This window comes from Clostridium sp. (genome assembly GCF_036643715.1).
Lineage (GTDB): Bacteria > Bacillota > Clostridia > Clostridiales > Clostridiaceae > Clostridium.
Genome location: NZ_JAVXRL010000012.1, coordinates 1 through 57,671 on the forward strand (window position 1 = coordinate 1; position 57,671 = coordinate 57,671).

58 protein-coding genes and 1 pseudogene (1 of these 59 running past the window's edge) are annotated in these 57,671 nt (G+C 29.1%); 9 read left to right on the plus strand and 50 right to left on the minus strand.

Annotated elements, in window-relative coordinates:
* Positions 1-63: 63 nt before the first annotated feature.
* From rlmD to RSF37_RS05240, 7 genes are all read right to left on the minus strand, one after another.
* Positions 64-1,419 carry a 23S rRNA (uracil(1939)-C(5))-methyltransferase RlmD gene (gene rlmD / locus RSF37_RS05210; protein ID WP_332563342.1) on the minus strand — a complete coding sequence of 452 codons (1,356 nt, stop codon included), beginning with the start codon at positions 1,417-1,419 and terminating at the stop codon, positions 64-66.
* 42 nt (positions 1,420-1,461) lie between these two features.
* Positions 1,462-1,851 carry an RDD family protein gene (locus RSF37_RS05215; RefSeq protein ID WP_332563343.1) on the minus strand — a complete coding sequence of 130 codons (390 nt, stop codon included), beginning with the start codon at positions 1,849-1,851 and terminating at the stop codon, positions 1,462-1,464.
* Between the two features lie 18 nt (positions 1,852-1,869).
* Positions 1,870-2,574, minus strand: coding sequence for a hypothetical protein (locus tag RSF37_RS05220; RefSeq protein WP_332563344.1), 705 nt, complete (start codon positions 2,572-2,574; stop codon positions 1,870-1,872).
* Between the two features lie 78 nt (positions 2,575-2,652).
* Positions 2,653-4,533, minus strand: a complete 1,881-nt coding sequence (gene selB, locus RSF37_RS05225) for a selenocysteine-specific translation elongation factor (protein ID WP_332563345.1) — start codon at positions 4,531-4,533, stop codon at positions 2,653-2,655.
* Positions 4,530-5,912 carry an L-seryl-tRNA(Sec) selenium transferase gene (gene selA, locus RSF37_RS05230; protein WP_332563346.1) on the minus strand — a complete coding sequence of 461 codons (1,383 nt, stop codon included), beginning with the start codon at positions 5,910-5,912 and terminating at the stop codon, positions 4,530-4,532. Before selA ends, selB begins: the two co-directional genes overlap by 4 nt.
* 20 nt (positions 5,913-5,932) lie before the next feature.
* Complete coding sequence (gene selD / locus RSF37_RS05235) at positions 5,933-6,970, minus strand: selenide, water dikinase SelD (protein WP_332563347.1); 1,038 nt, start codon at positions 6,968-6,970, stop codon at positions 5,933-5,935.
* A 58-nt stretch (positions 6,971-7,028) separates the two neighbouring features.
* A complete protein-coding gene (locus RSF37_RS05240) occupies positions 7,029-7,700 on the minus strand; it encodes a helix-hairpin-helix domain-containing protein (protein WP_332563348.1) in 672 nt (223 codons plus the stop codon).
* A 130-nt stretch (positions 7,701-7,830) separates the two neighbouring features.
* Here RSF37_RS05240 and RSF37_RS05245 point away from each other — a divergent pair, with 130 nt between their 5' ends.
* Positions 7,831-9,120, plus strand: coding sequence for a D-alanyl-D-alanine carboxypeptidase family protein (locus RSF37_RS05245; protein ID WP_332563349.1), 1,290 nt, complete (start codon positions 7,831-7,833; stop codon positions 9,118-9,120).
* A gap of 161 nt (positions 9,121-9,281) precedes the next feature.
* On the opposite strand, the gene RSF37_RS05250 is transcribed toward RSF37_RS05245, so the two are convergent.
* The 29 genes and pseudogenes from RSF37_RS05250 to RSF37_RS05390 form a co-directional block, all read right to left on the minus strand.
* The gene (locus RSF37_RS05250; protein ID WP_332563350.1) at positions 9,282-9,950 is read right to left on the minus strand and encodes a Crp/Fnr family transcriptional regulator; all 669 of its coding nucleotides are present in this window, start codon (positions 9,948-9,950) and stop codon (positions 9,282-9,284) included.
* A 152-nt stretch (positions 9,951-10,102) separates the two neighbouring features.
* The gene (locus tag RSF37_RS05255) at positions 10,103-10,810 is read right to left on the minus strand and encodes a Crp/Fnr family transcriptional regulator (RefSeq protein WP_332563351.1); all 708 of its coding nucleotides are present in this window, start codon (positions 10,808-10,810) and stop codon (positions 10,103-10,105) included.
* Between the two features lie 126 nt (positions 10,811-10,936).
* On the minus strand, positions 10,937-11,833 hold the full coding sequence (locus tag RSF37_RS05260; RefSeq protein WP_332563352.1) for an RluA family pseudouridine synthase: 897 nt from the start codon (positions 11,831-11,833) through the stop codon (positions 10,937-10,939).
* Between the two features lie 27 nt (positions 11,834-11,860).
* Positions 11,861-13,342 (minus strand): LCP family protein, encoded by a 1,482-nt coding sequence (locus RSF37_RS05265; RefSeq protein ID WP_332563353.1) that lies wholly within the window; start codon positions 13,340-13,342, stop codon positions 11,861-11,863.
* Positions 13,343-13,372: 30 nt separating this feature from the next.
* Positions 13,373-13,945 (minus strand): bis(5'-nucleosyl)-tetraphosphatase (symmetrical) YqeK, encoded by a 573-nt coding sequence (gene yqeK / locus RSF37_RS05270; RefSeq protein ID WP_332563354.1) that lies wholly within the window; start codon positions 13,943-13,945, stop codon positions 13,373-13,375.
* 1 nt (position 13,946) lies between these two features.
* Positions 13,947-14,556 (minus strand): annotated as a pseudogene (gene nadD, locus RSF37_RS05275) (nicotinate-nucleotide adenylyltransferase).
* A gap of 1 nt (position 14,557) precedes the next feature.
* A complete protein-coding gene (locus RSF37_RS05280; protein ID WP_332563355.1) occupies positions 14,558-14,875 on the minus strand; it encodes a YhbY family RNA-binding protein in 318 nt (105 codons plus the stop codon).
* Between the two features lie 11 nt (positions 14,876-14,886).
* Entirely contained in the window at positions 14,887-16,176 is a 1,290-nt protein-coding gene (gene obgE / locus RSF37_RS05285) for a GTPase ObgE (protein ID WP_332563356.1), read from the minus strand.
* Positions 16,177-16,394: 218 nt separating this feature from the next.
* Positions 16,395-16,694 (minus strand): 50S ribosomal protein L27, encoded by a 300-nt coding sequence (gene rpmA / locus RSF37_RS05290; protein ID WP_332563357.1) that lies wholly within the window; start codon positions 16,692-16,694, stop codon positions 16,395-16,397.
* A gap of 1 nt (position 16,695) precedes the next feature.
* Complete coding sequence (locus RSF37_RS05295; protein WP_332563358.1) at positions 16,696-17,085, minus strand: ribosomal-processing cysteine protease Prp; 390 nt, start codon at positions 17,083-17,085, stop codon at positions 16,696-16,698.
* A 3-nt stretch (positions 17,086-17,088) separates the two neighbouring features.
* The gene (rplU, locus tag RSF37_RS05300) at positions 17,089-17,400 is read right to left on the minus strand and encodes a 50S ribosomal protein L21 (RefSeq protein ID WP_039313679.1); all 312 of its coding nucleotides are present in this window, start codon (positions 17,398-17,400) and stop codon (positions 17,089-17,091) included.
* 135 nt (positions 17,401-17,535) lie between these two features.
* Positions 17,536-18,984 carry an Rne/Rng family ribonuclease gene (locus tag RSF37_RS05305; RefSeq protein WP_332563359.1) on the minus strand — a complete coding sequence of 483 codons (1,449 nt, stop codon included), beginning with the start codon at positions 18,982-18,984 and terminating at the stop codon, positions 17,536-17,538.
* A gap of 15 nt (positions 18,985-18,999) precedes the next feature.
* The gene (locus tag RSF37_RS05310) at positions 19,000-19,701 is read right to left on the minus strand and encodes a TIGR03936 family radical SAM-associated protein (RefSeq protein ID WP_332563360.1); all 702 of its coding nucleotides are present in this window, start codon (positions 19,699-19,701) and stop codon (positions 19,000-19,002) included.
* Positions 19,685-21,544 (minus strand): TIGR03960 family B12-binding radical SAM protein, encoded by a 1,860-nt coding sequence (locus RSF37_RS05315; RefSeq protein ID WP_332563361.1) that lies wholly within the window; start codon positions 21,542-21,544, stop codon positions 19,685-19,687. Before RSF37_RS05315 ends, RSF37_RS05310 begins: the two co-directional genes overlap by 17 nt.
* Before the next feature lie 156 nt (positions 21,545-21,700).
* Complete coding sequence (locus RSF37_RS05320; RefSeq protein WP_332563362.1) at positions 21,701-22,549, minus strand: site-2 protease family protein; 849 nt, start codon at positions 22,547-22,549, stop codon at positions 21,701-21,703.
* 41 nt (positions 22,550-22,590) lie between these two features.
* A complete protein-coding gene (locus RSF37_RS05325) occupies positions 22,591-23,331 on the minus strand; it encodes a M23 family metallopeptidase (protein ID WP_332563363.1) in 741 nt (246 codons plus the stop codon).
* 122 nt (positions 23,332-23,453) lie between these two features.
* Positions 23,454-24,590 carry a rod shape-determining protein RodA gene (rodA, locus tag RSF37_RS05330; RefSeq protein WP_332563401.1) on the minus strand — a complete coding sequence of 379 codons (1,137 nt, stop codon included), beginning with the start codon at positions 24,588-24,590 and terminating at the stop codon, positions 23,454-23,456.
* Positions 24,591-24,776: 186 nt separating this feature from the next.
* On the minus strand, positions 24,777-25,049 hold the full coding sequence (gene minE / locus RSF37_RS05335; protein WP_045723971.1) for a cell division topological specificity factor MinE: 273 nt from the start codon (positions 25,047-25,049) through the stop codon (positions 24,777-24,779).
* 12 nt (positions 25,050-25,061) lie between these two features.
* On the minus strand, positions 25,062-25,859 hold the full coding sequence (gene minD / locus RSF37_RS05340) for a septum site-determining protein MinD (RefSeq protein WP_332563364.1): 798 nt from the start codon (positions 25,857-25,859) through the stop codon (positions 25,062-25,064).
* A 19-nt stretch (positions 25,860-25,878) separates the two neighbouring features.
* Positions 25,879-26,520, minus strand: a complete 642-nt coding sequence (gene minC / locus RSF37_RS05345; protein WP_332563365.1) for a septum site-determining protein MinC — start codon at positions 26,518-26,520, stop codon at positions 25,879-25,881.
* 180 nt (positions 26,521-26,700) lie between these two features.
* Positions 26,701-29,724: a penicillin-binding transpeptidase domain-containing protein gene (locus tag RSF37_RS05350; protein ID WP_332563366.1), complete on the minus strand. Its 3,024-nt coding sequence runs from the start codon at positions 29,722-29,724 to the stop codon at positions 26,701-26,703.
* The gene (gene mreD / locus RSF37_RS05355; protein ID WP_332563367.1) at positions 29,721-30,212 is read right to left on the minus strand and encodes a rod shape-determining protein MreD; all 492 of its coding nucleotides are present in this window, start codon (positions 30,210-30,212) and stop codon (positions 29,721-29,723) included. The genes RSF37_RS05350 and mreD overlap by 4 nt, the downstream gene beginning before the upstream one ends.
* Positions 30,213-30,223: 11 nt before the next feature.
* Positions 30,224-31,072, minus strand: coding sequence for a rod shape-determining protein MreC (gene mreC / locus RSF37_RS05360; RefSeq protein ID WP_332563368.1), 849 nt, complete (start codon positions 31,070-31,072; stop codon positions 30,224-30,226).
* 4 nt (positions 31,073-31,076) lie between these two features.
* Positions 31,077-32,090 (minus strand): rod shape-determining protein, encoded by a 1,014-nt coding sequence (locus RSF37_RS05365; protein ID WP_332563369.1) that lies wholly within the window; start codon positions 32,088-32,090, stop codon positions 31,077-31,079.
* An 18-nt stretch (positions 32,091-32,108) separates the two neighbouring features.
* On the minus strand, positions 32,109-32,798 hold the full coding sequence (radC, locus tag RSF37_RS05370) for a RadC family protein (RefSeq protein ID WP_332563370.1): 690 nt from the start codon (positions 32,796-32,798) through the stop codon (positions 32,109-32,111).
* 42 nt (positions 32,799-32,840) lie between these two features.
* Entirely contained in the window at positions 32,841-33,410 is a 570-nt protein-coding gene (locus RSF37_RS05375) for a Maf-like protein (protein WP_332563371.1), read from the minus strand.
* A gap of 203 nt (positions 33,411-33,613) precedes the next feature.
* Entirely contained in the window at positions 33,614-34,366 is a 753-nt protein-coding gene (locus RSF37_RS05380; protein ID WP_332563372.1) for a hypothetical protein, read from the minus strand.
* A 135-nt stretch (positions 34,367-34,501) separates the two neighbouring features.
* Positions 34,502-34,681 (minus strand): ArsR family transcriptional regulator, encoded by a 180-nt coding sequence (locus RSF37_RS05385; RefSeq protein WP_332563373.1) that lies wholly within the window; start codon positions 34,679-34,681, stop codon positions 34,502-34,504.
* Positions 34,682-34,765: 84 nt separating this feature from the next.
* Positions 34,766-36,217, minus strand: coding sequence for an aminoacyl-histidine dipeptidase (locus RSF37_RS05390; RefSeq protein WP_332563374.1), 1,452 nt, complete (start codon positions 36,215-36,217; stop codon positions 34,766-34,768).
* A gap of 170 nt (positions 36,218-36,387) precedes the next feature.
* Here RSF37_RS05390 and pyk point away from each other — a divergent pair, with 170 nt between their 5' ends.
* A complete protein-coding gene (pyk, locus tag RSF37_RS05395) occupies positions 36,388-37,809 on the plus strand; it encodes a pyruvate kinase (protein WP_332563375.1) in 1,422 nt (473 codons plus the stop codon).
* Between the two features lie 67 nt (positions 37,810-37,876).
* On the opposite strand, the gene rpsA is transcribed toward pyk, so the two are convergent.
* The gene (gene rpsA, locus RSF37_RS05400; RefSeq protein WP_332563376.1) at positions 37,877-39,013 is read right to left on the minus strand and encodes a 30S ribosomal protein S1; all 1,137 of its coding nucleotides are present in this window, start codon (positions 39,011-39,013) and stop codon (positions 37,877-37,879) included.
* 158 nt (positions 39,014-39,171) lie between these two features.
* On the opposite strand from rpsA, the gene RSF37_RS05405 reads away from it, so the two are divergent.
* Positions 39,172-39,732, plus strand: coding sequence for a hypothetical protein (locus RSF37_RS05405; RefSeq protein ID WP_332563377.1), 561 nt, complete (start codon positions 39,172-39,174; stop codon positions 39,730-39,732).
* A 167-nt stretch (positions 39,733-39,899) separates the two neighbouring features.
* Positions 39,900-40,826: a glutaminase A gene (gene glsA / locus RSF37_RS05410; RefSeq protein WP_332563378.1), complete on the plus strand. Its 927-nt coding sequence runs from the start codon at positions 39,900-39,902 to the stop codon at positions 40,824-40,826.
* Positions 40,827-40,873: 47 nt separating this feature from the next.
* Here glsA and RSF37_RS05415 read toward each other — a convergent pair whose 3' ends face one another.
* Positions 40,874-41,776 (minus strand): 3'-5' exoribonuclease YhaM family protein, encoded by a 903-nt coding sequence (locus RSF37_RS05415; protein ID WP_332563379.1) that lies wholly within the window; start codon positions 41,774-41,776, stop codon positions 40,874-40,876.
* A gap of 289 nt (positions 41,777-42,065) precedes the next feature.
* Here RSF37_RS05415 and RSF37_RS05420 point away from each other — a divergent pair, with 289 nt between their 5' ends.
* The 4 genes from RSF37_RS05420 to RSF37_RS05435 are packed head-to-tail and all read left to right on the plus strand — an operon-like array spanning position 42,066 to position 45,145.
* The gene (locus RSF37_RS05420; RefSeq protein ID WP_332563402.1) at positions 42,066-42,407 is read left to right on the plus strand and encodes a DUF1622 domain-containing protein; all 342 of its coding nucleotides are present in this window, start codon (positions 42,066-42,068) and stop codon (positions 42,405-42,407) included.
* A gap of 1 nt (position 42,408) precedes the next feature.
* On the plus strand, positions 42,409-43,839 hold the full coding sequence (locus RSF37_RS05425; protein ID WP_332563380.1) for a sensor histidine kinase: 1,431 nt from the start codon (positions 42,409-42,411) through the stop codon (positions 43,837-43,839).
* A 1-nt stretch (position 43,840) separates the two neighbouring features.
* Positions 43,841-44,461, plus strand: coding sequence for a hypothetical protein (locus RSF37_RS05430; RefSeq protein WP_332563381.1), 621 nt, complete (start codon positions 43,841-43,843; stop codon positions 44,459-44,461).
* A gap of 33 nt (positions 44,462-44,494) precedes the next feature.
* Positions 44,495-45,145, plus strand: a complete 651-nt coding sequence (locus tag RSF37_RS05435) for a response regulator transcription factor (protein ID WP_332563382.1) — start codon at positions 44,495-44,497, stop codon at positions 45,143-45,145.
* A gap of 76 nt (positions 45,146-45,221) precedes the next feature.
* Here RSF37_RS05435 and asnB read toward each other — a convergent pair whose 3' ends face one another.
* From asnB to RSF37_RS05475, 8 genes are all read right to left on the minus strand, one after another.
* Positions 45,222-47,087: an asparagine synthase (glutamine-hydrolyzing) gene (gene asnB / locus RSF37_RS05440; RefSeq protein WP_332563383.1), complete on the minus strand. Its 1,866-nt coding sequence runs from the start codon at positions 47,085-47,087 to the stop codon at positions 45,222-45,224.
* Positions 47,088-47,206: 119 nt separating this feature from the next.
* Positions 47,207-47,734: a hypothetical protein gene (locus RSF37_RS05445; protein ID WP_332563384.1), complete on the minus strand. Its 528-nt coding sequence runs from the start codon at positions 47,732-47,734 to the stop codon at positions 47,207-47,209.
* 72 nt (positions 47,735-47,806) lie between these two features.
* Positions 47,807-48,514, minus strand: a complete 708-nt coding sequence (locus RSF37_RS05450; protein WP_332563385.1) for a nitrite reductase — start codon at positions 48,512-48,514, stop codon at positions 47,807-47,809.
* 284 nt (positions 48,515-48,798) lie between these two features.
* Positions 48,799-48,957: a hypothetical protein gene (locus RSF37_RS05455; protein ID WP_332563386.1), complete on the minus strand. Its 159-nt coding sequence runs from the start codon at positions 48,955-48,957 to the stop codon at positions 48,799-48,801.
* Between the two features lie 96 nt (positions 48,958-49,053).
* Positions 49,054-49,224 carry a hypothetical protein gene (locus RSF37_RS05460; RefSeq protein WP_332563387.1) on the minus strand — a complete coding sequence of 57 codons (171 nt, stop codon included), beginning with the start codon at positions 49,222-49,224 and terminating at the stop codon, positions 49,054-49,056.
* A 178-nt stretch (positions 49,225-49,402) separates the two neighbouring features.
* A complete protein-coding gene (locus tag RSF37_RS05465) occupies positions 49,403-49,609 on the minus strand; it encodes a heavy-metal-associated domain-containing protein (protein ID WP_332563388.1) in 207 nt (68 codons plus the stop codon).
* A gap of 52 nt (positions 49,610-49,661) precedes the next feature.
* On the minus strand, positions 49,662-52,343 hold the full coding sequence (locus tag RSF37_RS05470; protein ID WP_332563389.1) for a heavy metal translocating P-type ATPase: 2,682 nt from the start codon (positions 52,341-52,343) through the stop codon (positions 49,662-49,664).
* A gap of 35 nt (positions 52,344-52,378) precedes the next feature.
* The gene (locus RSF37_RS05475; RefSeq protein WP_332563390.1) at positions 52,379-52,648 is read right to left on the minus strand and encodes a metal-sensing transcriptional repressor; all 270 of its coding nucleotides are present in this window, start codon (positions 52,646-52,648) and stop codon (positions 52,379-52,381) included.
* A gap of 293 nt (positions 52,649-52,941) precedes the next feature.
* On the opposite strand from RSF37_RS05475, the gene RSF37_RS05480 reads away from it, so the two are divergent.
* Entirely contained in the window at positions 52,942-53,739 is a 798-nt protein-coding gene (locus RSF37_RS05480) for an IS1/IS1595 family N-terminal zinc-binding domain-containing protein (RefSeq protein WP_332563391.1), read from the plus strand.
* Between the two features lie 267 nt (positions 53,740-54,006).
* On the opposite strand, the gene RSF37_RS05485 is transcribed toward RSF37_RS05480, so the two are convergent.
* From RSF37_RS05485 to RSF37_RS05500, 4 genes are all read right to left on the minus strand, one after another.
* Positions 54,007-54,411: a CBS domain-containing protein gene (locus RSF37_RS05485; protein ID WP_332563392.1), complete on the minus strand. Its 405-nt coding sequence runs from the start codon at positions 54,409-54,411 to the stop codon at positions 54,007-54,009.
* 77 nt (positions 54,412-54,488) lie between these two features.
* Positions 54,489-55,406: a 3'-5' exonuclease gene (locus RSF37_RS05490; protein WP_332563393.1), complete on the minus strand. Its 918-nt coding sequence runs from the start codon at positions 55,404-55,406 to the stop codon at positions 54,489-54,491.
* A 29-nt stretch (positions 55,407-55,435) separates the two neighbouring features.
* Positions 55,436-57,262 carry a MutS family DNA mismatch repair protein gene (locus RSF37_RS05495; RefSeq protein WP_332563394.1) on the minus strand — a complete coding sequence of 609 codons (1,827 nt, stop codon included), beginning with the start codon at positions 57,260-57,262 and terminating at the stop codon, positions 55,436-55,438.
* 118 nt (positions 57,263-57,380) lie between these two features.
* Positions 57,381-57,671: the final stretch of a metal ABC transporter solute-binding protein, Zn/Mn family gene (locus tag RSF37_RS05500; protein ID WP_442878526.1), read on the minus strand. The gene runs 624 nt beyond the window's last position; 291 of the gene's 915 nt are visible here — the last part of the coding sequence; its start codon lies off the right edge, out of view; its stop codon occupies positions 57,381-57,383.

The window sequence follows — 57,671 nt, forward strand, 5'->3', positions numbered from 1 at the left end:
TCGCTAGGCTCGAATTCTTGGTGAACCCTTGCATGGGTAGTGGTAAAAAGTTAACGGCATCGCTTAGCTCTTTGTTAACTTAACCACTACCTCACCGTGAGGAGTATTTGGGAACATATCCTTAATTCTTGTTCTCTCTATCTTATATCCATGAGCCATAAGATCCTTTAAATTTTCAACTAAAGTCTTAGGGTTACATGAAACATAAACAATTTCCTTAGCATTAAACTTAACAACATAATCTAAAGCTTTAGGACTAACTCCACTTCTTGGTGGATCTAAAATTATAATATCTGGCTTATCCTTAACTTCCTTAATAGTTTCAGCTACATCTCCAGCAATGAAAGTACAATTATCAAGACCATTTAACTTAGCATTTTCCTTAGCAGCTTCAACTGCTTCTTCAATAAGCTCAAGTCCAATAACTTTCTTAGCCTTTGGTGCAACAATTTGACCTATAGTTCCAGTACCACAGTAAAGGTCAAATACTACCTTATTATCAGAATTACCCATAAATTCTCTAACAATACTATAAAGCTCTCCTGCTCCTTTAGTATTAGTTTGGAAGAATGAGAATGGTGATATTTTAAACTTTAATCCTAAAAGTTCTTCCATTATATGATCCTTACCAAAAAGAACATTAACCTTCTCTGGTATTACAGCATCTGATAAAGAATCATTTTCTGTGTGAAGGATAGAAACTAAATCACCTTCAAAATCTAAACCTTTTATAATATTTTCCCACTCAGTTAAATCAAAATCAATTTGAGTTGTTGTAACTAAGTTAACTAGAAGTTCTCCAGTATTTTTAGCTTTTCTTATAACTAAGTGTCTTAAATATCCTTCTCTTTTCATTACTCTATAATAAGGAAGATCCTTTCCTCTAAAGTAATCAACAGTTGCATCAATAACTTTTCTAAAATCTTCATCAACAAGCATACACTTATTAACTGTTACGATACCAAAGCTTTGATTTCTCATATGCATTCCAAGACAAAGTTCTCCACCTTTATGTTCATCACCAAAAGTGAACTCCATCTTATTTCTATATCCAAACTGATCTATACTTCCAACAACACCTTCATATTCTCCTGTTGTAACATCAGCATCTTTAAATAATTCTAGAACTTCATCACCTAAGAACTCTAATTGCTTTTCATAAGTTAAATGTTGTGATGAACATCCACCACATATTCCAAAATGAGGACACTTTGCTTCAATTTCGTAAGGTGCTTTTTCTAAAACTTCAATAAGTTTTAAATCTGCATAATCAGTTCTCTTTTTTTTAACTCTCCCTTTCACTGTCTCACCTGGGAAAGCGTTCTTAACATAAATTTTCTTACCATCAAAACTTGATATTCCAACTGATGGGAATTCAGTTCTTTCAATCTTAACTGTTATTTCATTTCCTCTTCTCACTGTATGTTTCTCCTATCACTTCATTTTATAATGTTATTAATTTTATCCGATTGCTAATATTCTCTTACCGATAGTTCTTCTGTTCTTTCTTTCAAATACAGGAATATAAAATACATTTAGTACTCCAAAGAATATTAGAAGCATTGGTGATGGCATTGCTACCATAAACCCTATAAATCCTATTAAGAAGTTAAATACAACTAATAAAAGAGCAGCCACCCCTATTAGTATTGCTTGGTCTAATAAACTTGCAAGTAATCTTTTTAAAAAAGATGGTTTAATATCAATTTCTTCTATTACTTTTTCAGGTTCATTATTTTCTTCAACTATGTCTTCTTCTAGAAATTCCTCTACTAAATCATTATTTTCTAATACTTCTTCTGTAATATTATCATCCTTTTTATTCATATCCATACCATCCTTGTTACTCATGATGATCCTCCTAAAATTTTATTTTACACCTTCACTAGGAGCCTTTGTAAATTCATAAATCTTAGTTGATAGAGTATATACTATATAATCTTTACTTACAGCAAACTCTTCTTCTAATCCATTTATAGAATCTTTTACTACCCCTTCTGATTTATCACTTTTAATTATATCCATAATTTTGTTATTTATATCTTTATAATCTCTATCTTTAGTATTTGTCATTATTTCAGCATACTTAGCAATTGAAGTGTCTCCAAGGTTAAAGTTATTATCCTTTATAGCACCTGCTCCATCAAACTTTAATGAAAGTTTCATTTGAATTCTTCCATATTGCTGAGCATTACCTATAAGTTGTGATTCAAATTGTAAGCTCTCTAATTTATTATTTTCTGGATTTTTATTATCTAAGTAGATTGATTTTACATTAGCTGTATTTCCTTCAATTTGCTCAACTTTTTCATCTTTTTGATAATCTAATCCAAATCCTTTTGTTGTATCTTCAACTTTAACCATTAAATCATTTGCACTTTTATTAAAATCATCATATGTAAAGTCTCTGATCCAATCTCCTTTTAAATCCTTAAACTGTTCTTGATTATCTATATTAAGTTCAACTTTTGTGTTTGACTTATCTTCACTTTTTGTTTCCTTCTTATTTCCACAACCTGCTAATGAAAATAATACTGTAGTTGCAATTAGTACTCCTATGGCTTTTTTAATCATTATTGTTACCTCCTAAAATAACCCCTAGTTAGTTAAATTTCTTCATATTCTTTAATTATAACACTCATACTACCATTTTTACAATCTTACACGCCTATTTTCAACTCTTTTTGTAATTTTACGCTTATCTAATTCTTCAAGAAATGATAATGCTATTTTTCTATTTGTATTTAAAATGTCTCTACAGTCCCCAAGTGTGATTTCTCCCTGTTCCTTTAAGTAAGTTTCTACCTTTTGTAATCCTGCGTTGAATATTTTACTTTCTATAATGACATCATCATTTAACTTTAAAATTTCTTTATTTAATACAAGATAATTTATTATTTTAGAATATTCTGTATTACCTATTTTATATTTTTCACTAAGTGCTTTCACATTTAATGATATAAAACCAACTTCTAATTCCTTTAATAATTCTGCTTTGAAATTCTTTTGATTTAAATTCAGTCTGTTTTTAAAGCTTTTTAATGAAATTAATCCATCTGAAATAATAAATTTATCTTTTGAATTTATTATTTTTAGTAGAGAACTAAACTCCTTTGGAGTGAGTATTCTCTTAAGTATAATTTTCCTAAGTTCCTCAATTGCCATTCCAATATCTAAGGCATTTTTCTTATGGTGTTTTAGCACTGTGTCTTCTAAGTACTTACTTATTATATCTAACTTGCTCCTTAAGAATATAATATTTTCCTTACAATTTTTTATAATTGTAATTTTTTTACTTTCTTCAAGTTCTATTAATTTATATTCTACTTCGATCTCTCCATATTTACTTAGTGTATCTAATTCACTTAAATATATAAATTCTTTTTCTTTTAAAGTATTAATTATAACTTCTTCTAAAGTGCCCTTCTCTAGCAATTCAAGTTTGTTTAAATGTTCCTTTAAATCTCCCTTAAGTTTACTTGAATTTGAATTTATAATATTACCTCCACCAATGTTGTACATAGGTGAATAACTCCTTAAGTAATACTTATCTCCCTTTTTTGATATAATTTCTTTTTCTAATCTTATTTGAATGTAATGTCCATCTTCATCTACTTTATAAACTCTACCTATTATTTCATTTGTTCCATGATAAAATCTAATTCTTTCATTATGTTTTATTTTATAATTCTTCTTCGTATTATTAAAAGAACAGTCAACTATATATGATGGTTCTAATTTATAATCTTTACTTAATGTATGGCCTCTCTTTATTTCACTTTTATCAACAGAAGAAATATTTAATCCACATCTTTTTCCACATTTTACCTTGATAACTTTTTGTCCATAAGCTTCTATTCCACGAACTTTAACTTTTTTCTTTGATGGATATAATATAAGTTCATCACCGTCTGTAACATCTCCTGATATTATTGTTCCTGTAACTACAGTCCCAGCTCCATTTATAGTAAATACTCTATCTATATCCATTCTAAATAAATCATCATTATAGTATTCATCATTATTATCTAGTACTTCTTCAAAATAACTTTTTAATTCATCTAATCCTTCAGAAGTTTTAACTGATGTCTTTATAATTTTTGAATGCTCAAGGGCAGTTCCTTTAAAAGTTTCTCTTATATCATTAATTGCTAATGATATAAGCTCTTCATCACATTTATCGCATTTAGTTAATGCTATAATTCCACCATCTATATTAAGTCCATTTATAATTTCAAGATGCTCTACTGTTTGAGGCATTACTCCTTCATCTGCAGCAACAATAAATAGAACTTTCCTTGCACCTGTTATACCTGCAAGCATATTTTTAATGAACTTCTCATGACCTGGCACATCTATAAAACTTATTCTTCTGTTAGATGGAAGTACAATATCTGCATATCCTAAATCAATTGTTATTCCTCTCTTTTTTTCCTCTTCTAATCTATCTGCATCAACTCCTGTTAATGCTTTTATTAAAGATGTCTTTCCATGATCTATATGTCCACATGTACCAAATATTATTGTTTTCATATTTTATTATTTATCTCCTTAAAAGCTTCTCTTATTATTTCTATATCACCTTCTAGCATGCATCTACCATCTATAATAACTTTACCCTTGCTAACTCTAGTTATTATAGGTACATTGTTTTCTCTAAGTGATCTATCTATAGAACTCTCTTTTAAGTAGTTTGAACTTATTTTTAATATAAAAGTATCTAATGTAAATAGCGGCATAGCTCCTCCACCAACTAAAGAACTTGCCTTTTCTTTTTCAAATTTAAATTTTTCACTAAACAGTTCTAGCTCAAAAATAAGTGAATCAATATCTTTTTCTATATGTTCTATAGGTCTAGTTAAAAGTTTTATTGTTGGAATATCATATCCGTTACCTAAAATATAGTCTTTTAAAGTTCCTTCTAATGCTGCTAATGTGAACTTATCAACTCTAAGTGCCCTATTTAATTGGTTTTTCTTTATTTTATTTATGTAATCCTTCTTTCCAACTATAATTCCGCATTGTGGACCACCAAGTAGCTTATCACCACTAAATGTTACTACATCTATTCCTTCTTCAATACATTCTTTAACTGTCCTCTCATCTTCTAATCCTATGATATTATTAATAAGTCCACTTCCTAAGTCTTCAATTAAAGGTATATTATGTTCACTTCCAAGTACTTTAAGTTCTTTTCCTGTTACTTCTTTTGTAAACCCTAATATTTTATAATTAGATGGATGTACTTTTAATATTACTCCTGTATTTTCAGAAATTTTATTTTCATAATCTTCAAGATGAGTTCTATTTGTTGTACCTACTTCAACTAGTTTTCCTCCGCTAAGTTCCATTATGTCTGGTATTCTAAAAGAGCCTCCAATTTCAACTAACTCTCCTCTTGAAATTATAGCTTCTTTATCTTTACATAAAGTATTTAATGTAATTAATACAGCTGCTGCATTATTATTTACAACAAGCGCATCTTCTGCACCAGTTAAATATTTTAAAGAATCCACAACATTTCTGTATCTATCCCCACGTTCACCTTCATCTAAATCATACTCTAAATTTGAATAATGACTTGCAACATCTATTAAAGCCTCTTTGCTTCTAAGCGATAATAAACTTCTTCCAAGGTTAGTATGTATTACAATGCCAGTTCCATTTACTACTCTTTTTAAATTCATATTTTCTACCTTTGAAATTTCTTTATAAAATACTCTTAAACATTCTTTATCTAAAGAAAAGATGGAGGATACATCCTCCATCTTTAAAATATTTTTTCTAACAATGTCTATGGAGAGTCTAAGCTTTTCTACAACTAAATTTCTAGGTAATCTACTAAGATACATTTTAACCTCTTCTTTATTAAGTAGAGTATCAACCTTCGGTAACTTTCTTAATAGTTCCATAAAAATTCCTCCATTTTTAATTATTTTACTATAATACTATATTCTTTCTTCTCTTCTACATTTCCAACAACCCAAGCTTTTATATCTTTTTCGTTGAATTCTTTTAATATTTTATTTCCTTCATCAATACTACAAGATATAAGAAGTCCACCTGATGTCTGTGGATCAAATAGAATGTCTCTAAGCCATGGCTTCACATCTTCATGAAGATTATACTGCCCTTCGATGTAAGCTCTATTCTGGTACGCTCCTTGAGGCACAAGACCAAAGTCTGCATATTCTTTTGATTCCTTTATGTAAGGTATACTTTCTTTATGGAATACAAAAGTCTTATTAGATCCATCTGCCATTTCATGTGCATGACCTATAAGTCCAAAACCAGTTATATCTGTACACGCTGAAATATCATACTTACGTACAACTTCTCCTGCATACTTGTTAAGAAGTGACATCCATTTAATAGCCTCATCTAAAGCTTCTTTTGATGCCATTTCCCCTTTAGCTGCAGTATTTATAATACCAGTACCTAAAGGTTTAGTTATTATTAAAATATCTCCTTCATTAGATCCACAGTTTTTAAGTATTTTATCTGGATGTACAACTCCTGAAACTGAAAGTCCATATTTAGGTTCATCATCTTGAACTGAATGACCTCCAATTACAACTGCTCCAGCTTCTAATACTTTATCTGCTCCACCTCTAAGTATTTCACCTAATATACTTTTATCTAAGCAATTGGGGAAACATACTATATTTAAAGCTACTTTAGGATCTCCACCCATTGCATAAACATCACTTAAAGAGTTTGCAGCTGCAATCTGTCCAAATGTGTAAGGATCATCAACAATTGGTGTAAAAAAGTCTAATGTTTGAATTAGTGCTATATCATCACTTAACTTATATACAGCACCATCATCTGATGTATCTATACCTACTAATAAATTCTCATCTATCATTTTGGGTATACTTTTTAGTATATTTGAAAGAGCACCCGGCTCTATTTTAGCTGCTCAGCCAGCAGTTTTTGCATAATTTGTTAATTTAATCACTTTAACCACCCCTTCTTTAAAGGTTTAATATAATTATTCTACATCATAAGATGTAATTATCAAAGTGTTAAACTGAAATTGAATCTTTAATCTTCTCAAATGTAGCATCACCAAAGCCACTTACACTCTTTATATCCTCAACTGATTTAAAAGGACCATTCTCTTCTCTATATTTAATAATAGCATTAGCCTTTGATGGTCCAACTCCATTTATTGTATCTAATTCTTTTTCATCTGCTGTATTTATGTTTACTTTTCCATCTTCTTTCTTACTATTATTAACTGTAGCTCCTTGTGCACTATTAATAGCTCCATTCTCTTGTAACTTCTTCTCTTCCTCAGTGCTAGGAATTATAATACATTCATTACCTTTAAGCTTCTCAGCTCTATTTATTGACTGTAAGCTACCTTTGTCAGTTACGCCACCAGCTTCGTTTATTAAATCTAATATTATACTTCCTTCTTTTAAGTAATAAACACCTGGATTTTTAACTTCACCTTTTATATCCACTGCAAGTTTAGTATCTTTTAATTGTATCTCTTCTTTTTCTTTATTAGGTTTACCTTTTGATTTACTGTCTTCTACTACTTCTTCTTCATTACCTTCATCAACAAATATGCTTTCAGTGTCATTCTTTTTAAGTGTGTCTCGCCCATTTGTTATATAAATTGTAAACACAACTGCGCCTACTATTAAACCTATTATTACTAGTCCAATACCCTTTTTATCGACTCTCATTCCACTTCTCCTTATATACGATATTAAAAATTATTAACATTTATTTAATTTTTTATCCATTTTCTATGGAAAAATAAAGAATTTTTTGTTAAAATAAAAACGTCTAAAATTCACTTTTAAAGGAGCATTTATGAAAAATTTTTTAAATTTTGGAATTAAAGTACTATCTTCACTATTTATATTTTATGGTTTAACGTTTACAAGTGCTAATGCAGCTCCTAGTAAACCACCTGAAATTAATGCAGAATCTGCAATATTAATGGATGGTACTACCGGCGAAGTTTTATTCTCTAAAAACGGAGAGTCAAAACATTTTCCAGCTTCAACAACTAAAGTTTTGACAGCTCTTATTACATTAGAGAAAACAAAACTTAATGATGTTGTAACTATAGGAAAGAACCCCCCCTTCGCTAAAGGAAGTTCCATAGGATTAAAAGAAGGTGAAAAATTCACAGTAGAAACTCTTTTAACTGGTCTTTTACTTGAATCTGGAAATGATTGCGCTGAAGCATTGGCAGAACACATAGGTGGTTCTGTAGAAAATTTTGCAAAAATGATGAATGAAAAAGCGACAGAACTTGGTTGCACTAGCTCAAATTTTGTGAATCCAAGCGGTTTACCTGATGAAAATCATGTAACTACAGCACAAGATTTAGCTTTAATAATGAAAGAAGCAATAAAAAATAAAGATTACATAAGAATTTCTCGTCTTATATCAGTTGAACTTCCTCCAAGTAATTTGGATGGACAAAAAAGATGGACGAACAACCACAATTATTTAATAAATCCTAATTCAAAATATTTTTATAAATATGCCTTAGCTGGTAAAAGTGGTTATACAGATGTCGCAAGACATACTTTTACAATATCAGGTGAAAAGGATGGTAGAACTTTAGTTGCTACTTTTTTGAAGGCTGAGGATAAAAATAAGAATTATGAGGATATGGCGAAAATATTAGATTATGGTTTTGACAACTTTAAAAATGTTAAAATATTTTCTAAAGGTGATGAAATAGAAAAAATTAAAGTTACTGATGACACAAATATTCCAGTGCTTATTGATAGAGATGTTTACGTAACAGTACCAATAGATAGTCCCGATTCTGTTAAGTCAGATTTAAACTACTCTTTACCTAATGATATAACAAAGAAATCACTAAAAAAAGATGAGGAATTAACGTCTGCCACAATTAATGTAGATGCTCGTGAAATTTCAAAGGTCAACTTAGTAAGTGGTATTTCAAGAGATTATTCTCCTGAAGTTGCTATGAATGAGTTTAGTGAGAATAATTCTATATTTCTTATTGTAATGGGCGTTGTAGCTGTTGTTATTTTAATTGTAGTAATAAGAATACTTAGAGTTAGAAGAAGACGTAAAAAATTAGCTTTTAAAAAAAGATGGAACCATCTAAAAAGATAAATAAAAAGTCTAAAAATATTATATTTTTAGACTTTTTATATTTATTTCATTCTTTTAAAAAGCGATATACTAATACAATTATAATTATATCTACTACTATAAGAGAATACATATAATAATCCCCATTAAAAATTATCCCATTTACTCTCCTCCTCGCTAATTCAAATATTTATGTAACAATCTTCACTTTTATCAATTAAAGACTTATGTACTGTTATTTTCTTTTTGTTTATACTTATTATTTTCCTCTCTCTTAGTTCTTTAAGCATTCTATTAATACTCTCTTTTGATGATACTCCAGAAAAATCTGCTAATTGATCATTAGTAATTTGAATATCTATTAATATACCATCATCAGTTTCAACACCATAACTATTTGCTAATCGAGTAATAGTTGTATACAGTGCCTCTCGCTTCCTTAATATTGCTATATCATATAACTTCCATGTATGATCACAAAACCAATTTGAAGAAAAGCTTATACATTTCTTATAAAATTCAATATTATCAAACAACTCCGCTTTTATGTCTTCTCTCATAACCACATACACGCTAGCACCTTTACTTATAACTTGTGCATCACTTGGATATTTTGGATCTTCATCAAACAAACCAATAACCCCTAAAGTTTCATTCTCTTTATATAACCCTATATTATAATATTTATTTCTTGCAACTTTCCTACCTAACTTTATAAATCCACTTTTTATAATATATATTTTATTTATACTGTCATTTTGATTATAAATAAAATCTCCTTTCTCATAATGCTCTATTGACGTTATTAATGGCAACAGAAAATTAGAGATCTCTTTCTTATTACGCCTCATAATCCCCCCTTTATTCGAAATAATTAAAGAAATAAATATAACTATTATTTTATAAACGATTTTAAGTTTATCTAAAAATAATAGTTATATTTATAAAATTTTATTCTATTTTTATATTGTTTGCATTAACATAAATCAACTTTTTAAGAATTTTATTCATCTAAAAACAAAGAATTTGTTTCATCAAGTTCATCTAAAAATGAAATAGAAACTAAATAATCTAAGTTCATAATAATAATTTTCCCTTTATATGTTTTTATAATCTTTTTATTTTTTAACTCTTTTAGCATTCTACATATACTTTCTTTAGATGATATTCCTGTAAATAAAGAAAGTTTTTCATTAGTAATTTCAAAGTCTATAAGTATACCATCCTCAACTTTTTTTCCTATTGAATTAGATAATCTAATTAATATAGAATATAATGCACCCTTTTTACCATAAAAAATAAAGTCTTCTTCCCTACTTAAAATATACTTACTATATTTTCCATACAAAACCATATAGTTTTTATAAAACTCCAAATCGTCTCTAAACGTATTTTCAATAGATTTTACACTTACCGAATACGCTTTTAACTCTTCACTAATAACTTTAACTCCAAATTCCGAAATTTTATTTTCATTTAGAAGACATCTCCAACCTACTATATCTCCTTCTTTATAAAGCCAACATTTCAGTTCATTCCCATCTTCAGATAATATACTTGTCTCACATATCCCCTCAGTAATTATATAAACCTTATCTACTTCTGAGCATTGTTCATGTATATATGAATTCTTTTTTAATGTAATTATTCCAGTAGATAACGGTTTAATTGAGTTTAAAATAAATTCTTTTGCAATATTAAAATTATTCACAATACCTCTTACTCCATTTCTTATATAATATATTCTAAGGTATATTAAAGCATATATACTACTTTAAATAAAAAAAGGACTTCTTTAAATTAATAAAAAAATCCTTTTTTAGTAAGTTGTAATAACCTACTTTATTTTTTCAATTAAGCTTTTAAAATCATCTGGAAGATTAGCTCTTAAGCTAAGTTCCTCATCATGTCTTGGTGATTTAAAATTCAATCCATAAGCATGCAATGCTTGCCTTTTAATTAAATCCATCTCTTCATCACCATTTCCATATATAAAGTCTCCATATATAGGATGACCTAAATGTGAAAGATGCACTCTTATTTGGTGAGTTCTTCCAGTTTCAAGTAAACATTCAACAACGTCTCCGCCTTTAAAACTTTCTAAAACTTTATAATGAGTTACACTTCTTTGACCTCTGTCATCTACAACCCTCTTTATACTATCAAACCCATCTCCTGGTTGTGGTCTATATATCGGAAGGTCTATTGTACCCTCTTTCTTCTCTAAGTTACCATGAACAATTGCAATGTACCTCTTATTTATATCCTCTTTTTGAAGTACCATATGTGCATATTGATTTTTTGCAATTACAATAAGCCCTGAAGTATTCATATCTAATCTACTAACTAATCTTACAATATGATTTTGACCTGTTTCATTAAAGTAGTTAATTACTCCATTTGCTAATGTTCCACTTTGATAATTTTTAGTTGGGTGCACCACTATATATGGATTTTTATTTATAACTAGTATATCTTCATCTTCATATACAATATCTAAATCCATCTTTTCTGGAGCAATATCTTGACTTTCTTCTCTATCTAATTGAACTTTAACATTGTCTCCAGCTTTAATAATATAGTCCATTCTAATAGCTTTATTATTTACAAAAATACGTTGCTCTTTTGAAGCTCTTTTAATAAGCCTTGATGATAATTCAAGCTCATCTTTTAAATAAAACTTAATTTTAAGTCCATCATATTTAGATGAAACACTTTTTTCTAAGGTGCTCATATTTTTATGTCCTCCTAGTATAAAGATTTAGTAACTCTTTGCATCGCTTCCAAGAACAATTACAACATCATAATTCGGTGATGCAAACTTCGAATCTATACTTCCGTAATCTGTTATTGAATCAAAATCTTTCTTAAGCATCTTCTTTATGTTAGGATCATCAACCATTATAATACTCTTATCTCTAAGTGAATCAGTGTTTCCAACATCAACATTAGTGTATCCTAGTTGCTTAAGTTGTATTTGATAAGTAGCTGCAAGACCACTTATCTTTGTTCCATTTAATATTTGAATTCTAACATCTGATTGACTCATACTTTTTGTACTATCAGATGACTCATGTAAACTTCTAAGAAGCGCATCATTTGCAGCTTTATCAAATATAAAGTATGACTGACCATCTATCATTTTTGCTGATCCTTTTATAGTCTCCATAGATACATTACTTGGCTTAATAAGCGCTGCTTTTAGTGCATATTTAAATATTGTCTTACCCTTCATATTAGTTTCAACATTCTTTTCTACTGATTCTAATATTTTTGGAATTCTAAATACTATTGATGGACTAGTACATTTCTTAACGACTTGCTCTAAAAATGCATGTTGATTTTTAATTCTATCAATATCTCCATTTGGAAGTCCTGTTCCATCGTTATTTTTTCTCCATCTGAAGAATTCTTCCGCTTTCTTTCCATCTAAATGTGCTACTTCACCTTTATTAAACTTAATTCTAAGATTTTGTGATTTATCTGTATAATCCATGTTGTTTTCAATCTTCATATCAACGCCACCTATAGCATCAATAAAATCTCTAAATCCTTCATAGTTTAATTTTGCTAAATAATTAATCTTTATATTTAAAAGTTCTTGAACTTCTGTAATTACTCTCTGGTCTCCCCCTATTGGATAGGCTGCATTCATCTTCCAGTTACGTCCATTAATTGTTATTAAAGTATCTCTAGGAATTGAAATAATCTTAACTTTCTTAGTTGTTGGATTATAATTAATAACCATCATAGTATCTGTTCTCTTTTGAGATTCATCACTTGGATTATCTATATTCCCAACATCCATTCCTAAAAGTAGTATATTAACAGTTTGATCCATTGGGACTTCAACTGGTGCTATCATATTATCTGTACTTATATTATTTACAAGCTTTCCAATTCTAAATCCTAATAAAACAATTAATGCTAATAAAGCTACTAATACTATTTTTATTATTCTTTTTATTGTACCTTTTTTCTTCTTTTTGCCTTCTTTTAAAGGTCTTCTATCTCTACGATTTCCTTCATCACTTGATGGAATTCGTCTATTTCTATTATCAACTCTTCTTCTTGAATCATTAAGTGGTATTGACTCTGAATCTAGCCTTCTCCTTGGGTTTTTACCCATATCAAGCTCTTCATTTCTCTTTGCCATACGTCTCTTTTTTCTTATACGCTCTTCTCTATCTAGTTCTGCTCTTCTTCTTCTTGAAGAATTCATAGAATTTCTATCATCCGCCATTTAACTAACACCCCATCTACTTTAAATAACTTAAATATTATTTTTTTGAATAATTAAATAGTTTCTAGCCTCAATTGTATTTTTATCTACAATTTGACCTTTATCTAAAAGATATCTTATTGTGTGATCCATTCCTTGAATAACACCTAAGTCTAAATTCTCTAAAACTTTTTCTCTAATAATAGAAACTCCATCAAAAACTCTTGAAGGCTCAATCATATCAGAAATATAAATTATCTTTTGAAGCGCTGTCATATCAGGCTTTCCTGTTGTATGCCATCTCATAGCTTCTAGTACGTCTTCATCATATATATCAAACTTTTCTTTGGCGATTATCGGTGAAACAATTGAATGCCAAAGTTCTGGTGTTTTTTTCTCATCTAATGATAACTTTATGTTATTCTCTTCTATAATATTTAATAATTCTTCATTTGTTAAGTTTTTCCCTGCATCATGACAAAGAGCTGCAAGTTCTGCCTTCTCTTCTGATACACCATATAATTCTGCTAATTTTTTAGCAGTAGATACAACACCTAATACGTGTATATACCTTTTCTCTTTTAAGTTTTTTCTTAAATAATCATAAATATAAGTAATTTCCATATTAGTTATTCCCTTCACTATAGATTTCTTCTTTTCTTATTAAATTTAGTACCCTTCTAGGCACAAAAAAAATCTATTCTCTTTCCTTCTGAAATTCTTTTTCTAATATCTGTTGATGAAATTTCTAAATCTAATATATTTAAAAATATAATTTCTCCATTATATTTTTTTTCTGCCTTTTCTTTATCTTCAATTAAATCTTCTTCTCTGAAACCCGGTCTTGTAAAAACAACAAATTTACATAAAGAAAAAATCTCACTTACATTCTTCCATTTATCTAAATCAACTAGGCAGTCTGCACCTGTTATAAAGTACAATTCTACATCGTCTTCTTTAAGATATGCTAAAGTTTCATAAGTGTAACTTAATCCTTCTTTTTCAATTTCATATTTTGAAACCTCAAAATCCTCAAAGTCCTTAATAGCTTCTAAAACCATTTTATACCTTAAAGAAGCCCCCGTAATATTTTTATCTTTCTTATGTGGGGGGCTTCCGTTTGGTATAAAAATAACTTTATCTAAGCCTAAAATTTCTTTCGCTTCATAAGCTATATAAAGATGTGCATTGTGGATAGGATCAAAGGTTCCACCAATAATCCCATACTTTTTCATGCTATTTATTTTTTACGTTTTTAAATTTTCTTGGTATTTCTATCTTTGGGTTCTTTGAAGATCTTTTATATAAAACTATCTTGCTTCCAATTGCTTGAACGCCTTCACATTTTAATTCAGCACATAAATGATCTGAAGCTTCTCTAGCTTCTAATCCACTATTTTCCAAAACTTTTATCTTTATAAGTTCTCTCTTTTCAAGTGCATCTCTAACTTGATTTAAGAAACTAGCTTCGATTCCGTTTTTTCCTACTTGGAATATTGGTTGTATATCGTTAGCAAGCCCTCTTAAATAAGCTCTCTGTTTTCCTATTAGCATAAATTTCCTCCTTAAAATATATATTCAAATTCAAAATCGTTAAGTCTAACCATGTCACCATCTTGAATTCCAAGTTCTCTTAATTCATCCATTACACCTTTATTCTTTAATACTTTATGGAAGTATCTTAAAGAATCCATGTCGTATAAATTAACAGTATCTAATAATCTATCAACGAAGCTTCCTGAAACAATATATAACTTGTTATCTTCTTCTCCATCTTCAATTGTAATTTCGTATGTGAATCTCTTTTCTTCTGGTATATATCTCTCTTCATCTGCAATTTCAAGTCCTGTTATTGGAATTTCTTTAAGCATTCTAGCTGCTTCTTTAAGAACTTCATCAACACCTTCTCTTGTTGCTGCTGACATTTTATATACCTTGTCGTATCCTAATTCATTAACTTTCTTCTTAAAGTCATCATATACTGAATCATCAAAAAGTAAATCTGTCTTATTAGCTACAACTATTTGAGGTCTATCCCAAAGTTTTACTGAGTACTTCTTAAGTTCTTCGTTTATCTTTAAGAAATCTTCAAAAGGCTCTCTTCCTTCTATACCTGATATATCAACAACATGTATAAGAAGTCTAGTTCTTTCGATGTGTCTTAAGAACTCAAGTCCAAGGCCTACACCTTCACTTGCCCCTTCAATTATTCCTGGGATATCTGCCATAACAAATGCTTCTATTCCTTCTGTTGCAACAACACCTAAGTTTGGCTTAAGAGTTGTGAAGTGATAGTTAGCTATCTTTGGCTTAGCTTTTGTTGTCATTGATAAGAATGTTGACTTACCAACATTCGGGAATCCTAAAAGTCCAACATCAGCTAATAATTTTAATTCTAGTATTATTTCCATCTCTTCTCCAGGCATTCCTGGTTCTGAGAAGTTTGGCGCTTGTCTTGTAGGTGTACAGAACTTACAGTTCCCTTTACCACCTTTACCACCTCTTAAAAGAATATATTCGTCATCTTTTTCTGAAAGGTCACAAACAACTTTATTAGTTGAAGCCTCTCTTATTATAGTTCCAAGAGGAACTCTTATGTAAAGATCTTCTCCATCTCTACCGTAGCACTTTGATGTACCACCGTTTTCTCCTTGGTCAGCTACGAATTTTCTTTTATATTTAAAATCCATTAAGGTAGTTATTCCTGTATCTACTCTGAAAATGATGCTACCGCCTTTTCCACCATCTCCACCATCTGGTCCTCCAAGTGGAACATACTTCTCTCTTCTGAAAGAAACTGCTCCGCCTCCGCCTGAACCAGATTTTACAAACACTTTGGCCTTATCTATAAACATATAATCACCTTTCCTTATGCAAAATCTCTATATTCATATTATTCCATTTCTATGAATATTAAACCGATATATTTAGAAAATATTTTCTTCATTATAACACAAAGATATTATAATTAAAGAATAAAAACATTACAAATGCCGTTATTAAGGAAATCTTTAATTTTTTACATTTAAAAAGCACCCATAAACATGGGTGCTCTTTATGCTTTATCTAATAACTATTCAGCTATTTCTTCAACCATTACAGGATAAACAGAAACTTTCTTCTTGTCTTTTCCTACTCTTTCGAACTTAACAACTCCATCAATTTTAGCAAATAGAGTATCATCCTTACCTCTTCCAACGTTGTTGCCTGGGTGGATTTTAGTTCCTCTTTGTCTTACTATGATGTTTCCAGCTAAAACGAATTCTCCGTCTGCTGATTTAACACCTAGTCTCTTTGACTCAGAATCTCTACCATTCTTTGTACTACCCATACCTTTTTTGTGGGCAAATAATTGAAGGTTAATTATCATCATGTCAATACACCTCCTCTTTCACTAATTTTATATATTCTCTACGTTTATTATATCCAAACATTTGATCCAAGCTAGAAATAACACTTTCTAAACTCTTCTCGAAGGTTTTAAGTAAAACCTGTGATGCTACTAAATCTTCTTCTGAAAAATCAGATAAATCTAGCTTAAGATATCCGTCTCCAATCTCATATGTACAATTAAGTTTTAAAACTTCATCAATACCTATAAGAACACTTTGTGATAGGACTGAAACTGAGTTACAAACCATATCAAAAGCTTCACCTACTAGTAAGACATCATTATTAAAATCTCTGTCTTCTGGCATTGCGTGACTGTCAATGACGAATCCTAATATCGTATCTTTTTTAAAATTAATCTTTGCAAAAATCATAGATTATGCTTCGATCTTTTCGATAACTAATTTTGTGTAAGGTTGTCTGTGACCAGCTTTTCTTCTGTAGTCCTTCTTTGCCTTATACTTGAATACTGTTACCTTCTTAGCTTTTCCTTGTGCTACTACTTTAGCAACAACTTTAGCTCCTTCAACCATTGGCTTTCCAACTGTTAAAGTTTCTCCGTTTGAAACAGCTAATACTTCTGTTAATTCAACTTGTGATTCAACAGCTGCGTCAAGTTTTTCAACGAATAAAACGTCTCCCTCTTGAACTCTGTATTGCTTTCCTCCAGTTAATACTACTGCGTACATTAAAAACACCTCCTCATAACGGTCTCGCCACTACGGGTACAAAATAAAAATTCTGTTTATACTCAAAAAAACCCTATCGTGAGCGGTTTACTAAACTATCTTATCATATACTACATTTTTTGTAAAGAAATTAGATTAATATTTTTCAATGTTCTTAACTCTGTAGCTTTCTAAGTTGTCTTTTTGATTTTTAAAAATTAAAGGTTCAATTTTATATCCATCAATACCATCTAAGTAATTCAAGAATATTTCTTTATCTAAGCCTCCAATATTTTTTAGGAAGTTAAATAAATCTCCTTTAACTCTTTCTCTATATATACTATCTAGTTCTATATAAAAACTTTCAATTGTATTATCTTCAACTGATCTTAATATATCATTCTTTATTAAATCTTCTATATAAGATAACTTAAGTATATTTCCACTACCTTTACATAGTGAGCACTTTTCTTCAATTGAATCATAAATGCTCTTTCCTCTACGCTTTCTAGTAATTTGAATTAAATCAAGTTCAGTAAATGGATATATCTTACTATTACCTTTATCACTTCTAAGTGATTCTTTTAAAGCTTTCATAACTTCAAATCTATGACTTTTATCTCTCATATCAATAAAGTCAATTACAATTATTCCGCTTAAATTTCTAAGCATTATCTGTTTAGAAACTTCTTTAGCAGCTTCTATGTTTGTTTGAAGTATTGTCTTCTCAAGAGTTCTTCCTTTAGTATTCTTTCCACTATTAACATCAATTACGTACATAGCTTCTGTTTTCTCAATTACAATATCTCCACCACAGCTTAGTTTAACTTTATTATGTCTTAGCTTAAGTATCTCTTTCTCAATATTATAATAATCAAACAATGTACGAAGACCTTCATATATTACAACATTAACATTCTCTTCTCCATCTATACATGATGAAACAAAGTCATAATCATTAATGTTATCTACATATATTTTAAGATTTCCTTTTGTTATATTATCTTTTAAAACTTTATTTAAAGAGATATCGTCTCCGTATACCTTACTTAATTCTGTACTATAAAGAAGCTTTCTATTCATTTCTTCATATGCTTCTTTAAGCTTTTCTCTTTCATTTTTAAGTAATTCGATAGGAACATTAACACCTTCAGTTCTTACAACTATATTTACTCCGCTAACTTCTTCAAGTTCTGCTTCTATAAGCTTTTTCTTTACTTCGTCAGTTATTCTTTTTGAAAATGTTATAGCTGTTTCTCCATGAGTAAATACTAAGTATTTACCTGGTATATTGTACTTATTAGTAACTTTTGCACCTTTTTCATTTAAAGGTTCTTTTAATACTTCAACTAAAAGGTCATCACCTTTTTTAATGTTAGTCTTTTTAAGTTCTTCACTAAAGTACATATACCCTTCTTTTTGAAGGCCTAAGTCTATAAATAATGAATTAATAGCAGGAACTATATTTTTAACTCTACCTTTGTATATTTCTCCAGTAGTTGGTTCCTCACTCTTTTCTTCAATGAAACATTCTTCTAATTCATTATTATTCTTAACTGCAATTCTTAAAGATTTATCTCTTCTTTCAATAAAAATTTCTCTCATTTAAATACACACTTCCTATACACATTTATAAAGGGGTACAAATGTATCCTCTTTGCTTAAATACATTTCTTCTCTCTTTATCGTAACAAATTCCTCTTCATTATAGTTAGTTGTATTATCTTTTATAGCTTTAACAAAAAGGTCTGGTGATAAGTGCACTCTACTTCCTGAGCTTATTAATATATTAAATACAACTTCATTATCTTGTATCCAATATTTCATTTCATGAACTAAAGGCTTTATATCAGCTTCCTTTTGACCTTTTTTACTCTTTTTAAGCATTATCCATTCTTCTTTATCTAAAAATGCTTTCATTTCTTCTTCAAATTTTGAAACATCATTATATTGTATTTTAATTGTATATCTTGATGCATCAACAAGAGCCATAGCTTGAGGTAATCTCTTAACATTTTGAATAATTTCTATTCCTGTTGCATTTAAGAACTTTATACCACTTGCTGTACGCTCGTTTAATTTATTTATAATCTCTTCTGGATCTCTCTCTTCTGTTAAAACAAGATCTAAATATTCACCACTTGAATACACTCCAACTGAAAGCGGTTGTGCTAGTGAAAGTGTCATATGAGGATTGAATCCTTTTGAGTATTCAATTGGAAGACCTGATCTTCTTATAACTTTTTGGATTGTTCTCATTAAATCTAAATGAGATATAAATTTTATATTAGCTTCTTTAGTAAATTTAATTAGATATCGCACCCTTAAAACACTCTCCTTCTTTAAAGTTTACGTTTATACCGCAACCTGTACATCCTTTTCTACAGTTTTGAGTAAGTTCCTCATTCTTAGCTTTTTCATTTTCTCTAACTAAGTAGTCTCTATTTACTCCTATATCAATGAAATCCCAAGGAAGTATTTCATCGTAGCTTCTTTCTCTGTAAGTATAGAAATCTCCATCTACATTACAATCTTTGAAAGCTTCTTGCCATGCCCAGAAATTAAAGTATTCTGACCATCCATCAAATTTACATCCTTTTTCAAATGCTCTTATTAAAACATCACAAAGTCTTCTATCTCCTCTTGCAAATACAGCTTCCATATATGAAGTCTTTTGTGCATGATAGTTATAAACTATGCTTCTTGATTTTATTGATTGTTTAACTGCCTGAATCTTTTCTGTTACAACTTCCATTCTTTCCATCGGAGCCCATTGGAATGGAGTAAATGCCTTTGGTACTAATATTGAAGTACTTACAGTAATTCTAAGACCTTTCTTTCTAACTTCCTTTGGAACTTCATAGTATTCAGTTGCTATTTTGTTTGCAAGCTCACCGATTTCTGCACAGTCCTCTATATTTTCGTAAGGAAGACCTATCATAAAGTAAAGTTTTATAGTACTCCAACCAGCTTCAAATGCGCTCTTAGAAGCTTCAAGGATTTTTTCTTCTGTTAAACCTTTGTTTATTATGTCTCTCATTCTTTGAGATCCAGCTTCTGGTGCAAATGTTAAACCAGTTTTTCTAACTTTTTGAATTTCTTTTATTAAATCAACTGAGAAAGCATCAATTCTTATTGAAGGAAGCGCTATCCCAACTTTATTTTCTTCATGTTCTTTTAGTAAATCATGTGTAAGGTTTGTAATATCTGAATAATCACATATACTTAATGACGCTAAAGATATTTCTTCATAACCTGTTGATTTAACTAAACCTCTTGCTTGCTCTACTAATGTTTCTCTTGTCTTCTCTCTAACTGGTCTATAAATCATACCAGCTTGACAGAATCTACATCCATTAGTACATCCTCTTGATGTTTCAAGAACTATTCTATCGTGAACAACTTCTGTATAAGGTACTATCATATCTTCTATTGGGAAGTCTACCTTATCAAAGTCTGCAACAATTCTTTTTCTTACAACCTTTGGCACATCATCGTACTTTGGTTTAAATTCTTTTATAGTTCCGTCTTCATTATAAGTAACATCATATAATGAAGGAACATATATACCTCTTATTTTTGATATTTCTCTTAAGAAATCTTTCTTCTTACCCTTTTGACCGATATACTTCTTATAAACATCAAGTACATCATTCATCATTTCTTCTCCCTCTCCAAGTTCAAAGAAATCTACTATATCGTATAATGGTTCTGGATTATAAGCACAAGGTCCACCAGCCATAACTATTGGCTCATCTTCCCCTCTTTCTGATGCTCTTAAAGTAACTCCAGCCATATCAAGCATATTTAAAATATTAGTGTAACTCATCTCGTATTGAAGAGTGAACCCTAACATATTAAAGTCTTTTATTGAATCCTTAGTTTCTAAGGCATATAAAGGTACATTGTTCATTCTCATTTGAACTTCCATATCTGGCCATGGTGCAAATACTCTTTCGCAATATGTATCTTGTCTATTATTTATAGTATGATAAAGTATTCTTGTTCCTAAATGGGACATTCCTACTTCATAAACATCTGGAAAACAAAAAGCAAATCTAATATCTACTTCTTTTGGGTCTTTAATTATTTGGTTAAGCTCTCCCCCAACATATCTAGCTGGTTTCTCAACTCTACATAAGATGCTATCTGAAATTTTATTCATTAAATTACATCCTCCTAAACTTTAGTCTATATATAGGGCTATATCTAACCTTCTATACACATTCCTATATTCTAGCATAAATTAAAAGTTTGTTCTACTACATTTAAATGGATTAAAAAAAGCAGGATAGTGTTTATTTAATCCTGCTTTAAATAATTATTTATTTAATTTTATATATTCTTCTAAAGTTATATTTCCATAGTCTTTAAGTGCTTCTAAAAGTTCGTCTTCTGAAATTATTTTTAAAACTTTAAGTTCCTCATCTAATATATAAAATACGTTAAATTTACTTTTATCAACTAATCGCATTACATTTAGCAATTCATTTTTATAAAAAATAGATACTGTTTTATTTTCTATAAAATCATATTTTACAAGTCTTCGCCTCTTCTTTATCATATCTCCCATAACAATATACATTGTAAATTTTTTTTCTAGAATAGTTGAATATATTACAAGTCCTCCAATTAACATTAAACTAATATTCACGTTATGTAATAATATCGATATAAAAAACAATACTAATAAAATACCTGCTATAAAAAAGCTTATATTCTCTACTATTTTTTTGCTTTTCCTGTAAGAATTATATTTAGATAGTATTATTTCTAAAATTCTAGAACCATCTAAAGGATACGCTGGAAGGAGATTAAATATACAAAGTCCTATATTTGCAACAAATGCTATGTTTAATATATTTATATTTGTTATTTTGTATAATCCATAAAGTATAACCCCTAAAAACAAGTTCATTAAAGGTCCACTTAAGTACAATATAAGTTTTTCATTATCTGAAAGCTCATCTAAATCTGTAAGCTCTGCTCTTGCACCAGTTACTCCAATCTTAACATTATATAATCTACATCCAAATTTGTTTCCGATGAAAATATGTGTAAATTCATGCAATATTATTGATATAATGCCTATAAATATTTCACTTTCAAAACTTATTGCAAGTATTAATAACATCAATTCTATAACTATTAATTTATAAGACTTACCCATTATAAAAACCTCGAATTATTGTTTTACCTCTCCTTTTATTTTCATTTAAAATCAACATAGTCTTTAGGATTCTTAAATTTTCCCATAAAGCTTATTTTAAAATCTAATTCATAACTTCCATCTTTAACCTTACTATTTTTACCTATACATTCACCTTTTTCTACTTTATCCCCAATCTTCACTGTTAGATTATTAATTTTGCTATAATAACTTTCTGTTCCATCTTTATGATCTATTATAACTTTATTGCCACTGTCATCCTTTTTGACTTCCTTTACTTCACCCTCAAAGACTGAAAATACGTCCTTTTCCTCCTTAGTACTTATAGTTACACCATCTTCAATTTCTTTAACATCACCTATTATTGGATTTAGTAATTTTTCATCCTTCTTAGTAGATTCATCTTTACTATTTTTAATTTCCTCTTTAAAATTATTAAAGGTCTCAACTATATCAATATTTTTTATATTTTCTATAGTTAAGCCACTAGCATCAAATGTCTCTTCACCACTTATTTCTTTAAATGCTGCATAAACATTATTAATATCTTTATAAGGTGCATACTTTAGTCCCATAATAATTAATAATAATAGTAATGCCCCTGTAGTTTGAACTACTAATATTGATACATATCCATTTGGTTTTTTATTATTTCTTCTCCCGTTATAATTTCTATTATATCCTCCTCCCGATCTCTCATTTTTAACACTTGATTTCTTATTATCATTATTATTAATTAATCCATTGTAATAATTCTCATATTCTCTTCTATAACTCCCCATCCTTATTATCTCCTTGTTTTTTTACTACTATATTTATATTAGGTGGATGCATATTTTATGAGAACTTTAATTTAACATAAAAGAGCTATCTCAAAATTTTGAGATAGCTCTTTTTTTATAATTTAGAATCTTATTTTCTTTCTTCTCATTCCAACATTAAGTATTAATCCAATTGACATTATTGTAGTTAATAGAGAACTACCTCCATAACTTATAAGTGGCAATGTAATACCTGTAATTGGAACTAGACCTATTGTCATTCCGATATTTTGTAACAATGCAAATAAGAAATATGATATTAATCCAACACATATAATTGAACCAAATATATCCTTAGAAGTCCGTGCTATTGTTATCATCCTACTAATTAGTAATCCGTACATAAATAATAAGAATATTACTCCAAGTAAACCAAATTGTTCTGCAATTGCTGCAAATATAAAGTCTGTTTGTACTTCTGGAACATGCTGCGCTGCATATCCAGTGCTAGTATCATTAGTTAACGTTGATGTATTACCGATGATACCTCCAGACCCTATAGCTATAAGAGATTGACTTAAATGGTATCCTGAACCTGACATATTCGCTTCTGGATTCATAAATGATGTTATTCTACCCTTTTGATAATCTTGAATAAGACCTGAATTCCATACTATCATTATTCCAACAACAAGTGCGAGTAGTCCTCCACCAATTATCTTTCCATCTAATCCTGCTACATAAAATATACCAAGAACTATAAAGAATGATACCATTGTCATTCCCATGTCTGGTTGAACTATTATAAATATAACCGGCACCGCTGCATAAAATACAAGGGTAAAGAAATTTTTCAAGTTGTTAATTTCTAAATCCATTTCTTCAAGCTTCTTTGCAAGCATTAAAATCATACCAATTTTAGCAAGTTCCGCTGGTTGAAGTGATACTGGTCCAAAGGTTATCCATCCTTTAGCTCCACCTCTAACTGAACCTACAAATCTCGTTAATACAAGAAGAAATACACCACTCCAATAAAATAGTGGCACATATGCATATAAAACTCTATAATCTATGGCCATAAATATATAAAGCGCTACAAGAGAAACAGCAAACCACACTAATTGTTTCATTGCAAAGTCTTCTCCCTTTGTTGCAAGATATATATTTAATACTCCAAATAATACTAACCCTACCGTAGATAACAATAATAGCTTATCTATGTCTCTAACTTTTTTAAAGTCTAACTTGTATTTGTTATAAGTACTTTGTCTGTCAAACATTGAGTTACCTCTTAACAAAATCTTTCACCTCCTGAAAAACTCGTATTTTTATATTATATCTTATAATTCCCTTATTCTCTATATTAAAACTTCCCATGAGAAAAAAAATAATAAAATTTTAATAATATAAAAAAAGAGATGTATTTAAACATCCCTACTTCTAATCTTTTAAATTAAATGTAAAATTTATTGTCCCTTAATGTTCTTTATCGGAATACTAGCAACTAATGATGATGCCCCTGGGCCTTCTTCAATTTCACTCTTGCTTACTGATAATTCAACATCTTCTGCTTCTATTTCTACATACTTTGAAATAACCTCTAATATTTCCATTCTTATTTTCTCTAATGTTTCAGCCGGAAGATCTCCTCTGTCATGAATAAGTATTAATCTTAATCTATCTTTAGCAACATCTTTTGGCTTAGGTTTACTATTTGTAAAACTACTAAAGAACCCCATCTCAAATACCCCCTACTTACGCTTGAATAACTTCATTATAGATCCAAATATTCCTTGTGGTTCTTCGCTAAGATCCATCATAGGCACTTTTTCACCTGTTATTCTCTTTGCTATATTTCTAAAAGCTTTTCCAGCTCTTGCACCCTCTTCTAAAACTATAGGCTCTCCCTTGTTTGTTGAAATAGTAATATCTCTATCATCTGGAACAACACCTATTAATTCAATTGATAAAGTTTCTATAATATCACTTACATCAAGCATGTCCCCTCTTTGAGTCATCTCGTGATTTAATCTATTTACAATAACCGCATGATCTTCAAGACCTTTAGCGTCAAGCTTTCCAATAACTCTATCAGCATCTCTAACTGATGTTATTTCTGGATTTACTACAACTATAGCTCTGTCAGCTCCTATTACTGAATTTTCAAATCCTTGTTCTATACCTGCTGGAGAATCTATTAAAACATAGTCAAACTGTTCTTTTAATTCTTTCACAAGCTTTAACATATCTTGAGCGCTTATATCATCTTTATCCTTTGTCTGTGCTGTTGGAAGAAGACAAAGATTTGGGAATCTCTTATCTTTGATTAAAGCTTGCTTTAATCTACATCTTCCTTCTATTGCATCAACAATAGTATAAACTATTCTATTTTCAAGCCCCATTAATACGTCTAAATTTCTAAGTCCTGTATCTCCATCAACAACTACTACTCTCTTCCCTAGTGCAGCTAATGCAGTACCGATATTTGCCGTTGTTGTAGTTTTACCTACACCACCTTTTCCTGATGTTATTACAATAGATACTCCCATTTAACAATCCCTCCATGCTTTAATAAATATATTTATTCGGTAAGTACGGCTCTACTATTATCGCTCCATCTTTCACTTTTGCGACCTCTGGATACTCTGGCTTTTCTGAATCATCTGGTGACAACGTTACTATATTCGAAATCTTTAAAATTTCTGGTTGAAGATTAAATGCCGCAATTATAGCTTTAATGTTTCCATTTGCTCCTGCACTAACATTCCCTTTAATGCATCCAAGCACTATAATATTTCCTGCTGCTCTTACTTCAGCACCACTATTTACATCTCCTATTATAACGATATTCCCATTATAATTTATACTTTGCCCACCTCTTACTGTCTTTCTCAAAAATTTTGTTCTTCCCTCATATACACCTGAGAAAATCTTTTGTTCTTTTTCTATAACATTGTCATCTTGTAGTATGACATCATTTATGTCTATTTCATCAATTAATACTTCTCTTAGATGTATTAGATCTTTTTCACTTATTAAGTTTAAACTCGTTTTTATAGTTAAGGTTGACCTTCTATAAAAGCGCTTTCCTTTTGCAAGTTTAGATATCAAAAGTTCTAGCATTTCTTTAAAATCACTAAACTTATGCATATTTATCTCTGCAATTATACCACTTTTATTTCCTTTTATAATTATTCTCTCATCCATCATTGGTTCCCTCCACCAATTTTTGTCACTATAACATTATTCTACAAAACACAATAAATTCCTCTATTATTATATCATTAATATGTAAGTATTTGTAGTTTTACTTCATATTTAAAAATTAAAGCAGCATAGAGTATATCAATACTTCATGCTGCTTCACATATACAATTTAAAGTTTGTATATTATTGATTATTTGATGAATTTTTATTATCTTTTGCTTTTTCGTCAGCTTTTTTCTTATCGTTGGCTTTCTTTTCATCAGCCTTCTTTTTATCTTCTTCTTGTTGTTTCTTTTGACTTTCTGCTGAGTTATCTTTCGGAGCCCCTAAAACATACTTTCTAAAACTATCTGAAGTACTTGCGTAATTTGGATTTTTCTTTAAAAGTTCATCCTTAAAATAAGCTTCATATGTTGCTTTTGCAACTGGTGCTGTAAAGGCACCATGGCCACCATCATATATAACTCCTATAAATGCAATTTCAGGTTTATCAACTGGTGCAAAACTCACATATGTTGCATATGGAGATCTACCGTAATCTCTTTGAGTATTTGAGTAATCAGCTGTACCTGTTTTACCTGCTGTCGGAATTGGGAATGTACTAAATACTGCTGAAGCTGTACCACCATCTTCATCATTAGCTCTTCTCATACCTTCTTTAATTGCATCTAATGTTGACTTCTTAATATTCATCTTTTCAAGCACTTTAGGTTTAAATTCTTCAACTATCTTCCCTTGAGTATCTGTTACACTGTCAACTAAGTGTAGTGAATATCTTGTTCCACCATTTGCAATAGTTGAAATGTATGATAAAAGTTGAAGTGGAGTATAGTTATTTATACCTTGACCGATAGCTGCATATACAAGCTGCGCTGGTGATGTCATTTCTGCTGACTTATCACTTACAACGTATCTTGCTATAGCATTTGAAACAAGTGACGCTTGTTCATCTACATTTACAGTTTTATTATATTTAGATTCAAATTTCTTTACATTACCTTTATATATATCAGAGTTTTGCATTATTCCTTTTACATCTGGTAAAATGCTTAACGCAAAAGCATCTTGATTTATTGCAGGCTTTCCTGTTCCAACAATTTCGAATCTTTCTTTTATCTTTTCTTTTAAGTCTACTTTTAAAGCTTTAACTTTTTCTGAATCATCATCATTACGTGTGAAATCAAATGGAACAAAGTTATAATAACCTAAGTAAGTAGCCTTAGCTGATCCTTTAGAATCTTCTTTTTCTAAAAAATCTGCAATTTCAAAATTAGCAAGACCTATTGTACTTTTTTTAACTGAATCAAAATTATATGTTTGACCTGTTGTATTTTCTTCTATCTCAATTCCTGTTGAAGGATTTGCTTTACTCTTTGGATCAACTCCAAGACCTAATTTCCATGCATATTCAGCAATAGCATCTAATGCATTTATATTAGCTCCTTCTTTTTCGTAAAGTCTATATGCAGTTTCATAGAAGAAGAAGTTACATGATACTTGAAGTGCTTTTTCTACAGTAACTGGTCCGTGAGCACCTGGATAAATCCAACAAACTGGTCCGAATCCTTTACCAAAAGTTTCAGGATGGACATTAAACTTACCTGTATCATTTATTGTATCTGTTGGTGTTATTACCCCTTCTTCAAGCCCAGCTAGTGCTGTAACTGGTTTAAATATAGAACCTGGTGGTAATGTACCAAGTGTTGCATAATTATAAAATGGCTTTGGATATAAATCGTAAGGATCTGTTCTGTAACCATTTTTATCTTTAGGGAATAATTCATCAAGTGACTTTTTAGCACCTGTTTTCTTAATAACTTCTTTACCGAACTTTTCAAGATCTGGTGCGAAATATTGCTCAGTTTGAGCTTTAGTAAGCTGTCCTGGTATTGCAAATATATTAGGATCAAAATCCGGATAACTTGCAAGACCAATTATTTCCCCAGTATTAACATTAACAGCAACAGCTGCTCCTCTTGTTGCATTAGGGAAAGTTTGACCTTCACTATCTGAACCTGTAGTTCTTATATTATTTATTGTATCTTCAAGTGATTTTTGCATTGCATATTGAACATTCTTATCTATTGTTAAGTTAACAGTATTTCCTGGGTAAGATTCAAGTTTGAATAACTCTTCTGTCTCTTGACCTTTTGAGTTAACTTTAATAGTCTTTCCACCTTTAACACCTTTAAGTTCATCTTCAAAGGCAGACTCTATACCTGATTTACCGATAAGATCTGTTGATGCATCATACCCTCTTAATTTGTAATCTGATTCTAAAGAACTATCAATTTGACCAACATATCCTAAAACAGATGATCCTAATGTTTTATATGGATAACTTCTTACCGGTTGAAGATCCACATTAACTCCTGGTAATTCATTTAGTTTTTGATATACTATAAAAGCAGTATCTTTATTTAAATTACTTGTAATTGTTACTGATCTATATCCTTTAAAACTTTGCATTTTAATTGCATCTTTAACAACCATGTAATCTCTTATTTCTTTTTTTGAATACTTTTTAAGTATTAAATCTGTTAATTCTTTGCCATCCATATCACTATAAGCTTTTTGCTGATCTTTAGTTGGTTTTGGATCAACTAACCCAATTAATGAATAAGATTTAACTAAATATTCAAAGGCTTGTTCTGGTGTTATCTCAAGTAATTTCTTATCAACCTGTGAAATTTGACTATCTGTTAAGTCCTTTTTCTCTGGCCCAAATAAATCACTTTCTATTTTATCATTCATCCCTCTATCTCTTAAAAATCTTATCTTTTCAAATTGTTGATCATCTGGAGATGAATTCTTATATGCAAAATACAACTCTCCCTTATCATCAATCTTTAATAATAGGTCATCTTGAACAGTTTCACCATTATCTTTAAGAATTTTAAACAGCTTTGTCATTGTAGGGTAAAAGTTCTTTTCTGCTTCATCTGTAGTTGTATATGTTAATGTATAAGTTTGCTTGTTTGTTGCTAATACATTTCCATTCTTATCTAATATCTCTCCTCTAGGAGCTTTTTCTGCAACGAATCTAGTTGCATTCTCATTTGCTCTATCTTTATAATCGTCATGTTTATATATTTGAAGATACACTAACTTAACTGATATTAATGCAAATATACAAAACATTACAATATAAAGAACTGTATATCTAGAAAGCTTTTTCTTTTTATTTTTCGGTTTGTTAACTATCATTTAAACCTCCACTTACTGTTTGCACTTTCAGTATTTGAAAGCATTAGTACGTATTTGTATGATATGAATGCTACAATTGTATTATAAATTGCAATTATAAGTATATTACCTATTCCGACTTTGTAATTTAATACGTAGAATATACAAAATACTATTATGTGCTTTATAATAGTAGCTCCAAACACAGTTGAAATAGGTATTAATTTTCTCTTCTTAAATACTCCATTTCCTACGTATGCTGCTAATAAACAAATTACCATATTAGTTAAAGCATTAATCCCCATGCCCCCTGAGAAAAAAATATCTTGTAGTAATCCACTAACTACTCCAATAAATACTGCATCTTCTGCTCCATTAATTAATGAATATAAAACTGCAAAGGTGAATAATAAGCTTGGAAAGGCTCCATGTATACTTAAAAATGGCATTACGGAATTATCTAGTATCAATAAAACTATTGATATTAAAACTAGTATAACCTTCTTCATCTTATCACCTCTTAATCATACTTAATATCGCGTGTATCTTTTGGTACTACAATAAATAAACTTTCTAATTTATTAAAGTCAACTGCCGGCTCTACAACCGCACTTTTCATTACTTTAACTTTGTCTTCTTGTACTGATTTAACTTTACCTACCATTATGTCTTTTGGATAAATTTGTCCAAGACCTGATGTAACGATAGTATCGCCTTCTTTTATATTAGAATCCATAGGAAGATTTTCAACTTCACAAATTGATGATCCACCATTATCTCTGTATCCCTTTAATATTCCTGTATTTTCTTTAGTACTCTCTACTTTTACTCCTACAGCAACATTTTCATTTAGTATACTTTGAATAATAGCCCAATTTGAACCAACATTAGTTACTTGACCAACAAGTCCCTCTGATGCTATTACTATCATTCCTCTTTTGATTCCATCATTTTCACCTTTATCTACAATGTATCCATCTAATATGTTTCCACCACTATATCCAATAATATTAGTAGCAACATAGTTATAGTCTTTTCTTGAATCTTGGAATTTTAAAACTTTTCTTAATTCATCATTTTGTGTTTTTAAATCTGAATATTCAAGTAATTCTTTTTTTAGGTTTGCATTCTCTTCACTTAAACTTTTATTCTCCTCTTTAACAGTTGAGAAATTTAAGCATAAGTCCACAAAACTTTTAAGATTTGTATTTACAGTATACGCAATTTTTTGTATCGGGTTTAAAGCAACTCCTGCACCACTTTCCACCATATTTTTGTCCGGATTCTTAAAAGTCAGAACAATTAATCCTAAAAATGCAACTGACAGCACTATTATAGTAACTGCCAGTTTGTTCTTAAGACGCTTCATGCTCTTATCTATCTTCCTTGCTTATTCTGTCAAAATCTTCTAGTGCTTTTCCTGCTCCTAGAACAACACAATCTAGTGGTGATTCAGCAATATGTACAGGCATATTTGTTTCTTTCATAATTAAAACATCTAATCCTTTTAGCATTGCTCCTCCACCTGCTAACATTATTCCTTTTTCCATTATGTCAGCTGCTAACTCTGGTGGTGTTTTTTCTAGCGTAGTTTTTATTGACTCGATTATTGCATATACTGGCTCTTTTAAAGCCTCTCTTATTTGAACTTCTGATACTTCGATTACTTTTGGTAATCCAGTAACTAAGTCTCTTCCCTTGATTTCCATTTCTTTAACTTCTTCGTCAACCTTATAAGCTGATCCGATTTCCATCTTAACTTGTTCAGCTGTTCTTTCACCGATCATTAAGTTAAATTCTTTCTTAATGTATGCAATGATTGATTGATCTAATTCGTCACCAGCAACTCTAAGTGATCTGCTTGTAACTATTCCACCAAGTGAAATTATAGCAACTTCTGTAGTACCGCCTCCGATATCTACTATCATGCTTCCTGTTGGTTCACTAACTGGAAGTCCTGCTCCAATTGCTGCAGCCATTGGTTCTTCCATTAATATAACTTCTCTTGCTCCTGCAAGTTTTGTTGCTTCTTCAATAGCTCTCTTTTCTACTTCTGTAACTCCTGAAGGATAACAAACGATTATTCTTGGTGCTTTGAATGCGCTCTTGCTTGCTGCTTTTTCTATTAATGATTTTATCATTGTGTGAGCAACATCAAAATCTGCGATTACTCCATCTCTTAAAGGTCTTATAGCAACAATGTTTCCTGGTGTTCTACCTATCATCATCTTAGCCTCTGTACCTACTGCAAGTGGTTTTCTTGTTGTGCTGTTTATTGCTACAACTGATGGCTCTCTAAGAACTACGCCCTTACCTTTTACAAATACAAGCGTATTAGCTGTTCCTAAATCTATTCCCATGTCTTTACTAGTTCCGAAAAATCCCATTTTTCATTCCCCTTTCGATTATAATATTCCTTTTTCTTTTAAGCTTACGTATTTTTCTCTACCTATTATAATATGATCTATAAGATTAATTCCTATTATTTTCGATCCTTCATTAAGTCTGGTAGTAATGGATATATCCTCAGCACTCGGAGTTGGGTCTCCCGATGGATGATTATGACATATCACTATTGAAGCCGCGCTATTTTTTATGGCTTCTTTGAAAATTTCTCTTGGATGAACAAGTGAAGAATTTAAACTTCCTTTGAATACATCCTTTATTTTGATAATTTCATTTTTAGTATTTAGTATAATGAGTTTTAGTATCTCTTGGTTATATGTTACCATCTCACCATGAAGTATATTAAATATATCTCTTGGCGATGTTACTCTCTTAAACTCATTTAAAGATTTATAGGTATTAAACCTTCTAAAAAGCTCAGCAATTGCAATTATTTGCGATGCCTTCGACTCTTTTACACCTTTTATTTTCGTCATTTCTTGTATTGATGCATTAAGTATCCCATCTAATCCATCAAGTTCTGCGATTATTCTTTGGCTTAAATTTAATACATTTTCCCCTTTAGTCCCAGTTCTAAGTATTATTGCAAGTAGTTCTGAATTGGTTAAAGATTCCTCACCATATCTTAGTAACTTCTCTTTAGGTCTTTCACTTTCAGGCATATCTAATATTTTAAGGTTATTAATCATTAATTATCTCCTCACTTTTTAGAATACCCATCCCCCGTGAAATTATTTAGTTATCTTTTTAAGCATTTCTTTTACCTTATTAAGTGGTAATCCAACGACGTTATAATAACAACCGTTTATTCCTTCAACAAAAACTCCACCTTCGTCTTGAATTCCGTAAGATCCAGCTTTATCTAAAGGACTTCCACTTTCAATGTAATTAAGTTTGTCTTCATCGCTTATTTCTGAAAAAGCTACAACTGTTTTGAAACTATCAGTTAATATTTCATTTGTTTTTGTATTTATTATACAAACTCCTGAATATACTTCGTGAGTATTTCCACTTAACATTGTTAGCATTCTAAAGGCATCTTCTTTATCTTTAGGTTTCCCTAGTATCTCACCTTTATAAGAAACAACTGTGTCTGCTGATATTATAATACTGTCATTACCCGCATCACTTAAAATAGCTTTCGCCTTTCCAAGTGCAATATCTTCCACATATTTATCTATAGATCCTTTGAATTCAATTATATTTTCATCAAAGTCACTTACTATAATGTCAAAATCTTTAACGATTCTTTTTAATAATTCCTGTCTTCTAGCGGAAGCTGATGCTAAAATATATTTCATAATATCTCCTTTAAAACAACATTTTATGTTTTTCGCCAAATTAAGAGCTTTAGCACAAAATATTACAAATTTAAAATAATATTAGGTGTAGTATTCTTTAATAAAAAAAGATTACTACACCTAATATAGTTTATCATTTTATTACATTATAAACAAGGGAAAACAAGTTATAATGGTCGAATTAATTTTTTTTTAAGAATTACTTATACTCTATGTTTTATAAGGATTTTATATATAAATTCTAGCGAATTTTTAGCCCCTTCTCTATCTAATTCTTCTGGTAATTTTTCTATATGTTCCCTTACAGATTTTAGCTCTTCCCCCTCTGTTTTTTCTTTACTTTCACCTTTAGAATCTTCACATAGTTCTTTGGTCCATTTCTTAAATTCTGTCGTATTTACGCTCTTTACTTGATCATTTTCTAATTCATTTAAAATTTTCATAAAACCATGAATTATCTCTGATGTTTTTGCATCTCCATTATCAGTTCCGTTATACTCACACTTTATTTTTACGTTGACTATATCTTTTTCTGTTAACTCATCACTCATTTTATTTCCGTCTTCTTCGTTATAAACTCCAGCTATTATTCTATACTTATCACCATCTTTTATTGTAAATTTATTAAACTCTGATGGTATCTCTTCTAATGCTTTTTTTGCATTTTCCTCTTTACCGTAATATCCGCATTGAAGCATAATGAAATTCTTTGAAGATGATGTAGTTGTCCCTTTCTTATCATCAGTTTTCTCAATTGGAGCATTCTCTTTAATATCTTTGTCATTTTCTATAGTAGGATTCCCGTCTTTTCCAGTTGGAAATAATTCATCCTTAAAAATATATTTTGCAATTAACATTCCAAGAACTATAGCACATATTATACCAACTAGTCCTATAGTGAAAAAATTCCCTCTTGGTTTCTTTTTTGGTTTATAGTTATATCTCGTGTATCCCATTTTAAACCTCCTAAAAAAAAATACTTTGTTAAAATATATTAAGAGGCCCTAAATAATATTCATTATGTAACAAAAAAATCTTCACTTATTAAATAAGTGAAGATTTTTTTGTTATATGGGATTGTTATATATAAATTAATTGTTAAGTACGTAAAAACATCTTTTAGGAGAAATTATTTTTTCTTCCTTTTTTAATTCTTTAATTGCCTTATCTACTTCTTTTTTGTCTATTCCAGTAATTTCAGCAATTTCTGAAACCTTTAATGGGTTTTCTGAATCATTTAATGCTTCTATGATTTTTGCTTCTATATCCATAGTAAATACCTCCAAACAAATATTATAAATTAATTTTACATCAACGTTTGAGCTATTACAATGCCTATTAATAGATAGTTATTATTATTTAATTTCTTTTAACACTTTTAATAAATATTCCCAAACATTTTGTATTGATTTTATACTTGCATGCTCTTGTGGGCTGTGGGCATCATAAACTGATGGTCCAAAACTAACCATATCTAGGTTACCAAGTTTTTCTTCAAATAATCCACATTCGACACCTGCATGTATTGCAACTACTTCTGGATCTTTTCCGTACATTTCTTTGTATACATCAACACACACTTTTCTTATAGGTGATTCACTCTTATATTCCCATGCTGGATATTCTGCATGTGTTTCAAATCCTCCACCTAACATTTCAGTTAATGTTTTGCTTCTTAATACGATTTCTTCTCTTAATGTTGAAACTGAGCTTCTTACTGCACTATCAAAGCTAACTACGCCATCAGTTGTAGTTACAACTCCAACGTTTGTTGAACTTTCTACTAAGCCTTCCATAGCCATGCTCATTGTATTTATACCATTTGGGTATAAGTATAATGCACTTATAACTGTTTCTGTACTCTTCTTATCGAAAGTTTCTTTTATTTCAATTCCTTCATTTACAGATATTTTTATGTTCTTATCTTGAACGTTGAATTCATGTTTAAACATTTTTTCAAAGTTTGAAATTTCATTTTTAAGATCAGCTAACATAGCTTTATTTACTGTCATCATAGCTTCTGCTTCTCTTGGAATTGCATTATCCTTTGAACCACCGTAAACATTTGAAAGTCTTATATCAAACTTCTCGAAAAGTCCTCTTAAAACTCTACCCATAAGCTTATTTGAGTTAGCTCTTTGCTTATTTATTTCCATACCTGAGTGTCCACCAAGTAATCCATTGATTATTACTTCAATTCCTACATGGTTTTCTAAAGTTTCTTCAAAATTCATTTTAAATGCAGATTTAGTTCTAACTCCACCAGCACAACTTACTAAAAGTTCGCCTTCTGTTTCTGAATCTAAATTTAATATGATTTTTCCATCTAAATCAGCTGGATTTAAATTCATAGCCCCAGTCATTCCTGTTTCTTCGTCTATTGTTAATAGAACTTCAATTGCTGGATGTTCTATAGTATCATCAGCTAAAATTGCCATAGCATATGCTACTGCTATTCCATCATCTGCACCTAAAGTTGTTCCTGTTGCATATATAAAGTCACCATCGATTCTTAATTTTAAAGGATCTTTTGTGAAGTCGTGTTCTGTATCTTTGTTCTTTTCACAAACCATATCCATATGTCCTTGAAGAATTACAGTTGGTGCACTTTCATAACCTTTAGAAGCTGGTTTTTTAATAATAATATTTAAAACCTCATCTTGTATAACTTCTAATCCTAATTCTTTTGCAAATGAAACTAAATAATCACTTATTCCTCTTTCATTACCTGATCCTCTTGGTATTTGTGATATTTCTTCAAAATATTTAAATACTAATTGTGGTTGTAAATTTTCTAATACTGACATTTTTCGTCTACCTCCTATCAATTTGTGTTAAAATTATGTTGTGGATATTTTTAGTATAACACAGTATTTTTATTTTAACTCTAATATTTTTTTTAGTTTATTAAAAGTTTGCATATAATATATACGTGCTATATTCAAAGATTTTACAAATATATTTTCGAGGTGATTCTATGCAAAAAACAAAAATGATTTTTACAATTGGTCCTGCAAGTGATTCGGAAGAAATTTTAAGAGAGTTCATTAAAATTGGAATGAGTGCTGCTAGGCTTAATTTTTCCCATGGAACTCACGAAACACATAAAGAAAAAATTGATTTAATCAAAAGGTTAAGAGAAGAAATGGGTTCATCAACAGCTATAGTTCTTGACATTAAAGGTCCTAAAATAAGAACTCACAATTTTAAAAATGATGGAGTTGACTTAAAAGAAGGTAATGATTTTGCATTTATATGTGATGATGAAATTCTAGGTGATGAAAAGGGATGTTCTATCACTTATAAGCAACTTTATAAAGATGTTAAACCAGGTGGTACTATTCTTGTTGATGATGGTCTTTTAGTATTTAGAATAAAGGATGTATCAGGCAAATCAATTAACTGTACAGTTGAAGTTGGTGGAATGATTAAGAACCATAAAGGGGTTAATGTTCCAAATGTATCAATAAACCTTCCTTCAATAACAGAAAAAGACAAAGAGGATATAATCTTTGGATGTGAAAACGGTGTTGACTTTATAGCAGCTTCATTCATAAGAAAATCATCAGATATTCTAGATGTTAAAAAAATCCTTAAGGAACATGGCGGAAAGCACATTAAAGTAATTGCTAAAATAGAAAGTAATGAAGGTGTTAAAAACATAGACTCTATAATAGAAGCAACAGATGCCGTAATGGTAGCTAGAGGTGATATGGGAGTTGAAATTCCAATAGAACAAGTTCCAATAATTCAAAAGAAAATAATTAAAAAATGTAATTTAGCAGGAAAAGTTGTTATTACAGCTACTCAAATGCTTGATTCAATGATTAGAAATTCAATGCCAACAAGAGCTGAAGCTTGTGACATATGTAATGCAATCTTTGATGGTACAGACGGTATAATGCTTAGTGGCGAAAGCGCTTCTGGTAACTTCCCAATAGAATCTGCAAAAGTAATGTCTAAAATAGCTATAGAAACAGAAGCTAACTTAGACTATTCACACCTATCTTCTGGTGATTCAATTGATCCTAGAAGTTTATCATTTGCAGATGCAATTAGTTACTCAGCTTGCAGAACTGCAAATGCTGTTGGAGCTGAAGCTATAGTTGCTGCAACTCAAAGTGGTGCAACTGCAAGATTACTTTCAAAATATAGACCTAAAGCACCAATTATTGCAATAACTCCAAACACTTATGTTATGAGAGGTCTTGCACTTAACTTCGGAGTTATTCCAGCTCATTGTAAAATGTTTAATACAACTGATGAGATTTTAGACGAAGCTAAGAGAATTGCTAAAAACTTTGATTTCATAAATGAAGGTGACGAAATAATAGTTGCAGCTGGTATGCCAACAACACATACTGGTGGAACTAATATGTTAAAGATAGAAAAAATTTAAGCAATTAAATAAAGGATGCCACTAGAAATTGATTTCTAGTGGCATCCCTTTTTATTATAAGTTTATATTAAAATAAATCTTTAAATAAATCTCCTAAAGTTACTTCATCATCGTTATTATTAACGTATTGATTATATTCTGCGCTCTTTTCAGCAGCATCTTTTATACTTAATGATAACTTCTTTTGAGCTTTATCAGTATTTAACACCTTAACTTTAACCTTTTGACCTAACTTTAAAACATCTTCTGGTTTAGCTATATGCTCATCTGTTATCTCACTTATGTGAACTAATCCTTCAATTCCTTTGAATACTTCAACAAAAGCTCCAAATTTAGCAAGTCTAACAACAGTACCTTCTAAAGTACCACCAACTATAAGATCATCTCCATGAACTTTCCAAGGCTCTTTATTGTTATCTTTTAATACTAATGATAATCTTTTATTTTCTTTATCTACATTAGCAACATATACAGAAACTTCATCATTAACATTAACGATATCAGTAACATTCTTAACTCTTTCCCAAGCTAAATCATTTATGTGTACTAAACCTTGAACTCCTCCGATATCAACGAAAGCTCCGAATTTAACTACATTTTTAACTATTCCTTTTCTCATTTCGCCTGCTTCTATTTCGTCCCATAAAGCTTTTTGCTTTTCTTCATAAACTGCATCTTCAATAATTCTTCTTGAAGCAACGACTTTATTATTATTAAAGTCTAGTTCTATTATTTTAACTTCTAAATCTTTACCTACTAAAGATTTAATTTCTATTCTATCTCTACTTGCAAGTGAAGCTGGGATAAATACTCTTATTGAACCATAAGAAGCTACTAATCCACCTTTAACTTCTTCTTTAACATTTACTGTTATTACTTCTTCATTCTTGAAAGCATTCTTTATCTCTTCTCTTTCTTCTCTTGATAAAGCTCTCTTTCTTGATAATGAAACGAATCCTTCTCCATCATTTGGTGAAAGAACTATTACTTTAAATTCATCTCCTGGTTTTACAACGTCAACTGGATTTTGATCATTAGCTGTAAGCTCTTCTCTAGTAATTATTCCATCAAATGCGTACTTAACATCAACAGTTGCGCCTTTTTCAGTAACATCTATAACTTTTGCAGTTAATATATCACCTTTATTTATTTTCTTAACGTCATATGAATCTAAAAATTCACCCATAGTATTTTCATTTGTCATTTTAAAAATCACTCCTTTTATTTCCCCATATATGTTCACTATTAATTTTAATCCATACTTTAATTTAATACAAGAAAAAGCATTACATTAAAAGTCTCAACATTTATATTTCCCCTCATATATTAAATATATAATACTGATTATTATTGGAGGTAATTATGGCATTCTTTGATAGATTTAAATCTAAAAAAAAGATGGCTCTAAAGCAATACGAAGAAGTAAATGAAATAAAATCTCTTCTAGACGAAAGTAAACTCGAGGTTCTCAGTTTATTTGAAACATTAAATTCATTAAATGATAATTTAAAAGCAGCTAAAATTGAATGTGTTGATTTAGATAATAAAATTAAATTATCAATTGATAGAGGAAATGAGAAGCTCTCTAAGAAAGCTATTTTAAAGAAATTATATAAAGATGAAGAAATTAAATCATTAGAAGCATCTATTTCCTATATAGAAGCTACAAGGTTTAACATAGAGTCTTTTTTAAATAGTTTAAATTTTGAATATAAAAAAATAATAAACATTTATGAAGATGCTAAAGACCTTGCTCTATTCTCAAAATTTAATAAAGACATTTTGAATTCAATAAATAAGTTTAAGCGCAACTTATTTAACTTAAATGTATTATTACTTGATGTTGAAGACAAATTAAATAAAAACAGTAAGCCTTCAGAACTATCAATAGATTTAGATGCTGAAATGAAAAAGTATATATAGTTTACTATTTAGAATAGAGGTGATGTTTTATCACTTCTTTTTAATTAGAAAATTTTGTATTAATGTTCATAGTTAATTAATTGAATATCCATTTTGAAATGTTATGATTTTTTTAGCGCCATCTTGAAAATTTACATAACTATTATTAATTATTATGAGGTGATTTTATGATTAATTTATTAAATAACTTAGTAGAAAAAAATAAACAATACATTAAAGATGGCAATTTAGCAACATATATACCAGAACTTGCAAAGGTTGATCCAAATAAACTTGGAATTGCAATTATTGACCTTCAGCATAACAATGAAGAATACTGCTCTGGAGATTATAATTCAAAATTTGCAATTGAGAGCATAGTAAACATTCCAGCTCTTATGCTGGCAGTTATTGATAACGATTTAGATTATGTATTTAGCAGAGTTAATACTGAACCAACCAATTTCTCTTTTGATTCTATTTTGGATATGCAAATAACAAATAAAGATAAACCAAATAATCCTTTTATAAATGCAGGGGCAATAGTTACAACTTCACTTATAAAAGGTGCTAATTCAATAGATGTTTCAAAGCGTATGTTAGATTTTATTAAAGTTCTTACAGACAATAATGATATTAAAATAAATGAAAAGTTATACTTATCTGAAAAGGAAACTGCAGATATTAATAGATTTTTAGCTTATTACATGAAGGGAAACGGAATATTAGATGGAGATGTATCTAATATATTAGATTCTTACTTTAGAAATTGTTCTATAGAAATTGATGCTCTAGATCTTGCAAAACTAGGCTGTGTACTTTCAACTAACGGTATATTACCTTGGAATGATGAAAAAATTATTTCAGAGGAATTATCAGTTATTATTAAAGCACTTATGTCAACTTGCGGATTATATGATGAATCAGGAGAAGTTTCTGTCCTTATAGGAGTTCCATCTAAAAGTGGCGTTGGTGGCGGAATACTTGCAGTTGTTCCTAATAAATATAGTATAGGAATATTTAGTCCTACTCTTAATGACAAAGGAAATAGTATTGCAGGAATCCATCTTCTTAAAGATTTATCTGATGCTTTAAACCTTGATATATTAAAATAAAAAAATAAGAAAAGTCTAACACTTATTAGACTTTTCTTAATTATCATTTATAAAAATAGCTTAGTGTCTAATCTTCTATCGTATTCTGACCACTTGCCATCTTCTGTTTTATCTTTTAATTGACTAATCTTATTCATAGTTGCATCCATTGAATCTGCAAAATTCACTATAAATGATTCTTCCATATTCATTTCTCTTGGTGAACCATACTCAAGTTTACCGTGATGCTGAGTTATACATCCTTTTATTCTAGCAACAAAATCATCGCTATAGAAATTTGGATTTGCTCTAACTGCCTCATCAATAAGCTGAACACCTATTAAAATATGACCTTCCATTTCACCTCTTAAAGTATACTTAAATGGTCCATCATAGAAAAGTTCATATACTTTTCCTATATCATGAAGCTTTGCTGCAAGAACAGCTATTTCATTTCTTCTGCAATCATATCTTTCACATAATACAGTAGTTATGTACATAACATTTAAAGTGTGTTCTGCAAGACCACCTATATAATTATGATGCATAGATACTCCACCTATACCTCTTTTAAACTTATCAAGAAAATCTTCATTTTTAAAGAAATAATCATTTAAAGCCTTTCCTTCTCTAGAAAGTATATATTTACTTGAATATTCTTCAATTTCATTCATTATTTCTTCAATAGGACGTTTAACTGTAGGAAGGTAATCTTCTGCCTTATAATCAGAGACAACTTCAAATTTCTTAACATCTAAATTGCCGTCTTTAACACCTTCTATTTTTAATACAGTTCCTTCTTTAAGGTCTTCACTTCTACTGTGAATGTTAGCTTTAATATCCCCACTCTTATCTGCTGCTATGCAAACTGTCTTTGATGAATCCTTATATATAACTTTCATTATCATTAAAGATATTGTTACATTTTCTCCATTTTTTATATCAGTTAAAAATTTTTCTTTCGTAGTCATAATATCCTCCAACTTATATTTATTTCACTAGAATATTATATGTAAAATTATCATTTTATATCGTACAACAATTCAATAAATTATATTTACAAATAAATCCTCAAAAAAATAGTAGCACCACCTATATTGGATGCTACTATTTATCTTTACATTATACCAAAATTTCATTCTAATTACATCAATTATTATATAATAACATGTCATAACACTATTTTTTAATAGAATTTTCCTTTTATGTTATACTAATTTATATAATGAATTTTAATGAAGGGAGTGTACTAATTTGAATATGAAACATATTTTAGAAATACTAATTTTCATCTTAGATAGTCTATCCATAATCGTTATAGCATGGGGAGTTGCTATTGCATTTCTCGCTTTTATAAAATCCGAATTTTCATCGAAGAATAGATCAGATGTAATTAATAAAAATAACCTTATAAAAAATAGACTAGGATCATATATATTATTTGGTCTTGAAATTTTAATTTGTGCTGATATTATAGAATCAATTTTAAATCCATCAGTTAAAGATATGGTCTTACTAGCATCAATTGTTGTTATAAGAACATTTATATCCTATTTCTTAAATAAAGAAATGGAATCTATGAATAAATCTAAAGGGGAATAACATGAAGTTTTGGAAAAAGATTTTTTTGTATTCCACAATTTTAATTATGATTATAACAAATGGTGTTGGAGTACTTTTAGTAGAAAATCTACATAAAAATAATTTAGATCAAGTAATTAAAGATACTATGTACAATGAAGAAAATATAATTAATTCTATTTATTTAAGTTACGATAGCTCTATTACCTCAGAAACAACTAATAAAAACTTTAATGTTTGGTTTGAGATGATATTTAAAAATTATCTTTACGTAAATAAAAACGATATTGAAAATATCGAGATTTATAATTCAGATAATAAACTAATATCTTCACTCCGTCATACTGAATCTAACGTAAATTCAACTGAATTATTAAATATTACTAATTCAAAAAAGAATTTCCTTATACAAACTATTAATAATGAGAAAGTATTATTAGTTGCCTCTGAATTTAAATTAAAAAATCGAAATTATAAATTAGTTCTTTATAGAAACATCAATTATGTTTATGAATCTAGAATAAATAATTATAAAACCTTTTTCTTTTTAGATATACTTATAAACGGAATTTTAATAGTTGGCATGTATTTAATTTCTAAAAAAATCACTAAGCCTATTGAAGACTTAACAATAGTTTCAATAAAAGTTGCTAATGGTGAGTATAGTGCTAGAAGTTTATACAAAAGTACAAACGATGAAATTGGTATACTTTCAACTAACTTTAATTATATGCTAGAAGTATTAAATAAAAAAATTACAGAGTTGAAAGAACTAAATGAAGAAAAAGAACGGTTTACAAACAACTTAACACATGAAATGAAGACTCCTATTACATCTATAATTGGATATTCTGACTTGTTATTAAAAGGTAACATAAATGATGATATAAAATTTAAATCATTAGAATATATAAATTCTGAAGGAAAACGTCTTGAAAGATTAAGTTCAACATTAATAAAATTAATGTCGCTTAAAAATAATACTGTAAGCAAATATCCTATTTCTATAAAACAATGTATTATTGAAGCTATATGCTCATTGAGTTATAAAATAGATGATAAAAACATTTCACTAAATATGGATATAACAGATACTACAATGTTAGGTGATAAACAACTTTTAATAGTATTATTTATTAATTTACTAGAAAACTCTATAAAGGCTTGTTCTAATTCTGGTTCTGTTAATATAACTAGCTCCTACACTAAAGATAATTCCTATACTATATATATAGAAGATAACGGTGTTGGAATACCAGAAGAAGACTTAAATAAAATACTAGAACCTTTTTATATGGTTGATAAGGCTCGTGATAGTGCCAATAATGGACTAGGTTTAGGTTTATCAATAGTTAAACAAATTTGTACTATACACCATATAGACTTAAAAATTATTAGTACCTTAAATATTGGGACAACAATACAACTAACTTTTAATACTGAGAGGTTATGATATGAAATACCTTAAAAAATTTACGTTATTTATATCAATTATAATAATAATTATTATATCCATATATTTAGCCTATAACTATAACCCACTAGGTTATAGTGAAAATATAGTATATTCTGAATCTAAAATTCCAGGCTATGCTAACGATTCTGATGCTATTGATACCCATGTAACAAGAAAAGAGGCATTAGACAAATCATTTGAAATATTAGATTCTGATTTTGATTTACCTATAAATAAAAACTCTTTAAATCAAGAAATAAGACTTGATAACAACGGTTCTAATTTTGTATGGAATATAGTTTTAAGTGATAAAAATGATGTTAAACAATTTTTTGTTCATATAAATTCAATTACTGGTGAAGTATTGGACGCTGGTCTATTTACTATGCAGTTTTCTGATTATAATCATAAATTTAATTCACTAGATAAAAAAGAAATTACAAAAATACTATCAAAACCTTCTAAAACTTTAGGCATAAACATAGATGATTTTATTATGAGTACTGATGTAAACTTTGATAAGGAATCTATAGTACTTAAAGATAACGAAGGTACAGATAAATATTATTTTATTATTGATATTCCTACTAAAAAGCTAATGTTCTTTTCTAAGAACTGATACATTTTAATAAACTATATATTGGAGGATAAAATGAATATATTATTAGTTGAAGATGACAATGCTATACGCGATTTAATAGCTATAAACCTTAGCATTGTTGGATATAATGTTTTCACTGCAGAAGATGGTGCAAAAGGTAAACAATTATTTGATTTAGAAGAAATTGATTTAGTCCTTTTAGATATAATGTTACCTAAAATAACTGGATTTGAACTAATAGAATACATTAAAGCTAAAGACATCCCAGTTATTTTTATAACTGCTAAAGATTCCGTTGTGGACAAGGTTAAAGGCCTTAGGTTAGGTGCTGATGATTACATAACTAAACCTTTTGAAACAATTGAACTACTCGCAAGAATAGAAGCTGTAACTAGAAGATACTCTAAATCTGATAAAACTTTAAAGTTTAAAGACATTGAAGTAAATTTAGATGAAAGAATAGTAAAAAAATCAAATGAAGTAGTTAATCTTACATTAAAAGAATATGAACTTTTAATTGTCTTTCTAAAAAATAAAAATATTGCTCTATCAAGAGAGCAACTTTTAGAAAAAGTTTGGGGATTTGATTATATAGGTGAAACAAGAACAATAGATATTCATGTCCAAAGGCTCAGAGATAAGTTACAACTTAAAGAAAATATAAAAACAATATTCAAAGTTGGTTATAGATTAGAAGACTAACTTAAATTATGTTTAATGCAATTAAAGAGTAAATGCTTACTTTTTAATTGCATTTACTCTTTATATATCACTCTTATTAAATTTCAAACTCAAAATCTTTATCTAAACTTTTATCTATATATAATCTGTACCATAAAATATATATAATTATACTCCATACTTTTCTAGAATAATCCCCTTTTCCATCCTTATGTTTTTGAAGCATGCTTAACACTTCAAATTTATTTATTTCTTCTATAGGATTGCTATCTATTATATTATGTGCCCAATCATACAATTCATTTTTAAGCCAAACTCTCATTGGAACTGGGTATCCAAGTTTTCTCTTATCAAAAAGGTACTCAGGAAGTTCATCTCTAAATGATTCCCTTAGCATTACTTTAGTTCTAAACTTTTGAGTCTTATGGTCTTTCTTTAATGTAGATGCTAATTTAAATACTTCCTTATCCACAAAAGGAACTCTAACCTCTAATGAATTTGCCATAGACATCCTGTCAGCTTTAGTTAATATATCACCAACTAACCATGTATTAATATCAATGTACTGCCTCTTAATTACATTATCATAGTCCTTAACATCATTAAATAACTCTTCTGTAATTTGAAGGTCATTTTTCAATGTATTATATCCATAAAATATTTTACTTTTTTCTTCTGTATTAAAAATATTAGCATTACCTGAATATCTTTTTTCTAAATCAGTTGTTCCTCGTAATATAAAACTTTTACCTTTAACAGTATCAGGAATACAATTTGCTATACTTTTCATAGCACTTTTTATACCTTTTGGTACATAGTTAAACATTTTTAATGATTCATCTTCTGTATATATATTATATCCTCCAAAAAATTCATCTGCACCTTCTCCTGATAAAATAACTTTATAATCTTTACTTACTTCTTTACAAATGTGATATAACGGTATAATTGAAGGATCCCCTATTGGACTATCCATATGATAAACTATTTTAGGAAGCTCCCTTATATAATCTTTATAATTAAGCTTTATACTTATATTTTTAATTCCAATGTCATCTGCAAATCTTTTTGCACTTACAGTTTCATCATATCCTTCTATATCAAAGCCTATCGTATAAGATACAATGTTTGGGTTAATTTCACTTGCTATTTTAGTAATTATTGATGAATCTATTCCACTTGATAAAAATGTTGCTACAGGAACATCACTTTGCATATGCATTCTAACTGATTCCTTGATCGTATCTTTAATTTTATCCTTTAAAGTGTCTTGATCACAATTTCCCTCTTTAAATTTCACATTAAAATATTTATGAATAGTTTCTTTTTGCTCTAGCCTCTTCTCTAATATACTACCTGGTGGAAGTATATTTATATCTTCAAAAATACTTTCAGTATTTGAAGGTATATATTGGAATGTTGCATATTCTCCTAACAAACCTTTTTTGTAAATTAAATTTTGACATATATTGCTTAAAGCTTTTAGTTCTGATGAAAAATATAATCCTCCATCTAAATTCATATAATATAATGGTTTTATTCCAAAGTAATCTCTAAAAGCTACCACTTTTTCTTTTACACTGTCATATATAACAATAGCAAACATTCCTCTTAGCTTATTTGCTAAATCTTTTCCCATCTTATCATATAAAGCACTAATTACCTCAACTTCAGAATTAGTGTTAAATCTATATCCATCATCAGTAAGTTCTTGTCTTAATTCTTTATAGTTATATATTTCTCCATTAAAAATAATTGTAAATTTATCTTTATAATTAAATGGTTGCGCACCATTTTCTATATCTACTATACTTAATCTATTAAATATAAACGCTGCATTTTTATGATTTACTTCCTTAGTATCATTTGGACCTCTATGAACTATTACCTCAGCCCCGGATCTTAATAAATCTATCTCTTTAACTAATATATCTTTTTTAAATAATTGTACAAATCCACACATAATTTTCCGTATCCCCTTAAAACTTATTTTGTAAATACTTCTCATTTACTTCTAAATTTATTTTAAGGTACCAACATCTCATTACCGTATATTAGTTGTTTCAAAGTTGTAAAATCTTTTTAACAAGCATACATTTTAATATCAGTTCTATCTTTAATATATTTTTTCAAAATATTATAAGTAACATCTTTTAAAAAAGCACTAACTGATACTGTCTCTGAAAAATCGACTTTATCAATTTCATCACTATTGTCTTCAATTATATTTTTTATAGGAATATAATTACTGTATGATGCTTCTATTAATATTTTCCTTCTCTTAACTTCCTCTTCCTTTTCAATTTCCTCTCTATAATTAGCTCTACAAGCACTACTATCTTTAGACTCTAAAATATAGAACCTTATATTATTACTTCTTGGAAACTCTCTTTTTTCTATTAATCTAAGTAACCTTTTAAGTTCCTCTCTAGATAAATTAATATATTCCTCTTTATAAAATCCATCTTCATAAAGATTAAAATAATCTTCTAACTTTTCAATAATAACTTTCCTATTCTTTTTATATGACCTTATATCTAAACAATTGTATATATCTAAATCATCTAACTTCTTCATTAAATCGAAAACAAAATTATTTATTTTTATCATAACTTTCGCCTCTTTTCCCATTTAGCTTATGTACAATAATTAAAATAGTATATACTATCATTTATATTAATATTACAATTTGCTAGTTATACTTTTCTGAACAGTATCTATTCCAATTCTGTTTATAACTTCCGCAAATCTTTCCTTTGTGTTTGCATTTTCACCGTAGTAACTTATTGCCGCCTCTACTACTTCCATTAATTCATTTTCTTTAAATTTTCTTTTCATTGGAGTTGCAAGTCTAGTTTTTCTTCCTAATCTTCCACCTAAAAATATTAAAAATTCTACTTCTTCGTTGTTAGAACTTTTAATTGGCATAATTGATAAATCATTGCTTTGTGCTTTTCCGTAGCTGTTTACACACCCAAACACACCTATTTTAAACTTACCTGGAAGCTCTTTTGCAAAAAATTCATCTTCAATTTTCTCACTTAATATTTTAGTATCAATAAGCCCGTGAACACATACATTTCCCTTACATGAAACTACTGCTCTAACTGTATTTCCTGTACCACCAATTCTTAAATTACTTTTATTTATTACATTTATTACTTCATCTAAATCTTTTTCTTCTATATAAGGTATTTCTATAGTTAGTCTACTAGTTAAGCTAACTTCACCATTACCATACTTAATTGCAATATTAGATATAGCTATCATTTCATCGGCTAAAAAATATCCACATTTACTTAAAAATCTTATAACATAATATCCCTCTTGTTTTTGTGAAAGTATGCCCATCTTCTTAAGTTCTATTTTCTTCTCATTAGTTAATGCCACTTGCAATTCCTCCTAAAACTATATTTATTTTAATTATACACTTGTTTGTTATATAAGAAATATATAGTTTTTTAATACATATAATAAGTAATTACTTATATATTATTTTTTATAGGAATTTCTATAATGAATTCACTAAATGATCCTGCTTTAGGATTAGTTAATAGTGTTCTCGTTTGAATATCATATCCCATTATATTCACCTCATATATTTTATATTTCATTATATAATAAAACTCATTATTAGTAGAACTATATACTAATAATGAGTTTCTTATGTTTTATTATTTTTTGCTTATAATTGCAAGTACTATAACTGATATTATAGCTATCCATAAGATTAAATTAAATCCTCCAAACATAATTCCATTAGAAATTCCGTTTCCAGAAACACTGCTTCTTCCACTCCCATTTCCAAAGCATCCATATCCTCTACTAAACATAATGTACTCCTCCTTGTTTCTTTTGTTATGAGTACATTATTAAATATAAATATGGCACAGTTATGGCTTAGATTATTTTTAACTTAATCTTATCACTTACATTTGTTCGTATTCTTTTTCTAGTTCTAACATTTTTTCTGTTTCTATCTCTTTATCTAGTTTTGCAAACTTACTAAAATCTTTTCTTATTGCAGCATCATCTGAAGTATAAACATTATTCTTTAATGATCTTCTCCAACTTGCATATTTACTTATTAATTTACTCATTTAAATCACCTCATTAAAAATTTTTCCCTATCTTTATTACAGTATTTTTTACTATAAATGTCAATAAACTTTAATTTAACAATCTATTAACAACAACCATTTTGTACATATACAAATAAAAACCTACCCTAAAAAAGCAATTTATAATTACCTTTTTAGGATAGGTTTTTTAAATGTACTAAGCTTTTGTAATACTTTCTACATCATATCCTGCATCTTCAATTATATCTTTTAATTTAGATTCAGTTACGTCACCTTCAACTATTGCACTTCCAAGTTCTACTGTAAAATCTTTAACTTCTACACAGTCTTCTAAAGCTTCTTGAACGTGTCCTATACAGTTAGCACATCCCATTCCTTCAATTTTAACATTGTATTTTGTCATAATAATCACTCCTTTTATTTTTTTATATATTAAATAATATATATATCATAGTTTAAAATTTAGGTTTAAATCCTTTAAGTCTTAAAGCATTTAGTAGTACAGATACTGAACTTAAACTCATTGCAAAAGCACCAATCATAGGATTTAAAAGTGGTCCTCCAAATATGTGTAATATACCCATTGCAACTGGAATACCTAATACGTTATATCCAAATGCCCAGAATAAATTTTCTTTTATATTTTTAATTGTTGCTCTACTTAATTGAATTGCAGTAACAACATCTAAAAGATCACTTCTCATTAATACTACATCTGCAGACTCAATTGCTACATCAGTACCAGAACCAATTGCTATACCTATTTCTGCTGTAACAAGTGCTGGTGCATCATTAATACCATCACCAACCATAGCAACTTTCTTGCCTTCTTTTTGTATTTCTTTAACTACATTTGCTTTACCTTCTGGTAATACATCTGATACTACTCTATCTATTCCAACTTGCTTTGCAATAGCTTTTGCAGTTCTTTCATTATCACCAGTTAACATTACAACTTCAATTCCCATTTTGTGAAGTGCATTAACTGTTTTAGCACTATTTTCTTTAACTGTATCTGCAACAGCAATTACTCCTGCAAGATTACCATCTATTCCAATAAACATTGGAGTTTTACCCTCTTCTGCAAGTACGTGAGCTTTATCATCTAATGAAGAAATATCTATATTATTTCTAGTCATCATTTTTCTATTACCTACTGAAACAGCCTTGCCATCTATAACTGTATTAATACCTTCCCCTGGAATTGCATCAAAGTTATGAATCTCAGGAAGTTCAATTGCTTTTTCTTCTGCTGCTTTTACAATAGCTTCACCAAGTGGATGTTCTGATCCCTTTTCTGCAGCTGCAGTTATTTTAAGTAATTCTAAGTCATCAAGTGATATACTTATTATATTAGTAACTTTAGGTTTACCTTCAGTTATTGTACCTGTCTTATCAAAGATTATTGTATTAATCTTATGCGCTTCTTCAAGTGCCACGCCACTTTTTATTAACACTCCATTTTCTGCACCTTTTCCTGTACTTACCATAATTGCTGTTGGTGTTGCTAATCCAAGAGCGCAAGGACAAGCTATTACAAGAACAGATATTAATATATTAAGAGCGAACTCTAAGTTTTCATTTCCGATAAAGTACCATGCAAGTGCTGATATTATTGAAAGTACTATTACTACTGGAACGAAGTATCCTGATATTACATCTGCAAGTTTTGCTATAGGTGCCTTTGTTCCTTGAGCATCTTCAACTAAATTAATTATTTTTGAAAGTACGGTATCGTTACCGACTTTTGTTGCCTTATATTTAAACATACCTGTTTTATTTATACTAGCTCCATAAACATCTGAACCAATACTTTTTTCAACTGGAATACTTTCACCAGTAAGCATAGCTTCATCAACTGCTGAAGCTCCATAAACAACTACACCATCAACTGGAAGTCTTTCTCCTGGTTTAACTACTATTATGTCATCTACTCTAACATCTTCAATTGGAACTACTTTTTCTTTTCCATCTATAATAATTGTTGCTGTCTTTGGTGCTAATCCCATTAATTTATTTATTGCATCTGATGTCTTACCTTTTGTAAGAGCTTCTAAATATTTACCAAGACTTATAAATGCAACAATCATACCTGCTGATTCAAAATATAAGTGATGAGCAAAGTGAACTTCTCCACCACCAATTTTAACTAAAGCATAAATACCATATAAAAGAGCTGCTGTACTACCAAGCGCTATAAGAGTATCCATATTAGGACTTAAATTAAATAAGTTTTTAAATCCATGAATGAAGAATTCTCTTCCAACATATATGATAATTAAAGTTAATATAAGTTGTATCATTGCAAAATTATAAGGATTTACACTTGGGTCTATTATGTCTGGAAGTTTAAGTCCTAGCATTGATCCCATGGATATTGTTATTAACGGAATAGCAAAAATTAAAGACCATATAAATCTATTTCTCGCTCTTTTTACTTTTTCTTCTCCTTCTTTTTTAGAATCATCTTTATTATCTTCTGTTATATGAACTGCTTCATATCCTGCTTTTTTAACTATCTTTTCAATATCATCTATTGAAGTTTTTCTGCTATCATATTTAACATTCATATTCTCTGCTGCAAGATTTACTGAAGCATCATCTACTCCCTCCATCTTATTAACAACTTTTTGTATTCTAGCTGCACATGATGCACATGTCATTCCTTTTACTTTAAACTGCGCATTAGATAAGTTACTACTTTCTTTTATCTCTTCTGCATCATAACCTGCTTTTTTCACTTTATCTATTATATCTTTAGGAGAAATACTTCCTTTATCATAAGTAACTGTTGCTTTTTCTGTTGCTAAATTTACAATAGCATTTTCTATTCCTTCTGTCTTATTTAAAACTTTCTCGATTCTAGCTGAGCATGATGCACATGTCATTCCATTTATTTTAAAGCTTTCATTTACAGTATCATTACTTTTTATTTCATCAGCTTCATATCCTGCTTTTTTAACCTTTTCTTCTATATCTTTAGTATCTATTTTATCTTTATCATAATTAACCGTCATTTTCTCTGTAGCTAAATTAACAACAGCTTCATCCACGCCGTCCATCTTATTAACAACCTTTTCTACTCTAGCTGCACATGATGCACATGTCATTCCTTTTACTGTGAATTGTTTTTTCATTCTTTTACCTCCATATATTTCTCATACCCTTTTTGCTATTTATCTATTAGTTTTGTAAGTATGCTTATAATTTCTTCAACCTTTACGTCCTTTGCCTCATCACTATCTAATGCTTCTCTTACACAGTGGTGCATATGTTGTGTTAATACATGCTTGTTTGCTTTTTTTAATAATCCTTGTGCTGCTATTATTTGATTTGATACATCAACACAATATCTTCCTTCTTCTAGCATTTTTATTATTCCATCAATCTGTCCTCTACATGTTTTTAACACTTGGACTGCTTTTTTCTTATCTTCATTCATAAATCTTACCTCCTACCCCCTCCCATGGGGGGTGCGTTTCATATTTTTAATATTACGCTTATTGATAACTGCTGTCAACACATTTATTAATTACTTATTAGAAATTTCAAATTGTTTATATAATCTGTCTTATTTTACAAATCATTAATAAACATTCTATTTTATCTATTAATACCCTTACTTATGAGTTGTTTGTTTTATATGAAACTTTTTTTCATATTACCATGTTCATCTTGTGTGTTGGTAGTTTAAAACTCTATTTTATTGTCTATAATCTAATGAGGTGAATATATATGAATAATTATAAACAATGTCCCTTTTGCTTAAGCGAATCTTTTATAAAATACGGTCATTATAAAAAAATACAAAGATATCAATGTAAAGATTGCAACAAAACCTTCTCAGAATCAACAAATTCTATTTGGTTTAATTCTAAAAAACAATCAAAGGTTTGGTATGATTATTGTTTTCTTATGTTTTCTGGTAATAGTATACGTGCATGTGCTTCGCAATTACACATAAGTATTAATACATCATTTAAATGGAGACATAAGATTTTAAATAAACTACCTAATTGTAACAATAATATATTTCTTTATAATTATGTTGGTTTAAAACATATGCAGTTCATAGAAAGTTTCAAAGGTCAAAAAGTTCCACCAGTAACATTAATTGCAGAACCTAGAAGAAAAGTTTTTTTATCTGTAGCAATTAATGAAAACTGTGTATCTTTTTCTAAAATAATATCTAAAGGTATGTTATATCAACCACTTTCTTATAAATTATTAAAAGAAAAAGTAAAATTCAATTCTAATATTATAGGATATTATGATAGATATGCCCCCGCAATTGCTAAGCGATTGAATAATGAGCTTAAGAACTTTAGGGAATGTCCTCCTTTAAAGAAGATTAATTTAAAAGATTTTTTGTATTCTTTTTCTTCATTATTGAAAATATGGCTTGGCATATTCCGAGGAGTTGCAACTAAGTACTTAGATGCTTATTTGGATTGGTTTATTCATGTTTTTGAGGATTCATTCAAAAGTAAAGTAATGACTTCAAATATTATAAATGCAATATTTTGCTCTTAATTTTTTCAATACAATTTTTTATGTTATTTCTGTTTAATATAATTTGTACAAGCCTTATTTATTAATAATTATGTATTTTTTATTCAATACGAGTTCTACATTTTTCTACGTTTTACTTTCATTTATTTTATTTTACCTTATTATTCGACTTTTATTAATTCTAGCTACCAATATATATGTGCAACATTGAAATATAGTGTTTCGTATAGTTAATCATACCAAGTACCCCACACACAAAAAAAAGAGAGCCAAAACGGCTCCCTGAAATTACTTCTTTATTTCATTATAGCAATAATTAATTATATCGCTTCTCTTTATTATCCCAATAAATATTCCTTCATCATCTACTACCGGAACAAAATTTTGATTAACTGCAAGTGATATTAAACTTTCAATATCTGCATTTATAGAAACACTTTTATGTGTTCTTCTCGTTTTAATATCCTTAACCCTAACACATTCAGTGTTTTTAAAATTAAGATCTGGAGTGTTCTTAAGCTCCCATAAAAGATCACCTTCTGTTAATGTAGAAACATATCTCCCATGCTTGTCTATTAGTGGTATAGCTGTATAGCCATGATGTTCCATTCTCTCCATAACTTGTCTCATAGTAGATTCTAAGTTCTCACAAACCACTTCATTCTTCGGTGTAAGAAAAAATGCTATATTCATAGTTATTCCTTCCTCTTCATAATATTTTATTTAAATACCTTGTACTATTTTAACATACTTCAACTTTCTTTGTATGTCTATAGTGCTTTCTCTTTCTTAAGAAAATATTTATCTAATTTGTAGCTATAATCAGAATAGTCTACTTCATCAACAATACTTCCTATCTCATAATACATTATTTTTCCATGCAAACTTTTTTTAACTACAACTTCATTTAATACTGAAGCATTACATTTAGAACATTTACCTACAGAGATAAATCTCCATCTAAGCGGCATATATTCAAAGTCTAGTTGAATCTTCTTTTTGCATCTAGGACATAATGACTTAACCATATCGTTATCAAGTAAAAGACCTTCTAATTCTTTAACTGTAATTGCTGGCATATCATAAATATTTTCAACTATGTAGTTTTTAACTATTCGATGATTGTACAGTTTCCTAAACACTTGAACAGTAAACTCAGCATCATTTAATGCATCATGAAGAAGCGAGTCATCTATTCTTATATTTAATCTTTTTAAAGCATTTTTAAGACTAAGTGACTTCTTAACTCCTATTACATTGCTAGCATACTCTTGAATATCAAGATAACTTCTAATCCATTTAAGATCTTCGTACTCATGATGATGCGCATTAATGATTATTTGAGTTATATCATCTTTTGCCCATGAACAAAGAACATCATCTCCAGCAAATTCCTTAAGCTTTTCCATTCCTTCTTCAAATGATATACCTGTCTTTAAATCATCCTCAGTAATATTTGTAATATTTGCAATTTCAGGATTCAATATAGGAAGTATTGAAGGCTTTATGTAAGCCTTCAATTTCCCTTTAACTTTCATATATTGATCTACCTTAATTGCCCCTATTTCTATTATTTCATTTTGAACTGTTAAATCATTAACCCAATTGTAATTCTCATAAAATTTTGGATAATACTTTGTTATATTATTCAAATTATTAAACTCTAAGTCTATTATTACATACCCCATGGTAAAATTCCTCTCTTCTCTATCCCCTTTTATTTAAATTCAATACCTGCAAGCTTCATAAGATGAATCGCATTTTGCGTTCTACTCTTTCCCATTCTAAGCTTATAATCAAATTTTATTTTATTGTTCTCATAGTACTCTCTAAAGTTATAATTCTCTATTCTCTTGTCAGTTTCCTCTAAATCACAAAGATCTAAATCATGTGTAGATACAAGTCCCATAGCACCACCATTTATAAGTTGATTTATAAGTTCAGTAGCTCCTGTGTGCCTATCTACTGAGTTTGTTCCTTTAAATATTTCATCAAGTAAAAAGAAAACATCCTCACCTTTTTTTGTAGCCTCAATTAATATCTTTATTCTAAGAATTTCTGCGTAGAAGGAAGATATACTTTCTTCTAGATTATCTTTAGTTCTCATACATGTATATATATTAAATATTCCACAAGTAAACTTTTCACTGAATACTGGTGCTCCAATATATGCTAAAAGAAGGTTAAGTCCAATAGTTCTTAAGAAAGTACTCTTACCTGACATATTTGAGCCTGTTATTAAAGTAACCATCTTTTCATTTGAAAGTTCATAATCATTTCTAACTGCTCTTTCACCTATTAAAGGATGACCTATCTTCTTACCTTTAACTTCTTTATTATTTGAAATACTTGGGAAGTTCCACTCATCAAAATCAAAATATAAATTTGAAATACTAACTAAAGAATCGATTTCACTCATTACACTTAGCCAATTATCAAGTTCATTTGAATTCTTCTTTTTCCATTCCTCTAAGTTTTCCATTATAAATATATCTGAAAATATTAATATATTAAGTATAAGATAATAAGCATTACTTGAACTATCTCCAACCCAATCTAATAAATTAGATAACTTCTTCATTTCAATAGAACAAGATAATCCTTTTGAATTATTTAATCTACCTTTAATTTCTCTTAAATATTCGCTCTTAAAATCTTCTTTTTCTATCATTTCTAATATTTCAGAGTAATTCTTAACAGTGCCCTTTATATCATTAATTAGTATAAGCTCTTCCTTATAATCCTTTGTTAATCCTTTAATAACTAAAAAGTTAACCATAAGTACAAGCAACACATAACTAGGTGATATAAATTTAAGAATAGCCGCAACTATACTTACAAAGGTTATAAAAATAAATAAATAAGCTATTATTTTCTTATTTCCCTTTTTAGCTTTATTATTTTTACTCCAAGTTAAAAGTGATTGTAATTCATTTAATTCTTTCTTTTTATTCTTTATTTTGCTTTTTCCTCTTACAAGAAGCTCTTGTCTCCACTCTATCTTTTCGCCAAGTTCTTTAATTCCTTGCTGTCTTTTTTCAATTTCTTCTCTTTTAGGAAGTTCTTCTAGAGTTAAGTCCTTAACTAATTTTTCTCTTCCACCTTTAGTTAACGTATCATTAATAAGTTGGAAAAGTGAACTCTTCCCGAATATATCTATATCTGATGAAAATGGATGAGAATCATTTATATATTCTTTACCATTATCCTCTATATTTTTAAATTCTCCTGTTATTCTCATAACACCTTTTTCATTAATTTCTAAAAATCTTTCTAATTTTTCTCTCTTGCTTATTAGTTTATTGTGATATATTGCTACTCCTATAAAAATAGCTATCAATAAAATTTCCGCTACTATAAGGAGTATTAGGTTATCCTCTTTATAAAGAAAATATCCTGAAGCTAGCATGATTATTACTACAATAAGCCTACTCCAACCTATTTTACTTATATTACTTTCCATATCTGAAATTTCTTTTTTACTTTTCTCTATATTGTTTTTGTAATATTCTAATGCCTTAATGAATACCGCCTCCTCTTCCATTATTTACATAAATTATTATACCATATTAAACGAAAAAAATTCACACATTATCCTTAAGCACATAATAAAAGGTTTGATATAAAAATTAATTCACATCAAACCTTTCATTAAATCACGTTTATTTATTTTCTTGTTCTAAACTCTTATATATAACATCTAAGTTATATCTCATTCCATCTAAGTAAGTTTTATCATCCTCACTTGATTCTAAGCTATAAATTTTCTCAACTTTAGCTCCAGATTCTCTTGCTAATGTTTCTGAAGTCTTTGGCTCTGCTAAACTTTCTGAGAATATTGTTTTGATGTTATTATCCTTACAGTATTTAGTAAGCTCCTCAAGTTTCTTTGGAGTAGCTTCTCCATCTCCATATATATCTTTTATAGACTTCTGTTCTAGGCCAAATTCTTT

Bases quoted from the DNA above. Each gene is read 5' to 3' on its own strand.
- RSF37_RS05215 (WP_332563343.1), bottom strand. From the start codon at position 1,851: ATGAGTAACAAGGATGGTATGGATATGAATAAAAAGGATGATAATATT.
- RSF37_RS05220 (WP_332563344.1), bottom strand. From the start codon at position 2,574: ATGATTAAAAAAGCCATAGGAGTACTAATTGCAACTACAGTATTATTT.
- selB (WP_332563345.1), bottom strand. From the start codon at position 4,533: ATGAAAACAATAATATTTGGTACATGTGGACATATAGATCATGGAAAG.
- selA (WP_332563346.1), bottom strand. From the start codon at position 5,912: ATGGAACTATTAAGAAAGTTACCGAAGGTTGATACTCTACTTAATAAA.
- RSF37_RS05240 (WP_332563348.1), bottom strand. From the start codon at position 7,700: ATGAGAGTCGATAAAAAGGGTATTGGACTAGTAATAATAGGTTTAATA.
- RSF37_RS05245 (WP_332563349.1), top strand. From the start codon at position 7,831: ATGAAAAATTTTTTAAATTTTGGAATTAAAGTACTATCTTCACTATTT.
- RSF37_RS05250 (WP_332563350.1), bottom strand. From the start codon at position 9,950: ATGAGGCGTAATAAGAAAGAGATCTCTAATTTTCTGTTGCCATTAATA.
- RSF37_RS05260 (WP_332563352.1), bottom strand. From the start codon at position 11,833: ATGAGCACCTTAGAAAAAAGTGTTTCATCTAAATATGATGGACTTAAA.
- RSF37_RS05265 (WP_332563353.1), bottom strand. From the start codon at position 13,342: ATGGCGGATGATAGAAATTCTATGAATTCTTCAAGAAGAAGAAGAGCA.
- yqeK (WP_332563354.1), bottom strand. From the start codon at position 13,945: ATGGAAATTACTTATATTTATGATTATTTAAGAAAAAACTTAAAAGAG.
- RSF37_RS05280 (WP_332563355.1), bottom strand. From the start codon at position 14,875: ATGCTAATAGGAAAACAGAGAGCTTATTTAAGAGGGCTTGCTAACGAT.
- obgE (WP_332563356.1), bottom strand. From the start codon at position 16,176: ATGTTTATAGATAAGGCCAAAGTGTTTGTAAAATCTGGTTCAGGCGGA.
- rpmA (WP_332563357.1), bottom strand. From the start codon at position 16,694: ATGATGATAATTAACCTTCAATTATTTGCCCACAAAAAAGGTATGGGT.
- RSF37_RS05295 (WP_332563358.1), bottom strand. From the start codon at position 17,085: ATGATTTTTGCAAAGATTAATTTTAAAAAAGATACGATATTAGGATTC.
- rplU (WP_039313679.1), bottom strand. From the start codon at position 17,400: ATGTACGCAGTAGTATTAACTGGAGGAAAGCAATACAGAGTTCAAGAG.
- RSF37_RS05305 (WP_332563359.1), bottom strand. From the start codon at position 18,984: ATGAGAGAAATTTTTATTGAAAGAAGAGATAAATCTTTAAGAATTGCA.
- RSF37_RS05315 (WP_332563361.1), bottom strand. From the start codon at position 21,544: ATGAATAAAATTTCAGATAGCATCTTATGTAGAGTTGAGAAACCAGCT.
- RSF37_RS05320 (WP_332563362.1), bottom strand. From the start codon at position 22,549: ATGGGTAAGTCTTATAAATTAATAGTTATAGAATTGATGTTATTAATA.
- RSF37_RS05325 (WP_332563363.1), bottom strand. From the start codon at position 23,331: ATGGGGAGTTATAGAAGAGAATATGAGAATTATTACAATGGATTAATT.
- rodA (WP_332563401.1), bottom strand. From the start codon at position 24,590: ATGTTTGACAGACAAAGTACTTATAACAAATACAAGTTAGACTTTAAA.
- minE (WP_045723971.1), bottom strand. From the start codon at position 25,049: ATGGGGTTCTTTAGTAGTTTTACAAATAGTAAACCTAAGCCAAAAGAT.
- minD (WP_332563364.1), bottom strand. From the start codon at position 25,859: ATGGGAGTATCTATTGTAATAACATCAGGAAAAGGTGGTGTAGGTAAA.
- minC (WP_332563365.1), bottom strand. From the start codon at position 26,520: ATGATGGATGAGAGAATAATTATAAAAGGAAATAAAAGTGGTATAATT.
- RSF37_RS05350 (WP_332563366.1), bottom strand. From the start codon at position 29,724: ATGATAGTTAACAAACCGAAAAATAAAAAGAAAAAGCTTTCTAGATAT.
- mreD (WP_332563367.1), bottom strand. From the start codon at position 30,212: ATGAAGAAGGTTATACTAGTTTTAATATCAATAGTTTTATTGATACTA.
- mreC (WP_332563368.1), bottom strand. From the start codon at position 31,072: ATGAAGCGTCTTAAGAACAAACTGGCAGTTACTATAATAGTGCTGTCA.
- RSF37_RS05365 (WP_332563369.1), bottom strand. From the start codon at position 32,090: ATGGGATTTTTCGGAACTAGTAAAGACATGGGAATAGATTTAGGAACA.
- radC (WP_332563370.1), bottom strand. From the start codon at position 32,798: ATGATTAATAACCTTAAAATATTAGATATGCCTGAAAGTGAAAGACCT.
- RSF37_RS05375 (WP_332563371.1), bottom strand. From the start codon at position 33,410: ATGAAATATATTTTAGCATCAGCTTCCGCTAGAAGACAGGAATTATTA.
- RSF37_RS05380 (WP_332563372.1), bottom strand. From the start codon at position 34,366: ATGGGATACACGAGATATAACTATAAACCAAAAAAGAAACCAAGAGGG.
- RSF37_RS05385 (WP_332563373.1), bottom strand. From the start codon at position 34,681: ATGGATATAGAAGCAAAAATCATAGAAGCATTAAATGATTCAGAAAAC.
- RSF37_RS05390 (WP_332563374.1), bottom strand. From the start codon at position 36,217: ATGTCAGTATTAGAAAATTTACAACCACAATTAGTATTTAAATATTTT.
- pyk (WP_332563375.1), top strand. From the start codon at position 36,388: ATGCAAAAAACAAAAATGATTTTTACAATTGGTCCTGCAAGTGATTCG.
- rpsA (WP_332563376.1), bottom strand. From the start codon at position 39,013: ATGACAAATGAAAATACTATGGGTGAATTTTTAGATTCATATGACGTT.
- RSF37_RS05405 (WP_332563377.1), top strand. From the start codon at position 39,172: ATGGCATTCTTTGATAGATTTAAATCTAAAAAAAAGATGGCTCTAAAG.
- glsA (WP_332563378.1), top strand. From the start codon at position 39,900: ATGATTAATTTATTAAATAACTTAGTAGAAAAAAATAAACAATACATT.
- RSF37_RS05415 (WP_332563379.1), bottom strand. From the start codon at position 41,776: ATGACTACGAAAGAAAAATTTTTAACTGATATAAAAAATGGAGAAAAT.
- RSF37_RS05420 (WP_332563402.1), top strand. From the start codon at position 42,066: ATGAAACATATTTTAGAAATACTAATTTTCATCTTAGATAGTCTATCC.
- RSF37_RS05425 (WP_332563380.1), top strand. From the start codon at position 42,409: ATGAAGTTTTGGAAAAAGATTTTTTTGTATTCCACAATTTTAATTATG.
- RSF37_RS05430 (WP_332563381.1), top strand. From the start codon at position 43,841: ATGAAATACCTTAAAAAATTTACGTTATTTATATCAATTATAATAATA.
- RSF37_RS05435 (WP_332563382.1), top strand. From the start codon at position 44,495: ATGAATATATTATTAGTTGAAGATGACAATGCTATACGCGATTTAATA.
- asnB (WP_332563383.1), bottom strand. From the start codon at position 47,087: ATGTGTGGATTTGTACAATTATTTAAAAAAGATATATTAGTTAAAGAG.
- RSF37_RS05445 (WP_332563384.1), bottom strand. From the start codon at position 47,734: ATGATAAAAATAAATAATTTTGTTTTCGATTTAATGAAGAAGTTAGAT.
- RSF37_RS05455 (WP_332563386.1), bottom strand. From the start codon at position 48,957: ATGTTTAGTAGAGGATATGGATGCTTTGGAAATGGGAGTGGAAGAAGC.
- RSF37_RS05460 (WP_332563387.1), bottom strand. From the start codon at position 49,224: ATGAGTAAATTAATAAGTAAATATGCAAGTTGGAGAAGATCATTAAAG.
- RSF37_RS05465 (WP_332563388.1), bottom strand. From the start codon at position 49,609: ATGACAAAATACAATGTTAAAATTGAAGGAATGGGATGTGCTAACTGT.
- RSF37_RS05470 (WP_332563389.1), bottom strand. From the start codon at position 52,343: ATGAAAAAACAATTCACAGTAAAAGGAATGACATGTGCATCATGTGCA.
- RSF37_RS05475 (WP_332563390.1), bottom strand. From the start codon at position 52,648: ATGAATGAAGATAAGAAAAAAGCAGTCCAAGTGTTAAAAACATGTAGA.
- RSF37_RS05480 (WP_332563391.1), top strand. From the start codon at position 52,942: ATGAATAATTATAAACAATGTCCCTTTTGCTTAAGCGAATCTTTTATA.
- RSF37_RS05485 (WP_332563392.1), bottom strand. From the start codon at position 54,411: ATGAATATAGCATTTTTTCTTACACCGAAGAATGAAGTGGTTTGTGAG.
- RSF37_RS05490 (WP_332563393.1), bottom strand. From the start codon at position 55,406: ATGGGGTATGTAATAATAGACTTAGAGTTTAATAATTTGAATAATATA.
- RSF37_RS05495 (WP_332563394.1), bottom strand. From the start codon at position 57,262: ATGGAAGAGGAGGCGGTATTCATTAAGGCATTAGAATATTACAAAAAC.